56 protein-coding genes (2 of these 56 cut by a window edge) are annotated in these 55,402 nt (G+C 72.8%); 34 read left to right on the plus strand and 22 right to left on the minus strand.

The window, feature by feature from the left end; translation table 11 throughout:
• The 3 genes from AB0G79_RS13145 to AB0G79_RS13155 all read right to left on the minus strand — a co-directional run.
• On the minus strand, positions 1-939 hold the 5' portion of the coding sequence (locus AB0G79_RS13145; RefSeq protein WP_360804865.1) for an SPFH domain-containing protein. 492 nt of this gene lie to the left of the window's left edge; only the first 939 of its 1,431 coding nucleotides appear in the window; the start codon lies at positions 937-939; its stop codon lies off the left edge, out of view.
• A gap of 82 nt (positions 940-1,021) precedes the next feature.
• Entirely contained in the window at positions 1,022-1,264 is a 243-nt protein-coding gene (locus AB0G79_RS13150; RefSeq protein ID WP_360804868.1) for a hypothetical protein, read from the minus strand.
• Positions 1,265-1,339: 75 nt separating this feature from the next.
• Positions 1,340-2,638: an MFS transporter gene (locus tag AB0G79_RS13155; RefSeq protein ID WP_360804871.1), complete on the minus strand. Its 1,299-nt coding sequence runs from the start codon at positions 2,636-2,638 to the stop codon at positions 1,340-1,342.
• Between the two features lie 155 nt (positions 2,639-2,793).
• On the opposite strand from AB0G79_RS13155, the gene AB0G79_RS13160 reads away from it, so the two are divergent.
• From AB0G79_RS13160 to AB0G79_RS13170, 3 genes are all read left to right on the plus strand, one after another.
• Complete coding sequence (locus AB0G79_RS13160; RefSeq protein WP_360804874.1) at positions 2,794-3,828, plus strand: LacI family DNA-binding transcriptional regulator; 1,035 nt, start codon at positions 2,794-2,796, stop codon at positions 3,826-3,828.
• A 207-nt stretch (positions 3,829-4,035) separates the two neighbouring features.
• Complete coding sequence (locus tag AB0G79_RS13165) at positions 4,036-4,305, plus strand: hypothetical protein (protein WP_360804877.1); 270 nt, start codon at positions 4,036-4,038, stop codon at positions 4,303-4,305.
• A gap of 205 nt (positions 4,306-4,510) precedes the next feature.
• Positions 4,511-5,698, plus strand: a complete 1,188-nt coding sequence (locus AB0G79_RS13170; protein WP_360804880.1) for a thiolase family protein — start codon at positions 4,511-4,513, stop codon at positions 5,696-5,698.
• An 89-nt stretch (positions 5,699-5,787) separates the two neighbouring features.
• On the opposite strand, the gene trxA is transcribed toward AB0G79_RS13170, so the two are convergent.
• Positions 5,788-6,159, minus strand: coding sequence for a thioredoxin (trxA, locus tag AB0G79_RS13175; RefSeq protein ID WP_360804883.1), 372 nt, complete (start codon positions 6,157-6,159; stop codon positions 5,788-5,790).
• Positions 6,160-6,254: 95 nt separating this feature from the next.
• On the opposite strand from trxA, the gene AB0G79_RS13180 reads away from it, so the two are divergent.
• On the plus strand, positions 6,255-7,685 hold the full coding sequence (locus AB0G79_RS13180; protein WP_360804886.1) for an NAD(P)/FAD-dependent oxidoreductase: 1,431 nt from the start codon (positions 6,255-6,257) through the stop codon (positions 7,683-7,685).
• 3 nt (positions 7,686-7,688) lie between these two features.
• On the opposite strand, the gene AB0G79_RS13185 is transcribed toward AB0G79_RS13180, so the two are convergent.
• Positions 7,689-8,300 (minus strand): TetR/AcrR family transcriptional regulator, encoded by a 612-nt coding sequence (locus AB0G79_RS13185; RefSeq protein WP_360804888.1) that lies wholly within the window; start codon positions 8,298-8,300, stop codon positions 7,689-7,691.
• Positions 8,301-8,441: 141 nt separating this feature from the next.
• On the opposite strand from AB0G79_RS13185, the gene AB0G79_RS13190 reads away from it, so the two are divergent.
• Both AB0G79_RS13190 and AB0G79_RS13195 read left to right on the plus strand, forming a co-directional pair.
• Positions 8,442-9,860 carry a cytosine permease gene (locus tag AB0G79_RS13190; protein ID WP_360804891.1) on the plus strand — a complete coding sequence of 473 codons (1,419 nt, stop codon included), beginning with the start codon at positions 8,442-8,444 and terminating at the stop codon, positions 9,858-9,860.
• A 62-nt stretch (positions 9,861-9,922) separates the two neighbouring features.
• Complete coding sequence (locus AB0G79_RS13195) at positions 9,923-11,650, plus strand: amidohydrolase (protein ID WP_360804894.1); 1,728 nt, start codon at positions 9,923-9,925, stop codon at positions 11,648-11,650.
• Here AB0G79_RS13195 and AB0G79_RS13200 read toward each other — a convergent pair.
• The 4 genes from AB0G79_RS13200 to AB0G79_RS13215 form a co-directional block, all read right to left on the minus strand.
• Positions 11,644-12,537, minus strand: a complete 894-nt coding sequence (locus tag AB0G79_RS13200) for a F510_1955 family glycosylhydrolase (protein WP_360804897.1) — start codon at positions 12,535-12,537, stop codon at positions 11,644-11,646. The two genes, AB0G79_RS13195 and AB0G79_RS13200, sit on opposite strands and share 7 nt — an antisense overlap.
• A gap of 120 nt (positions 12,538-12,657) precedes the next feature.
• On the minus strand, positions 12,658-13,281 hold the full coding sequence (locus AB0G79_RS13205; RefSeq protein ID WP_360804900.1) for a DUF305 domain-containing protein: 624 nt from the start codon (positions 13,279-13,281) through the stop codon (positions 12,658-12,660).
• 113 nt (positions 13,282-13,394) lie between these two features.
• Positions 13,395-13,778 carry a DUF6153 family protein gene (locus AB0G79_RS13210; protein ID WP_360804903.1) on the minus strand — a complete coding sequence of 128 codons (384 nt, stop codon included), beginning with the start codon at positions 13,776-13,778 and terminating at the stop codon, positions 13,395-13,397.
• Between the two features lie 91 nt (positions 13,779-13,869).
• On the minus strand, positions 13,870-14,214 hold the full coding sequence (locus AB0G79_RS13215) for a tetratricopeptide repeat protein (protein WP_360804906.1): 345 nt from the start codon (positions 14,212-14,214) through the stop codon (positions 13,870-13,872).
• A gap of 103 nt (positions 14,215-14,317) precedes the next feature.
• On the opposite strand from AB0G79_RS13215, the gene AB0G79_RS13220 reads away from it, so the two are divergent.
• Positions 14,318-15,283, plus strand: coding sequence for a pirin family protein (locus AB0G79_RS13220; RefSeq protein WP_360804909.1), 966 nt, complete (start codon positions 14,318-14,320; stop codon positions 15,281-15,283).
• 184 nt (positions 15,284-15,467) lie between these two features.
• On the opposite strand, the gene AB0G79_RS13225 is transcribed toward AB0G79_RS13220, so the two are convergent.
• The 5 genes from AB0G79_RS13225 to AB0G79_RS13245 form a co-directional block, all read right to left on the minus strand.
• Positions 15,468-15,590, minus strand: a complete 123-nt coding sequence (locus AB0G79_RS13225; RefSeq protein ID WP_360804912.1) for a hypothetical protein — start codon at positions 15,588-15,590, stop codon at positions 15,468-15,470.
• A 15-nt stretch (positions 15,591-15,605) separates the two neighbouring features.
• Positions 15,606-15,740 carry a hypothetical protein gene (locus AB0G79_RS13230; protein WP_360804915.1) on the minus strand — a complete coding sequence of 45 codons (135 nt, stop codon included), beginning with the start codon at positions 15,738-15,740 and terminating at the stop codon, positions 15,606-15,608.
• A gap of 12 nt (positions 15,741-15,752) precedes the next feature.
• Positions 15,753-15,887 (minus strand): hypothetical protein, encoded by a 135-nt coding sequence (locus tag AB0G79_RS13235; protein WP_360804918.1) that lies wholly within the window; start codon positions 15,885-15,887, stop codon positions 15,753-15,755.
• A gap of 14 nt (positions 15,888-15,901) precedes the next feature.
• Positions 15,902-16,045: a hypothetical protein gene (locus tag AB0G79_RS13240; RefSeq protein WP_360804921.1), complete on the minus strand. Its 144-nt coding sequence runs from the start codon at positions 16,043-16,045 to the stop codon at positions 15,902-15,904.
• 371 nt (positions 16,046-16,416) lie between these two features.
• On the minus strand, positions 16,417-17,403 hold the full coding sequence (locus AB0G79_RS13245; RefSeq protein WP_360804923.1) for a LuxR C-terminal-related transcriptional regulator: 987 nt from the start codon (positions 17,401-17,403) through the stop codon (positions 16,417-16,419).
• 278 nt (positions 17,404-17,681) lie between these two features.
• On the opposite strand from AB0G79_RS13245, the gene AB0G79_RS13250 reads away from it, so the two are divergent.
• The 9 genes from AB0G79_RS13250 to AB0G79_RS13290 all read left to right on the plus strand — a co-directional run bounded on the left by AB0G79_RS13250 (position 17,682) and on the right by AB0G79_RS13290 (position 29,633).
• Complete coding sequence (locus tag AB0G79_RS13250; RefSeq protein ID WP_360804925.1) at positions 17,682-18,017, plus strand: hypothetical protein; 336 nt, start codon at positions 17,682-17,684, stop codon at positions 18,015-18,017.
• A gap of 6 nt (positions 18,018-18,023) precedes the next feature.
• Entirely contained in the window at positions 18,024-18,296 is a 273-nt protein-coding gene (locus AB0G79_RS13255) for a hypothetical protein (RefSeq protein ID WP_360804928.1), read from the plus strand.
• A gap of 112 nt (positions 18,297-18,408) precedes the next feature.
• Positions 18,409-20,430, plus strand: coding sequence for an FG-GAP-like repeat-containing protein (locus AB0G79_RS13260; RefSeq protein ID WP_360804931.1), 2,022 nt, complete (start codon positions 18,409-18,411; stop codon positions 20,428-20,430).
• 98 nt (positions 20,431-20,528) lie between these two features.
• Positions 20,529-22,364, plus strand: a complete 1,836-nt coding sequence (locus AB0G79_RS13265) for a transglycosylase family protein (protein ID WP_360804934.1) — start codon at positions 20,529-20,531, stop codon at positions 22,362-22,364.
• 161 nt (positions 22,365-22,525) lie between these two features.
• The gene (locus AB0G79_RS13270; protein WP_360804937.1) at positions 22,526-24,331 is read left to right on the plus strand and encodes an FG-GAP-like repeat-containing protein; all 1,806 of its coding nucleotides are present in this window, start codon (positions 22,526-22,528) and stop codon (positions 24,329-24,331) included.
• A 363-nt stretch (positions 24,332-24,694) separates the two neighbouring features.
• Entirely contained in the window at positions 24,695-26,122 is a 1,428-nt protein-coding gene (locus AB0G79_RS13275; RefSeq protein ID WP_360804940.1) for a non-reducing end alpha-L-arabinofuranosidase family hydrolase, read from the plus strand.
• An 84-nt stretch (positions 26,123-26,206) separates the two neighbouring features.
• Positions 26,207-27,853, plus strand: a complete 1,647-nt coding sequence (locus tag AB0G79_RS13280; protein WP_360804943.1) for a ricin-type beta-trefoil lectin domain protein — start codon at positions 26,207-26,209, stop codon at positions 27,851-27,853.
• A gap of 26 nt (positions 27,854-27,879) precedes the next feature.
• A complete protein-coding gene (locus tag AB0G79_RS13285; RefSeq protein WP_360804946.1) occupies positions 27,880-28,986 on the plus strand; it encodes a ricin-type beta-trefoil lectin domain protein in 1,107 nt (368 codons plus the stop codon).
• 296 nt (positions 28,987-29,282) lie between these two features.
• Positions 29,283-29,633, plus strand: a complete 351-nt coding sequence (locus AB0G79_RS13290; protein ID WP_360804949.1) for an STAS domain-containing protein — start codon at positions 29,283-29,285, stop codon at positions 29,631-29,633.
• A 27-nt stretch (positions 29,634-29,660) separates the two neighbouring features.
• Here AB0G79_RS13290 and AB0G79_RS13295 read toward each other — a convergent pair whose 3' ends face one another.
• The gene (locus AB0G79_RS13295) at positions 29,661-30,305 is read right to left on the minus strand and encodes a type III effector protein (RefSeq protein WP_360804952.1); all 645 of its coding nucleotides are present in this window, start codon (positions 30,303-30,305) and stop codon (positions 29,661-29,663) included.
• Positions 30,306-30,434: 129 nt separating this feature from the next.
• Here AB0G79_RS13295 and AB0G79_RS13300 point away from each other — a divergent pair, with 129 nt between their 5' ends.
• From AB0G79_RS13300 to AB0G79_RS13310, 3 genes are all read left to right on the plus strand, one after another.
• Positions 30,435-30,869 (plus strand): Hsp20/alpha crystallin family protein, encoded by a 435-nt coding sequence (locus tag AB0G79_RS13300; protein WP_360804955.1) that lies wholly within the window; start codon positions 30,435-30,437, stop codon positions 30,867-30,869.
• Positions 30,870-30,973: 104 nt separating this feature from the next.
• Entirely contained in the window at positions 30,974-31,372 is a 399-nt protein-coding gene (locus AB0G79_RS13305) for a DUF2267 domain-containing protein (RefSeq protein WP_360804958.1), read from the plus strand.
• Positions 31,373-31,477: 105 nt separating this feature from the next.
• A complete protein-coding gene (locus AB0G79_RS13310) occupies positions 31,478-31,969 on the plus strand; it encodes a DUF2267 domain-containing protein (RefSeq protein WP_360804961.1) in 492 nt (163 codons plus the stop codon).
• Between the two features lie 66 nt (positions 31,970-32,035).
• On the opposite strand, the gene AB0G79_RS13315 is transcribed toward AB0G79_RS13310, so the two are convergent.
• A complete protein-coding gene (locus AB0G79_RS13315) occupies positions 32,036-32,920 on the minus strand; it encodes a winged helix-turn-helix transcriptional regulator (RefSeq protein WP_360805181.1) in 885 nt (294 codons plus the stop codon).
• 138 nt (positions 32,921-33,058) lie between these two features.
• On the opposite strand from AB0G79_RS13315, the gene AB0G79_RS13320 reads away from it, so the two are divergent.
• On the plus strand, positions 33,059-34,315 hold the full coding sequence (locus AB0G79_RS13320) for an MFS transporter (RefSeq protein ID WP_360804964.1): 1,257 nt from the start codon (positions 33,059-33,061) through the stop codon (positions 34,313-34,315).
• A gap of 5 nt (positions 34,316-34,320) precedes the next feature.
• Here AB0G79_RS13320 and AB0G79_RS13325 read toward each other — a convergent pair whose 3' ends face one another.
• Together AB0G79_RS13325 and AB0G79_RS13330 are read right to left on the minus strand one after the other, a co-directional pair.
• Positions 34,321-34,917, minus strand: coding sequence for a DinB family protein (locus AB0G79_RS13325; protein ID WP_360804966.1), 597 nt, complete (start codon positions 34,915-34,917; stop codon positions 34,321-34,323).
• Between the two features lie 33 nt (positions 34,918-34,950).
• The gene (locus AB0G79_RS13330; protein ID WP_360804969.1) at positions 34,951-35,145 is read right to left on the minus strand and encodes a hypothetical protein; all 195 of its coding nucleotides are present in this window, start codon (positions 35,143-35,145) and stop codon (positions 34,951-34,953) included.
• Between the two features lie 176 nt (positions 35,146-35,321).
• Here AB0G79_RS13330 and AB0G79_RS13335 point away from each other — a divergent pair, with 176 nt between their 5' ends.
• The 7 genes from AB0G79_RS13335 (at position 35,322) to AB0G79_RS13365 (ending at position 45,525) form a co-directional block, all read left to right on the plus strand.
• Positions 35,322-37,208, plus strand: coding sequence for a long-chain fatty acid--CoA ligase (locus AB0G79_RS13335; RefSeq protein ID WP_360804972.1), 1,887 nt, complete (start codon positions 35,322-35,324; stop codon positions 37,206-37,208).
• 373 nt (positions 37,209-37,581) lie between these two features.
• A complete protein-coding gene (locus AB0G79_RS13340) occupies positions 37,582-38,124 on the plus strand; it encodes an HPP family protein (protein ID WP_360804975.1) in 543 nt (180 codons plus the stop codon).
• A gap of 169 nt (positions 38,125-38,293) precedes the next feature.
• A complete protein-coding gene (locus AB0G79_RS13345; RefSeq protein ID WP_360804978.1) occupies positions 38,294-38,797 on the plus strand; it encodes a hypothetical protein in 504 nt (167 codons plus the stop codon).
• Positions 38,797-40,197, plus strand: coding sequence for a hypothetical protein (locus tag AB0G79_RS13350; protein WP_360804981.1), 1,401 nt, complete (start codon positions 38,797-38,799; stop codon positions 40,195-40,197). Before AB0G79_RS13345 ends, AB0G79_RS13350 begins: the two co-directional genes overlap by 1 nt.
• Positions 40,194-41,585, plus strand: a complete 1,392-nt coding sequence (locus AB0G79_RS13355; protein WP_360804984.1) for a VWA domain-containing protein — start codon at positions 40,194-40,196, stop codon at positions 41,583-41,585. Before AB0G79_RS13350 ends, AB0G79_RS13355 begins: the two co-directional genes overlap by 4 nt.
• Before the next feature lie 11 nt (positions 41,586-41,596).
• Positions 41,597-42,721, plus strand: a complete 1,125-nt coding sequence (locus tag AB0G79_RS13360; RefSeq protein ID WP_360804987.1) for an AAA family ATPase — start codon at positions 41,597-41,599, stop codon at positions 42,719-42,721.
• A complete protein-coding gene (locus AB0G79_RS13365) occupies positions 42,718-45,525 on the plus strand; it encodes a hypothetical protein (RefSeq protein WP_360804990.1) in 2,808 nt (935 codons plus the stop codon). The genes AB0G79_RS13360 and AB0G79_RS13365 overlap by 4 nt, the downstream gene beginning before the upstream one ends.
• A 74-nt stretch (positions 45,526-45,599) precedes the next feature.
• On the opposite strand, the gene AB0G79_RS13370 is transcribed toward AB0G79_RS13365, so the two are convergent.
• From AB0G79_RS13370 to AB0G79_RS13380, 3 genes are all read right to left on the minus strand, one after another.
• The gene (locus AB0G79_RS13370) at positions 45,600-45,998 is read right to left on the minus strand and encodes a hypothetical protein (RefSeq protein WP_360804993.1); all 399 of its coding nucleotides are present in this window, start codon (positions 45,996-45,998) and stop codon (positions 45,600-45,602) included.
• 110 nt (positions 45,999-46,108) lie between these two features.
• Positions 46,109-46,867 (minus strand): methyltransferase domain-containing protein, encoded by a 759-nt coding sequence (locus AB0G79_RS13375; protein ID WP_360804996.1) that lies wholly within the window; start codon positions 46,865-46,867, stop codon positions 46,109-46,111.
• A 67-nt stretch (positions 46,868-46,934) separates the two neighbouring features.
• Positions 46,935-47,684, minus strand: a complete 750-nt coding sequence (locus tag AB0G79_RS13380) for a hypothetical protein (protein WP_360804999.1) — start codon at positions 47,682-47,684, stop codon at positions 46,935-46,937.
• A 340-nt stretch (positions 47,685-48,024) separates the two neighbouring features.
• On the opposite strand from AB0G79_RS13380, the gene AB0G79_RS13385 reads away from it, so the two are divergent.
• From AB0G79_RS13385 to AB0G79_RS13405, 5 genes are all read left to right on the plus strand, one after another.
• On the plus strand, positions 48,025-48,228 hold the full coding sequence (locus AB0G79_RS13385; protein WP_360805002.1) for a cold-shock protein: 204 nt from the start codon (positions 48,025-48,027) through the stop codon (positions 48,226-48,228).
• Between the two features lie 115 nt (positions 48,229-48,343).
• Positions 48,344-49,750 carry a DEAD/DEAH box helicase gene (locus tag AB0G79_RS13390; protein ID WP_360805005.1) on the plus strand — a complete coding sequence of 469 codons (1,407 nt, stop codon included), beginning with the start codon at positions 48,344-48,346 and terminating at the stop codon, positions 49,748-49,750.
• A gap of 176 nt (positions 49,751-49,926) precedes the next feature.
• On the plus strand, positions 49,927-50,634 hold the full coding sequence (locus tag AB0G79_RS13395) for a 4'-phosphopantetheinyl transferase superfamily protein (protein ID WP_360805007.1): 708 nt from the start codon (positions 49,927-49,929) through the stop codon (positions 50,632-50,634).
• Between the two features lie 95 nt (positions 50,635-50,729).
• On the plus strand, positions 50,730-52,607 hold the full coding sequence (locus AB0G79_RS13400; RefSeq protein ID WP_360805010.1) for a tetratricopeptide repeat protein: 1,878 nt from the start codon (positions 50,730-50,732) through the stop codon (positions 52,605-52,607).
• Positions 52,608-52,712: 105 nt separating this feature from the next.
• Entirely contained in the window at positions 52,713-53,276 is a 564-nt protein-coding gene (locus AB0G79_RS13405; RefSeq protein ID WP_360805013.1) for an SAM-dependent methyltransferase, read from the plus strand.
• A gap of 116 nt (positions 53,277-53,392) precedes the next feature.
• On the opposite strand, the gene AB0G79_RS13410 is transcribed toward AB0G79_RS13405, so the two are convergent.
• A complete protein-coding gene (locus AB0G79_RS13410) occupies positions 53,393-53,851 on the minus strand; it encodes a cyclic nucleotide-binding domain-containing protein (protein WP_360805016.1) in 459 nt (152 codons plus the stop codon).
• A gap of 233 nt (positions 53,852-54,084) precedes the next feature.
• Here AB0G79_RS13410 and AB0G79_RS13415 point away from each other — a divergent pair, with 233 nt between their 5' ends.
• Positions 54,085-54,780 carry an alpha/beta hydrolase gene (locus AB0G79_RS13415; protein WP_360805019.1) on the plus strand — a complete coding sequence of 232 codons (696 nt, stop codon included), beginning with the start codon at positions 54,085-54,087 and terminating at the stop codon, positions 54,778-54,780.
• 170 nt (positions 54,781-54,950) lie between these two features.
• Positions 54,951-55,402, plus strand: partial view of an amino acid ABC transporter ATP-binding protein gene (locus tag AB0G79_RS13420; RefSeq protein ID WP_360805022.1) — the 5' portion only. 304 nt of this gene lie beyond the right edge of the window; the window shows 452 of its 756 coding nt (coding positions 1-452); the start codon lies at positions 54,951-54,953; the stop codon falls past the right edge of the window.

Consider the following 55,402-nt stretch of genomic DNA (forward strand, 5'->3'; position numbering starts at 1 on the left):
CGAGATGCGGGCGTCACGCTCGGCCGCGGCCAGCGTCCGCGTCTCGTACGCCATGGCGTCGGCCGGTTTGCGGACCTCCGCCTGGAGCTGCTGCTCCTTGCGGTGGCCCTCCAGCTCGGCCACCCGGGTCTCCTGCACGACGACCTCCTGGCGGGAGGCGGCGTCGGCCAGGGGTCCGGCCTGCCGGGCCCTGGCCGAGGCCTGGTCCCGTTCGGCCTGGTAGCCGGCCTGCAGGATCTCGCTGTCGCGGGTCGCCTCCGACATGCGCGCCGCGGCCTGCTGCTCCGCCTCGGTGGCCCGCCGGTTCGCCTCCGCCTGCGCGATCCGCGCGTCCCGCTGGACGGCGGCGGCGTGCGGGGCCGCGAGGTTCTTGATGTAGCCCGTCGGGTCCTCGATCTCGTGGATCTGGAGCGAGTCGACGATCAGACCGAGCTTCTCCATCTCCGTGCCACAGGCCGAACGGGCCTGCCCGGTCAGCTTCTCCCGGTCACGGATCATGTCCTCCACGGTCAACCCGCCGACGATGGCGCGGAGATGACCGGCGAAGACGATGTGAACCCGCTCCGACATGAGCTTCTGCTGGTCGAGGAAGCGGCGGGCGGCGTTGGCGATGGACACGAAGTCGTCGCCGACCTTGAAGATGACGACACCGCGGACCTTGAGCGGGATGCCCTGGTGGGTGACGCACTCGACGGACAGCTGCGTCTCGTTGAGGTCGAGCGAGAGTTTGCGGACCGCCTGGACGCCGGGCATGACGAGGGTGCCGCGCCCGGTCACGATGCGGAACCCCATCCCCGCGCCGAGGCCCTCGTTCTTGTGGTTGGAACCGGAGATGATGAGCGCCTCGTTGGGCTCCGCGACGCGCCACATCATCTTGAAGACAGCGATCAGAACGGCGAAGGCGCCGACGACGACCCCCGCCAGAATGCCGATGCCCATGGGAAGTTCCCCCTTCACCGGGGCCGTGCGGACCCGGTGAAGCGAGTGTGCGCCCGTGACGGGCGCACACTCAACGGTTCTTTCAACCGCCGTACGCGGCTGTGACATAGACGGTGCGTGGAGGGAGATGTTCCACGACCGTCACCACCGTGCCGACCTCGATCCGCTCCTTCGGCGACGCCGGATGGGCGAGGAAGTGCTCGGCGCCGCCGCGGATCCGTACGATCACCTCGCCCACGAGTCCGGGCCCGACCGTACCGGTCACCCGGCCGAGCATGCCCACCATCGAGGGGTCGTCCGACGCTTCGTCCATGGCCAGGTCCATGGACGAACGGTACGTCAACTCCCTTGCCTGGCGGTCGGTTTAGGGCCTGCCCGACGGATCGGGGTCGGACAGGCGCTAGCGCACCCCGCGGATCGGGCGCACGGCGAGCGCGCCGAGCACCGAGAGGGCGGCGCCCACGACGAAGAGGGCCGTGTAGCCACCGCCGCTCAGCGAGACGACGAGAGAGGCGACGAACGGGGCGATGATCTGCGGACCGGCGTTGGCGACGTTGAGGACGCCCATGTCGCGGGCCGCGTCCTCGGCCTTGGGGAGCACCATGGTGACGAGGGCGGTGTCGACGGCCATGTAGCAGCCGAAACCGATGCCGTTGATGATCGTGAACGCCGTCATCGCGGCCCAGCTCGTGGAGACGGCGGGGATGACGAGGGAGAGCGCGGTGATCGCGGCCGAGGCGCCGACGAACAGCTTGCGGCGGTCGAAGCGGTCGGACAGCCAGCCGCCGAGGACGGTGGCGATCACCATGGCGACCGAGCCGATCGGGGTGAGGATGGCGATCGCGCCCTCGGGGGAGAGGCCCTCGGGGAGCTTCGTGTGGTCCTGCAGGATGTAGATCTGGAAGACGGCGATGGCGAAGTAGCCGAGCATCAGCAGGGCCCGGCCGATGAACGCCCAGAGGAAGTCGCGGTTCTTGAGGGCGCTGCCGAACGCGGTGATCTGCTGCTTGACCGGAACCGGCGCCTTCGGAGGCATCCGCTCCTCGCGGGCGCAGGTGGTGAAGAGCACGGCGGCGGCCGCGACGACGGCGCCGAAGACGAGGTAACCGGTGCGGTAGTCCTCGGAGAAGGCCGCGCCGACGAGGGCGCCGACGGTGGAACCGATGGGCAGGCCGAGGCCGACGGCGGCGGAGGCCTTGCCGCGGGCGCTCACCGGGATGCGGTCGGGCACGACCGAGGTGATGGCCGCCTGGTAGACGTTCATGACGGCCTGGCCGAGACACCACATGATCGTCACGAGCAGGATCGTGTGGACGCTGCCGAGCAGGAACATCACGGGCAGGGCGAGCAGGCCGCCGCCCAGGATCCACGGGTTGCGGCGGCCCGAGCGGTCGGAGAGCGCGCCGGCGACCGGGTTGAAGACCGTCGCGAAGATCGCGGAGACACCGGCGACGAGGCCGAAGTTGGAGACCTTGTTCGCCGGGTCGACGTCCTCGATCTGGAGGGCGAGGAGGACGCCGGCGACGCCGATGTACAGGGCGTACATGGCGGTGTTCCCGACGAGGAGCAGGGTCATGAGGCCCCGCGTCGGCCGGGGGGTCACGGGGGAGTCGGAGCCGGCCGGGCCGGTGGCGGAGCCGACGGTGGCACCGACGGAGGCGCCGGTCTCGGAGCCGGTTCCGTGGGAGGAAAGGGCCACGTTGCCCTCCTGGGGAGATCGCCCGACGAGGGGGCGAGGAGCGGACTGAAGAAGTGATTTACACGTGTCACTGACTCGTGTCAGCATTGTGTAGCACCCATTTCCGGCCAACCGCCAGACCTGAAGCCGGATTGTTCTGGAAAGATGCCGGATCGATGAGCGAGCAAAGCGAACAGTCCCCCACGGCCACGGCCGGGCGACCCGTCCCCACCAGCGCCGATGTGGCCCGCCTCGCGGGCGTCTCCCGCGCCACCGTCTCGTACGTGCTGAACAACACGGCGGCGGTCCGGATCAGCGAGCCCACCCGCAGGAAGGTCCGCGAGGCCGCCGAGGAACTGGGGTACGTGCCCCACGCCGCGGCCCGCAGCCTGCGCGCGGGCCACACCCGCATGGTGCTGCTGCCCAGCGCCCACGTCCCCATCGGCCCGCTCTACGGCCGGTTCCTCAGCGACCTCCAGCGCGAGCTGCGCCGGCTCGACTACACGGTCGTGCAGTACGGCAGCGAGGGCCTCAGCGGCGACGAGGCGGCCCGCGCCTGGGCCGAGCTGCGGCCGGTCACCGTCGTCGCCGTCGGCGACATCGCGCTCACGGCGCAGGGCGTCGAACTCCTCAAGCGCTCCGGCGCCCGTGCGGTGATCACCCTCGGTACGCGCGAGGTGGCCGGCGCCCACGCGCTCGGCCTCGACCAGGCCCAGGTCGGCCGGGTCGCGGGCGCGCACCTCGTCGAGCGCGGCCGCCGCCGGATCGGCGTCGTCGTCCCGGAGGAACCGGGCCTGGAGATGTTCTCGGGCCCCCGCCTCGAAGGCGTCCGCCGCGCCGTGGACGGCACCGGCGCCACCGTCGTACCCCTGCCGCTGCGGTACGAGGAGGACGCGGCCGACGCGCTGGCGGCGCGCTGGCCGGAGCTGGGCCTCGACGCCGTCTTCGCGTACAACGACGAGTACGCGATGCTCCTCATGCGCGCCCTCCAGGACGCCGGCGTCTCGGTCCCCGAGGACACGGCCCTCGTCGGCGCCGACGACCTCCTCCTGGGCCGTCTGCTCCGTCCCCGCCTGAGCACGGTCCGGCTCGACATGGTCCTCGGCGGCGAACTGGCGGAACTCATCGACCAGGCGGTCCGCGAACCGGAAGCCCCCCTGCGGTCGAGACGGCTCCTCGACTCCCGGGTCATCCCCCGCGACTCGAGCTGACGGACGACTGGAGCCGCGGGACCCCCCACCCCGACGGCCGAGACGCGCCGCGCCGACGGCCCGCATCGCCGGGACGGACGACTGCGAGATCGGAGTCGTACGCCGTGATCGGGCCCGGTCGGGGCCCGGCGCCCCGCCCCCCAAGGCCCGGGGCCCGGCGCCCCGCCTCACTCGGCACGAGCCCCCCGCAGCGCTTAGCGTCGTCGCATGAATACTGTTCCGCAGCGTTTCGAGATCCTGCTGGTGCCCGAGCACGTCGAGGACAGGGGTGGGGCCTCCGTGGAGGACACCGCCGTGCGGTCGGCCGTCGTCGAGGCCACCGGGCGGCGGGGGGAGTCCGGGTACCCCATCTACGAGGGGCACGGCATGCGCGCCGACCTCGATCCGGAGACGCGCACCGTCGAGGCCCTGCTCGTCGACGGTCGCGAGCTCGACTACGGGCTCACGGCGCTCGTCCGCCCGGCGGCCCGCGGCTGACCTGCGCTCCCCCCCTCGGCTGTCCCCCCCGCTGTCCCCCGCTGTTCCCCCGCCGTCCCGCCCGCTCTGCCCCGCCCTCCCCTCGTGAGGCGACCGTTGACAGGGTCCGTGCACCAGGCACAGACTCGGCGGCGCACGGGGGGAGGGCCAGACCCTCCCCACCAGGCGGACAGAGTCGTTCCGAAGGTCACGTGGGAGAGAACCGATGAGCATCCGCGACGTCTACATCGTCGACGCCGTCCGCACACCGATCGGGAAGTTCGGGGGCGCGCTCTCCTCGGTCCGCCCCGACGACCTCGCCGCCCACGTCGTCAAGGCGCTCGTCGACCGCACGCCCGCGCTCGACCCCGCCCGCGTCGACGACGTGTACTTCGGTGACGCCAACGGTGCCGGCGAGGACAACCGCGACGTCGCCCGGATGGCCGTCCTGCTCGCCGGACTCCCCGTCACCGTCCCCGGCGTGACCGTCAACCGCCTCTGCGGCTCCGGCCTGGAGGCCGTCATCCAGGCGGCCCGCGCCGTCGCCCTCGGCGACGCGTCCGTCGCCATCGCGGGCGGCGTCGAGTCGATGTCCCGCGCCCCCTGGGTCCTCCAGAAGCCCGAGCGCGCCTTCCCCGCCGGGCACCAGCAGCTCCACTCGACGACCCTCGGCTGGCGGATGACCAACCCGCGCATGCCCGCCGAGTGGACCGTCGCCCTCGGCGAGGGCGCGGAGCTCGTCGCCGACAAGCACGGCCTCACCCGCGACCAGCAGGACGCCTTCGCCCTCGCCAGCCACCAGAAGGCCGCCGAGGCCTGGGCCAAGGGTCTGTACGACGGTGAGGTCGTCCCGTACGAGGGCGTGGACCTGCTCCGCGACGAGTGCATCCGGGACGCGACGTCACTGGAGGCCCTCGCCAAGCTGAAGCCCTCCTTCCGCCCCACCGGCGGCACGGTCACGGCCGGCAACGCCTCGCCGCTCAACGACGGCGCCGCCGCCCTCCTCATCGTCGACGAGGAGGGGCTGCGCGAGACCGGCCGCGAGCCGCTCGCCCGCATCCGCACGTCGGCGGTGACCGGCATCGAGCCGCAGCTCTTCGGCCTCGGCCCGGTCGCCGCGGTCCGCCGCGCCCTGGAGAAGGCGGACCGTTCCTTCGCCGACCTGACGACCTTCGAGCTCAACGAGGCCTTCGCCGCCCAGGCCCTCGGCTGCCTCGCCGAGTGGCCCGAGCTCGACCCCTCGGTCGTCAACCCGCGTGGCGGCGCGATCGCCATCGGCCACCCCCTCGGCGCCTCCGGGGCCCGCCTCGCCGGCTCCGTCGCCCACCAGCTCGCGGCCGCCGGGTCCGGCACGGGCCTCGCCGCCCTCTGCATCGGCGTCGGCCAGGGCCTCGCACTCGTCCTGGAGCGCTGACCCCGGAGACGTACGGGGGAGGAAGACGTACAAGCGAAAGGGAGGGGTACGGGGAGATCCCCGTACCCCTCCCCTCTCGCGTCAGACCGTCACTCGCCCTGCTGCTGCGCCGCCTCGACCGACTTCCGCACCTCGTCCATGTCCAGGTTCCGCGCCTGACCGATGACGTCCTCGAGGGCCGCCTCCGGCAGCGCGCCCGGCTGCGCGAACACGGCCACGTTGTCCCGGACGATCATCAGCGTCGGGATGGAGCGGATCTCGAACGCGGCGGCCAGCTCCTGCTGCGCCTCGGTGTCCACCTTCGCGAAGACCAGGTCCTGGTGGCGCTCCGACGCGGCCTCGAAGATCGGGCCGAACTGGCGGCACGGGCCGCACCACTCCGCCCAGAAGTCGATGAGCACGAACCCGTTCCCGCTCACGACCTCGTCGAAGTTGTCCTTGGTGAGCTCTACGGTGCTCATGCTGCTTCCTGTCTGTCGGGGGGCGGGGGGACTCGCCCGGCACAACGGCGTAGCGAGCCGCGCTATTCCGCACCCTTCCCCGCACACTGGTGCCCATGACACGAATGGTGGAAGACGCCTTTGACGTGGTGGTCCTCGGGGCCGGACCGGTCGGCGAGAACCTGGCGGACCGGGTCCGCGCGGCCGGCCTCAGCGCCGCGATCGTCGAGAGCGAGCTGATCGGCGGCGAATGCTCGTACTGGGCCTGCATGCCCAGCAAGGCCCTGCTGCGCCCCGCCATCGCCCGCTCCGACGCCCGCAAGGTCGCCGGACTGCGCGAGTCGGTCTACGGGCCGCTCGACGCCCTGGAGGTCCTCCGCCACCGGAACTCGGTCGTCGGCGACTGGAAGGACGACGGCCAGGTCGACTGGCTCGACTCGATCGGCGCCCGCCTCTACCGCGGCCACGGCCGCCTCGTCGGCCCCCGCCGGGTCGCCGTCACGGGCCCCGAGGGCGACGAGCACCTGCTGACCGCCCGCCACGCCGTCGCCGTCTGCACCGGCAGCCGCGCCGTCCTCCCCGACCTGCCGGGCCTCCCCGGCGCCCACCCGTGGACGAGCCGCGAGGCCACCAGCTCCGGCCGCGTGCCCGAGCGGCTCGTCGTGGTCGGCGGCGGAGTCGTCGGTACGGAGATGGCCACGGCCTGGCAGGCCCTGGGCGCGAAGGTCACCCTGCTCGTACGGGGCGGGGGCCTGCTCCCGCGCATGGAGCCGTTCGTGGGGGAGTACGTCGCCGAGGCCCTGGCCACGCGCGGCGCCGACATCCGTACGGGCGTCGACGTCACCGCGGTCGTACGGGACGGGGGCACCGGGCCGGTGACGGTCGTCCTGGACGGCGGCGACCACGTCGAGGCCGACGAGGTCCTCTTCGCGACGGGCCGCGCCCCGCGCACGGAGGACATCGGCCTGGAGACCGTCGGTCTGAGGCCCGGCTCCTGGCTGGACGTGGACGACAGCCTCCGGGTCACGGGGACCGACTGGCTGTACGCGGTCGGCGACGTGAACCACCGCGCGCTCCTGACCCACCAGGGCAAGTACCAGGCACGGATCGCGGGGGCGGCGATCGGGGCGCGCGCGAAGGGGGACGCCGAGCCGGCGCCCTGGGGCCCGTACGCCGCGACCGCCGACCACGCGGCCGTCCCGCAGGTCGTCTTCAGTGACCCCGAGGCCGCCGCCGTCGGCCTCGGTCTCGCCGAGGCCGAGCGGGCCGGGCGCCGGGTCCGCGCCGTCGACGTGGAGATGGACCAGGTCGCGGGCGCCGGGCTCTACGCCCAGGGCTACAGGGGCCGCGCCCGGATCGTCGTCGACCTCGACCGGGAGGTGGTCGTCGGTGCCACCTTCGTCGGCCCCGGCATCGGCGAACTCGTCCACTCGGCGACGGTCGCCGTCGTCGGCGAGGTCCCGATCGCGCGCCTCTGGCACGCGGTCCCCTCCTACCCGACCCTCAGCGAGGCGTGGCTCCGTCTCCTGGAGGCGTACCGGGGCTGACGGTCAGTCAACCACCGGTGGGACGAGGAGCCGTGCCGCCGCCCGTGCCGCCTCCAGCGCGGGGCGGGCGTCCCGGCCGGACTCCTGGCCGAGGACGACTCGGGTGCTCAATCCGTCGAGAAGGGCCAGGAGTTCGGAGGCGCGGGCGGGCGCGTCGAGCGGCGCGAAGCGGCGCCGGGTGACGCCCGCGGTCAGCACCTCCTCCAGGTCCTCCTGCCATCCGCGATCCAACTCTGCCTGTGCTGTGCGCAGTTCGGCGTTGCCCGGCGTGCGGGCCCAGAGCTCGATCCAGAGCGTCCAGCGCGGGTCGCGCGGCCCGCGGGGGAGGTAGAGGCGGAGGAAGAGGTCGAGTTTGCGCTCGGCCGTGATCCGGCGGGCGAGCAGGGCGCGCCGCTCCTCGGCGAGCGCGGTCTCGCTCCACCGGAGGGCGGCGAGCAGGAGCAGGTCCTTGCTGCCGAAGTAGTACAGGATGTGGCCGCCGCTGGTGCCGAGCCGCTCGGCGAGCGCCGACATGGTGAGCGCGGCGAGCCCGTCCTCGGCGATGGCCGCCATGGCCTCTTCGAGCATCCGCTCCTGGGTGACGCTGCCGTCCCGCCGTCGTGCCGCCCCTGCCACCGCCGTGCTCCCCGTTCCGTCGTCCTGTGTACGGAACCGACCCTAACCGCAACCTCCGGAGGTCTTGACGTGCCCCGAACCCGTCGCGCATCTTGAATGCCGTTCAAGAAGATAGAACGGCATTCAAGACAGGAGCGCGGAGTGGTCGCACACGAGACGGCGACGGGGGCGGCGGCCGTCACCACGGGCCGGGACGAGGTCTTCCAGGTCGAGGAGCACGGCATCGACCGCATCCCCGACGCCGAGAGACACGGCGGAGCCAAGGACGTCTTCTGGCTCTGGTTCGGCTCGAACCTCACCTTCACCTACGTCATCAACGGCGCCCTCGCCGTCGCCTTCGGACTCTCCTTCTGGCAGGCCGCCGCCGTCGTCGTCCTCGGCGGCCTCTCCTTCCTCGCCATCGGCGCCGCCGGACTCAGCGGCGTCCGCACCGGCACCGCGACCCTCGTCATCTCCCGCGCCGCCTTCGGCGTCCGCGGCAACTGGCCCGCCGGACTCCTCAACTGGATCGTCAGCATCGGCTACACCGTCGTGAACACGGTCGTCGGCACCCTCGCCCTCGAAGCCTTCTTCGCCGACCTCGGCTGGCACGGCGGCCACGCCCCCCGCGCCGCCGCCCTCGCCGTCACCCTCGCGCTGACCTTCGCCGTCGCCCTCTGGGGCCACGCCACCGTCCAGTTCGCCGAACGCTGGATGGCGTACGTCCTCGCCGTCGGCTTCGCCGTCCTGCTCGCCCTCGTGCTGCCCGGCGCCGACACCTCGGCCCCCGCTGCCGCGCCCGGTGCCTCCGGCTGGAGCCTCGCCTTCGTCGTCGTGCTCGCGGGCCCGTTCTCGTACCTCCCGATGCCCGCCGACTACACCCGCTACCTGCCCCGCACGACCTCCCTCAAGGCCGTCACCGTCAGCGGCGCGCTCGGCGGCTTCCTCTCCTCCGTCGCCCTCGGCGTGGCCGGCGTGGCCGCCGCGACCCAGGTCGATATGACGGACGCCGTCGCGGGCACCGAGAGCCTGCTCCCCGGCTGGTTCCAGCCGCTCTTCCTCGCCCTCGTCCTGGGCGGCTCCGTCACCAACTCCATCATCACGCTCTACTCGTCGAGCCTGAACCTCCAGGTCCTCGGCATCCCGTGGAGCCGCGCCCGGGCGATCGTCATCAGCGCCGCCGTCACCGCCCTCGGCTCCCTCGGCGCGCTCTTCCTCACCGACTTCACCACCTCGCTCCTCTCCTTCCTCTCCCTCCTGATCATCGTCTTCGCCCCCTGGGGCGGCGTCTTCCTCGCCGACATGGTGCTCCGGCGCTGCCGGTACGACTCCGGCGCCCTGCACCGCACAGGACCCGGCGGCGGCTACTGGTACCGCGCGGGCTGGCACCCCGCCGGCATGACGGCCCTCCTCGCCGGACTCCTCTTCTCCGGCCTCACCTGCGACTCGGCCCTCTGGACCGGCCCCCTCGTCGCCCCGCTCGGCGGCGCCGACCTCACGCTCCTCGGCTCGGTCGTCTCGGCGCTGGTGTACGTGCTCCTCGCCCGCGGGCGCGCGATCCCGCACCCGGCCGACTCCTGACCCCCCGGCCCCGCACCCTGCCTCCGCCCAACTCCTCCTGTACGACACGGAGTCACACCCTCATGAACAGCGCGACCCCCGCCGACCACGCACGTCCGGCCGACCGGCCCGGCCCCGCCGACCACCCCGGCCCCGCCGACCACCCCGGCCCCGCCGACCTCCTCCTCACCGGCGCCCGCATCCACACCGTCGACCCGGACCTTCCGGAGGCCGAGGCCATGGCCGTACGGGACGGCCGCATCGTCTGGATCGGCGCCGACGCCGACGCGGGCCCCTGGGCCGGGCCCGGAACCCGGGTCGTCGACGCCGCGGGGCGGCTCGTCCTGCCCGGCTTCGTCGACGCCCACAACCACGTCCGGCTCGGCTCGGACGACGCCTGCGTGCAGCTCGCGGGAGCCCGTACGCTCGACGCGGTCCACGAGCGCGTACGGGAATGGCGCACCGCCCACCCCGACGCCGAGTGGATCGAGGCCGAGGCCTTCGACTACTCGGCGCTCGACGGCGGACGCATGCCGACCGCCGCCGACCTCGACCCCGCCACCGGCGACGTCCCGGCGATCGTCCTCAGCTACGACGTCCACACGGCGTGGCTCAACACCGCCGCCCTGCGCCGTCTCGGCGTCGACCGCGACCACACCGACCTGCCCTTCGGCCGCGCCGTCGTCGACCCGGGAACCGGCGAACCCACCGGATTCGTCAAGGACTTCGCCATCAAGGGACTCTCCCGGGAAGGCCACCGCGCCCTGCGCGAGCTCGGCGTCCCCTGGGCCTCGCCCGACCGCCAGTACGGGCGACTGGCCAAGAGCCTGGACGACGCGATCGGTTACGGCATCACCACCGTCGTCGAGCCGCAGAACTCCCTCGACGACCTCGCCCTCTTCCAGCGCGCCCGCGCCGAAGGCCGCCTGCGCTCACGCGTCGTCGCCGCCCTCTTCCACCCGCGCGGCACGACGGACGCGGACCTCGACGCGTTCACCTCGGCGGCAGGGGAGTTCTCGGACGACCGGCTCCGCGTGGGACCGCTCAAGCTCTACATCGACGACGTCGTCGAACCGCGGACGGCCGCGCTTCTCGAACCGTACGCGGGCTGCTCCCACCACCGCGGCGACACCTTCTACCCGCCGGAGGAGTTCGCGGAGCTCCTCACCCGACTCGACGCGCGCGGCTTCCAGTGCTTCGTCCACGCCACGGGCGACCGGGGCATCCGGACCGTCCTCGACGCCGTCGCCGCCGCCCGCGCCGTCAACGGCCCGCGCGACGCCCGGCACCAGGTCGTGCACGTCGAGTGCCTCGACCCGGCGGACACCCCCCGCTTCGCCGAGCTCGGCGTCGTCGCCTGCATGCAGCCCCGCCACGCGGCCCCCGACATCGCGGGACCGGGCCAGGCGTGGGCCGAGAACGTCGGCCCCGCCCGCTGGCACAAGGCGTGGCCGCTCCGCAGCCTGCGCGAGGCCGGTGCCGTCCTCGCCCTCTCCAGCGACTGGAACGTCGCCGAGATGGACCCCATGGTCGGGATCCACGCTGCCGTCACCCGCCGACCCCTCGGCGGGGGCGAGCCCTGGACGGCGGAGGAGACGATCGACGTGGCCACCGCCGTCGAGGGCTACACGATGGGCTCCGCCTACGCCAACTTCCTGGAGGACGAACGGGGTTCGCTGACGGTCGGCAAGCTCGCCGACTTCGTCGTCCTCTCCCGTGACATCTTCCGCGTCGCGCCCGGGGAGATCCCGGGCACGGTGGCGGAGACGGTCGTGGTGGGCGGAGAGGTGGTCGTCGACCGTGCTCAGTGAGCGCCGCCCCCCGATGTCACCTCCATCCGCCGCTCGAAGGAGCGGCCGGCGTCCCGGGACTCGTACACCCCGTCCCGGGTCGCGACGAGGAGGCGGCGGGCGTCGACGACGGTGAGCGCCTGAGGGGCGCCGCCGGGGACGGTGGCGACGCGGCTCCAGGCCGCGCCCGCCTCCGCCCCCGTGCCCCGGAAGAGGACGCCGTTCGAGTCGATGCCGAAGAGGGCGTCGGGGGCGCCCCAGTCCACGTACGCGAGGACCTGCCCCGCACCGGGCGCGAACGTCTTCCCTCCGTCGGTGCTGCGGGCGACTCCGGTCTCCGTGGTGGCGAGCACGGTGTCACGGGAGGCGGGGGAGACGGCGATGTCGAGGGCGCGCAGCGCGGCCCCGTCCTGCCAGGTGACGCCGTCGCGGCTGATCCGCAGGCGGCCGTTCGCGCTGTCGTAGCCGTAGACCGTCGAGTCGGCGGCGGTGTCGAGGGAGTGGAAGTCGACCTCGCCGCCGAGCGACCTCTCGCGCCAGGTGAGGCCGGAGTCCGTCGACTCGATCAGACCGAGATCGGCGGGTCCGTCCGGGCCGGGGGCCGGATGCCCGCTGGCGAGGAAGGCGCCCGTGGGGGTGACGGTGAAGCCCATGAAGTCGTCCCGGCGGTCGCCGACCGGGACCGGCCGGCCGGCGGGGCCGGGGGAGTGGACGCCTCCGTGCGTGGCGACGTAGAGCGTGTCGCCGCGGGCGCCGAGCCCGTGGATGTGGCTGAGGGCGGCGGGGGCGTCGCCCGCCGGCCGGTCCCGGGAGCAGCTGGTCAGGGTCAGGGTCAGGGCCAGGGTCAGGGCAAGGCCAAGGGTGGTGGCGGCGGCACCGGCCGTGGTGCCGCGAAAGGACTTCTTCATCGTTCTTTCGCCGGGGGAGCGGGCGTACGGGGGAGGGCGGCCGGCCGCCGGGAGACGGGGACCTGCCGGGGAAGGGCGGCCGGCCGCCGGGAGACGGGGACCGGCCGCGAGGGTCGGCGATCAGATCCGGTCGAGGATCTTCCGCAGCTCGGCGATCTCGGCGGACTGGGTCCGCACGACGTCGTCGGCGAGCTTCCTGGCTCCGGTGTCGAGGCCGTCCTTCCGCTCGTCCTCGGCCATGGCGACCGCGCCCTCGTGGTGCGCGATCATCAGCTCGGCGAACTTCCGGTCGAAGGCCTTGCCCTTGGCCGCCGAGAGGTCCTTCATGTCCTGCTCGGACATCATCCCGGCCATGCCGTGGCCGCTCCCGGAACCACCCTCGACGGCGTCGGGCTTCCCCCAGCCCTTGAGCCAGGACCTCATCTTCCGGATCTCCGGGTCCTGGGCCTTCTCGATCGCGGCGACGATCTTCCTGACCTCGGGGTCCTCGGCGCGGCCGTCGGCGAGCTTCGCCATCTCCAGGGCCTGCTGGTGGTGGGGGATCATCATCTGGGCGAACATCACGTCGGCGTCGTTGAAGCCGGCCGCGGACGCGGACGCCGATGCCGACGTCGACGTACCGCCGTGGTCCATCCCGCTCATGCCGCCGTCCGAACCGTCGTTCCCGCCGCAGGCGGAGAGCAGGAGCCCGGCGGCGACGACGGCCCCGGTGAGGGTGAGCTTCTTGGTGCTGAGACTGCGCATGGGAGTGCTACCTCGTGTGTGCTGTCCGTACGGCGCACAGGTGCCCGTACGAGCGGAAAGGGCGGGTCGATGCGTTTGCGGGCAGCGCGAGGCGCCCGCGGCGGCGTGACGGCCTAGATCCGCAGGATCGACAGCTGGGCGAGGTCGGGAGGTCTCGGCGGGGGCGCGTGGGGTCCGAGCGCGGGGGTGAGCCGCGCGAGGAGGACGGCGAGCCAGTCGGGGCGGCGGGCCAGGGCGGCCCGGACGAGCCCCGCGAGCAGCCAGACGCCGAGGACGGCCACGCAGAGCGTGGTCATGTCCATCCCGGAACCGGGTTCGTGGCGGGTGTCGGAGCCGCCACCGTCGCCGGTGTGGTGCGCGGCGGTGGTGACGGTGGCCGTCCCGGAGGGCCTCGTGTCACCGGCCCCCTCGGGATGCCCCACGGCGTGCATGAGGAACACGCCGAGCGCGAGCACGCCGACGAGCAGGAGGTGCGCGAGGGCACCTCCTGCTCGCATACGGCGGCCGGCACGGCGTGGACGCAAGATCAGGACCTCCTGACCGAGACCATACCGTGCGGGGGTATCAGAACCGCGTGAAGGCCGGTCCTCAGACGGGCAGCTCGCCGGACATCGCCGCCGCCATCCGCAGATGCGGCGCCGCCTCGTCCGGGCGCCCCTGGCGCTCAAGGGTGCGCCCCAGCATCAGCCGCGCGTAGTGTTCGACCGGGTCGCGCTCCAGGATCGTCCGGAGCTCCGTCTCGGCGCGGGAGAGCTGGGCGGAGTGGTAGTAGGCGCGGGCGAGGAGCAGCCGCTGGGCCGTCTGGTCGGGGTGCTCGGCGACGAGGCCGCTCAGGATGCGGACGGCGGTCCGGTACTCCTTCGCGTCGAAGAACAGGCGCGCGCGATCCCAGCGCTCCGCGGCCGTTCCGAACTCGTAGTACGTGTCGCTCACTTGCTCTTCCTCTCCGGCTGGCCGGATCTGCCACTCTTTGTGGCGGTCGACCACGTCAACAAGACCCGATGGTTGAACATTCCACTAAGGTAGGTTGAGTGTCATGAGCAATCTTGATCGCCAGGCCGCGATGACGGTGTGCGGCGGCCGGGGCTTCGTCGTCGCCGAGCCGGTACGGGAGCTTCTCAGCCCGCGGAAGGTCCGCCTCGGGGAGTCGACGGAGGTCCGCCGACTGCTCCCGAACCTGGGTCGGAGGATGGTCGGCGCCTGGGCCTTCGTCGACCACTACGGCCCCGACGACATCGCGGACGAGCCGGGCATGCAGGTCCCGCCCCACCCCCACATGGGCCTCCAGACGGTGAGCTGGCTCCATGAGGGCGAGGTCCTGCACCGCGACTCGACCGGCAGCCTCGAGACGATCCGCCCGCGCGAGCTGGGCCTCATGACCTCGGGCCGGGCGATCTCCCACTCGGAGGAGAGCCCCCGGCAGCACGCCCGCTTCCTCCACGGCGCCCAGCTCTGGGTCGCGCTTCCGGACGAGCACCGGCACGTGGAGCCCCACTTCCAGCACCACGCCGACCTCCCGCAGGTCACGGCTCCGGGCCTGACGGCCACGGTGATCCTCGGCAGCCTCGACGGCGCCGCGTCGCCCGGCACGACGTACACCCCGATCGTCGGCGCCGACCTCGCCCTCGCGGCGGGCACCGAGACGAGCCTCCCGCTGGAACCGGACTTCGAGTACGCGGTCCTGTCGATGTCCGGCGAGGCCCACGTCGACGGCGTCCCGGTCCTCCCCGGCTCCATGCTCTACCTCGGCTGCGGCCGCACCGAACTCCCCCTCCGCGCACTCTCCGACGCGGGCCTGATGCTCCTCGGCGGCGAGCCCTTCGAGGAGGAGCTGGTCATGTGGTGGAACTTCATCGGCCGCTCGAACGAGGAGATCGCTCAGGCCCGTTCGGACTGGATGGGCGGCGGCCGCTTCGGCGAGGTGAAGGGCTACGACGGCGCTCCGCTTCCGGCCCCCGAACTGCCCCCGGTTCCGCTGAAGCCGCGCGGCCGGGTGCGCTGACGTGGGGTGAGCCGCTGGTGCCGCCGGGCTTCCTCCAGGCGTGTCCGGGCGTGACGGTAAGCGCCGGGGGACCGGCCTGGGCCCACGGGGAAGTCCTTGGCGCGGCCGTCACACTCACGCGGCCGGCCCCCTTCCGCGCTCTGACGGAAGGGGGCCGGGGAAGCGGTGGTACGGCTGGTGGTGACTACTCGGGCACGATGGTGTGCGCGGAGACGTGCTGGGCGCCGCCGGTGACGTTCGCGGCGGCGGTCAGGCCGAGCGCGAGCAGGGACAGCGCGCCGAGCGCGAGGGCGAACGTGCGGATCATGGTGGTCCCCTGGTGTTACGGGCGGTTGGTGATGGTGCCGGCCTGGACGCTGGTGTCGGAGGCCGACGGCAGCGTGACGGCGCCGGCCGCGAACCCGAAGGCCGCCACCGCCGCGGCGACGACGCACAGGAAACGGGTCTTGACGCTCATGGTTCCCCTGCCTTACGGGTGGTTGTGGACGGTTCCGGCCGTGACGGCGGTGTCGGAGTCCGACGGGAGTGCGGTGGCGCCGAGGGCCAGGCCGAAAGCGGCCACGGCCGTCGCGAGGAGCGCGGCGACGCGGGTCTTGATGCTCATCGGGGCTCCTGCGCTCACGGCATGTTGACGACGTTGCCGGCCTGGACCGTGAACTGCGGGCCCTGCTCCCCGAACGAGGACGCCGTGCCGAGCGTCAGGAAGGCGGCGGCGAACGCCGTGGCGACGACCGCGACGATGCGCTTCTGCAGAGTGGTCATGGTGGTTCTCTCCCCCAGGTGTCGGCTCCGGGCCGACAGCCTTTGATCAATCGATGATCGAATTCGATCATCCTGGCATACATCCGGTCGCATGGCAGAGGGTTTTCGGCGTTCTCGGCCGCAGTCGGAGCAGAGGGGTCGTCAGGGGGTCGTCAGGGGGGGGCGAATATCGTGCGGTGGCCGCCGGTCACGGCGTGGACCCCGCCCGCCGGCGGTGACGTCCGACCGGGCCGTGGCCCGGATCGCGGGCCACCAGCCGGCCGGCGCTCAACTCGCGTCACCGGTACGGCTGGTGGCGGCATCGCCAGGCGACGTCTCGCCGCAGCCGGGGCCCAACGGCCTTCGCGTGTCGACCGCCCGGCGCGGGCGGCCTACAACCAGCCGCGGCGCGCCGCCTTGAGCCCCGCCTCGAACCGGCTCGTGGCGTTGAGCCGTTCCATCAGCCCGGCCATCTGGCGACGCACGGTCCGGACCGAGATGCCCAGCCGCTTCCCCGCGCCTTCGTCCGTCAGCCCCGAGGCGAGCAGCCGCAGCAGCTCGCGGTCGCTGCTGCTGATGCCGTCCTCGGACGGCTGCCGGTGGTCGGCGCCGAGCGGTACAGCCGTCTCCCAGGTCTGCTCGAACAGGGACAGGAGCGAGGCGACGATCCCGGGCGACGAGGTGCACAGCGCCCCGAGCTTCGAGTTCTCGGGGTCGATCGGCACGAGCGCGGTCCGGCGGTCGAAGACCACCATGCGCGGCGGCAGCACGGGACTCGTACGGACCAGGCCGCCCAGCTCCGTCGTCCACTGGGCGTACGCCAGCGTCGGCCCGTCGTTGCGGGCGCTGTCCTGGTACACCGCCCGGATGTGCACACCGCGCCGCAGCGCCGCCTCGTCGAGCGGGCGCGACGCGTCCAGGCTGCGCTGCGACTGGGCGCCGCCCGGCATGATCGACATCAGCTCGTCGGAGAGGTCGCGCGTGAGGGCCTCCAGCCGGGACTGGATCGCGTCGAGGCCGACGAGCCGTTCGGCCTGCTCCGTCTCCGTGTTGGGCCGCAGGTGGGCGTAGGCCGCGACCGCCCTCGCCACCGCGGCCTTGCTGCGCGCGAGCTCCTCCTGCCGACGGGCCAGCTCCTCCTCCTGCCGCCGGATCATCACCTCGAGGCCCACGTCGGGCGAGACCGCCCGCAGGCCCTTCCCGGAGTCCTGCGACGGCGCCAGCAGGTCGAGGGCGACCAGCTGGTCGAGGGCGTCCCTGACGCGGGCCTCCGTCATGCCCAGACGCGCGGCCAGCTCCTCCACTCCACCCGCCGAGGTCACCAGCATCTCCTGGTAGACGGACTCCTCGTCGATGCCTAGTCCCAGTGCTTCGAGCACCTCAATCCCCCCTGCTTGCCATATGGCTGACGGGCCGAAAATACCTGATGACGGGCGGATGAAGACCAGTCGGAAGGGGTGCGGTGGCAGCAAGCTGCCTGACAGCTTGGCGACAGTCGGCGTCCCTTCCGGGGGCTGTCGACGGGCGGCAGAGTGGTGATCACGAGGACGGCGGCGGCAAAACCCGCCCCACCGCCCCGTCGGACAGGAAACCTTTCGTCATCCGGTCCGCGCAGTTCCCCTCCGTACCGCTCCGCCCCGTCGACCGAAGGAATGTCATGTCGCGCGTCTCCGCACTTCTCGCTGCCGCCGGCCTCGCCGCCCTGCTCTCCACCGGAGCCGCCGTCACCACGGTGCAGGCCGCCGATGTCCCCGGTGCGATCGGCTGGGACTCGGTCCAGGACGGTGACGGTTCGGGGGCGATCAGCTGGGACTCGGTCCAGGCCGCCGATGTCCCCGGTGCGATCAGCTGGGACTCGGTCCAGGCCGCCGATGTCCCCGGTGCGATCAGCTGGGACTCGGTCCAGGACGGCGACGGCTCGGGTGCGATCAGCTGGGACTCGGTGGAGCTGTCCGCAGCCACCGCCCAGCAGAACGCCATCGGCTGGGACTGACCCGCCGTGCGTCTCGTCCTGGCCTCCCTCACGGCACCGTCGGGAGACCCCCCTCGCCAGGAGACCCTCGCCGTCCTCACCGATCTCCTCTGGGCCCACGCCGTACCCGCCGACGGGCTGGAGCACGTGAAGGCCCGTTACACCCACGACGGCCTCGACCTCTACCTCTTCGTGCGCGCCCCCACCGACGACGTCGCCCTGCCGCGCATGCGCCGCCTTCTCGACCGGGTGTCCCACGCCATCGCGGCGCAGGGCTACGTGCTCACCGGCGCCCGCTGAACCTCCCGGGGCCCTCGGCCCCGACCGCCCGCCCGTCTCCCGGGCCAGGCCCTTCCACTTCCCCGCGCGTCCCTGCTCAGGGCACCGCCATGTCACCGTCAGGAGTACTTCCGTGTCCCGTGCCGTCCTGCCCCGTCCGATCCGCGTCGGCCTCGCCTCCTTCGTGGCCGCCGCCGCCCTCTCGGGCCTCGCCGCGACCCCCGTCCACGCCTCCGAGCTCACCGAGATGGCGACGCTTGCCAAGAGCCAGACGGGCAACGGCCCCTGCGCCAACGGCGGTTACCACAACGACCTGAACCAGAGGAACAGCTGCAACGGCAGCGGCGGCGCCGCCCACGCCTGGTGTGCCGATTTCGTCGGCTGGGTCTGGTCGAAGTACAACGTGATGGGCCAGGCCGTGCTCACCGACGCCGCCTCCAGTTTCTGGACCTACGGCAAGAAGTACGGGACCCTCCACACCAGCCCCACCTACACGCCCAGCGTCGGTGACGCCGTCGTGTACGAGTACGCCAACGGCTGGGCCCAGCACGTGGCCATGGTGACCGGCGTCGCGGACGGCAAGGTCACCATCACCGGCGGAAACGAGAGCAACAGCGTCAGGACGAACACGTCGTCCAACTGGCACGTGGGCCAGGCGCCGTTCGGCAGCCAGCGCATCAGCGGGTACATCTCGCCGAAGATGCAGCAGGCCACCCCGCCGCGGGTCGCGCTCAGCGGCGCCACCGGCACGGTCTCGGGCGTCGCCAACCTGACGGCCTCCACCACCGCCGGAACCTACGGCGTGGCCTCGGTCCAGTACTACGTCGACGGCGAGCCGGTCAGCGGAAAGCTCACCCAGGCCCCGTACTCCTTCGCCCTGGACTCCAGCCGCTTCCCCGACGGCAAGCACATCGTGGCCGCCGAGGTCACCGACACGAACGGCAACACCGGCGCCTCCCGCGCCCAGATCATCACCTCCAACGGCGAGGCCACCTCCACCTTCCACGCCGACTTCAACGGCGACGGCAAGGCCGACGTCGGCGTCCTGTACGACTACGGCAGGCAGACGGACGGCTCGTACGAGACCGGCCTGTGGACGTACCTGAGCAACGGCGCCGGCTTCAACCAGCCCGTGAAGGTCTGGGACTCCTCGAGCTTCGGCTCCTGGAACTGGGACCGCTCGAAGGTCACCACCGGTGACTTCAACGGCGACGGAAAGTCCGACATCGGCGTCCTGTACAACAACGGCCAGCAGACGGACGGCACCAACAAGACCGCCCTGTGGACCTTCACCTCCACCGGCACCGGCTTCGCCGACCCCGTCCTCAAGTGGGACAACGTCTCCGCCGGCACCGGCTCGTGGAACTGGAACCGGTCGAAGGTCACCACCGGTGACTTCAACGCGGACGGCAAGGACGACGTCGGCGTCCTGTACAACAACGGCCAGCAGACGGACGGCACCAACGTGACCGCCCTGTGGACGCTCACCTCCACCGGCACGGGCTTCACCAACCCGTCGAAGAAGTGGGACAACGTCTCCACGGGCACCGGCTCCTGGAACTGGGACCGCTCCAAGATGGTCTCCGGCGACTTCACCGGCGACGGGAAGGCCGACGTCGGCATCCTGTACGACAACGGCCAGCAGACGGACGGCACCAACGTGACCGCCCTGTGGACCCTCGCCTCCACCGGCACGGACTTCACCAACCCGTCGAAGAAGTGGGACAACGTCTCCACGGGCACCGGCTCCTGGAACTGGGACCGCTCCAAGGTCACCACCGGTGACTTCAACGGCGACGGCAAGGCCGACGTCGGCGTCCTCTACGACAACGGCCAGACCGAGGACAGCCGCAACCTGTCGGCGCTGTGGACCTTCACCTCCACGGGCAGCGACTTCACCAACCCGTCCAAGAAGTGGGACTCGGGCACCGGTAGCTGGAACTCCGACGCCAGCAAGCTGACCGCCGGTGACTTCGACGGCGACGGCAAGACCGACATCGGTGTCCTGTACGGCTACGGCGTCCAGGACGACGGCACCAACCGCACGGGCCTGTGGAAGTTCACCAGTACCGGCACCGACTTCGCCAACCCGGCCATGAGCTGGGACAGCGCCGGCCAGACCAGCTGGAACTGGAAGGCCAGCAAGCTCGGCTGACGCCCCCGCGGGGCCCGGCCGGCCGGACACCCTCCGGCCGGCCGGGCCCCGTCACCCCGCCTGACGCCGTCCCCTCGTCCCAGGAGCCCCGACACACCATGTCCCGCCGCCCCCGCACGCTCACCACCGCCACCGCGCTCGCCGTCACGGCCGGCCTCGCCGGCACCCTCCTCTCCGCCGGAACGGCCTCCGCGGCCTCCGTCGAGACCTGGGACAAGGTCGCCCAGTGCGAGAGCGGCGGCGACTGGACCGCCGTCAGCACGAACGGCCTCTACTTCGGCGGCCTGCAGTTCTCGGCCTCCACCTGGAACGGGTTCGGCGGTACCGCCTACGCCGCCCGCGCCGACCTCGCCACCAAGAAGGAACAGATCCTCGTCGCCGAGAAGGTCCTCAAGGCGCAGGGCGAGGGTGCGTGGCCGCACTGCGGCCCGCTCGCGAACCTCGGCTCCGACCACGCGGTCCCCTACCCCGACCCCGTACCGCCGGTCTCGAAGGTGACCGGCCTCGCCTCCGGCTCGGTGGCCACCGGCACGATCACCCTCACGGCCTCCGTGACCGACGCCGTCGGCACCCCGACGCAGGCGACGTTCTACGTCGACGGCCGGGCCGTCGGCACGGACACCGGCTCGGGCCCCGCCTACTCCGTCTCCCTCGACACGACGACGCTCACCGACGGCGCGCACACGGTCACGGTGCGGGCCGTCAACGACGCCGGACAGACCGGCCCGCTGTCGGACGGGGTCTCCTTCCTCACCGCGAACCGGGCCACCACCGCCCGGACCACCGGTGACTTCAACGGCGACGGCAAGGACGACGTGGCCGTCCTGTACGACAACGGCCAGGGGACGGACGGCCTCTACCGGACGGCCGTCTGGACCTTCACGTCCACCGGGACCGGCTTCGGCCCGCCCGTGAAGAAGTGGGACAACGTCTCCACCGCCTTCGGCTCGTGGAACTGGGACCGATCCAAGGTCACCGCCGGTGACTTCAACGGCGACGGCAAGGACGACCTCGGCGTCCTCTACGACAACGGCCAGCAGACGGACGGCACCCACAGGACCGCCCTGTGGACCTTCACCAGCACGGGCACCGACTTCGCCGACCCGGTCAAGCGGTGGGACAGCACCGCCGCGGCCGGCTCCTGGAGCTGGGACCGCTCCAAGGTGACCTCCGGCGACTTCACCGGTGACGGGAAGGACGACGTCGGCATCCTGTACGACAACGGGCGCGACACGGACGGCACCTACCGGACGGCCCTGTGGTCCCTCACCTCGACCGGCAGCGGCTTCACCGCGGCCAGGAAGTGGGACAACGTCTCGGCGGGCACCGGCTCGTGGAACTGGGACCGCTCCAAGCTCCTCGCCGGCGACTTCGACGGCGACGGGAAGAGCGACGTCGGCGTTCTCTACAACAACGGCCGGCAGACGGACGGCAGCAACGCGACCGCCCTGTGGACGCTGACCTCCACCGGCGCCGGCTTCGCCAACCCCTCGAAGAAGTGGGACAACGTCTCCACCGCCTTCGGCTCGTGGAACTGGGACCGATCCAAGGTCACCGCCGCCGACTTCAACGGCGACGGCAAGGCCGACGTCGGCATCCTCTACGACAACGGCCAAGCGGAGGACGGCCGCAACAAGTCGGCGCTGTGGACCCTCACCTCCACGGGCTCCGACTTCACCAACCCGTCGAGGAAGTGGGACTCGGGCACCGGCAGCTGGAACGCCGAGGCCAGCAAGCTGACCGCCGGCGACTTCAACGGCGACGGCAAGGCCGACGTCGGCGTCCTCTACCACTACGGCCGCCAGACCGACGGCACCAACCGCACCGGTCTGTGGACCTTCACCTCCACCGGCGCCGGCTTCGCCAACCCGGCCATGACCTGGGACAGCGTGAGCTCCGGCAGCTGGAACTGGATATCCAGCGACCTCGCCTGAGCCGCCTCCCCAAGGCCCGCCCCGCGCCTCGCGCCCACCGGAAGCCGCCCGCACCACCATCCGCCCTGCGCCCACCGGAACCCGCCCGCACCACCATCCGCCCCGCGCCCACCGGAACCCGCCCACACCACCACCCGCCCACAGGACCCGTAGGACACACGATGAGACTCACCCGCATCCCGACCGTGCTCCTCGCCGGTGGCATGACCCTCCTGGGTCTGGCCGCCCCGGGGGCCCAGGCCGCCACCACGACGGCCGTGACCTCCCCCATGACCGTCGTGTCGTGGAACATCTGCGGCGAGGCCGGCGGCAGCAGAGGCTCCGAAGGCTTCTGCCCCTCCCGGCTGACGACGGCCGACAACGAGGCCAAGGTCCAGGAGATCGTCGCGCTGCTCCAGGAGCAGCGAGCCGACGCGATCGTGATGCAGGAGGTGTGCGGCGCCCCGGACGGCGTCCCGGCGGTCGTCGACGGCGTCACGCAGGCGGAGGGGTACCACCAGCGGCGCCTGAAGGAGATCCTCGGCCCGTCGGGCTGGAGCTTCGACTTCGCCCCCGTCCGGCGCTGGGACGACGACTCGGCGAACTCCGCCACCTACGGCAGCCCCTGCCGCGGCGTCCTCAAGGGCGGCAGGCTCGGCAACCTGATCGCGGTCAAGGGCGGGATCAGTGCGCGGGGCCACGTGAACGCGGTGCCGAAGTCGGCGTCCGTCAGTGACTACCGTTCGCTGCCCGTACAGTGCGTCGCCGTGACCGGCAAGTCCACGGCCGTCTGCAACACCCACATCATCCCCGGCTCCACCGATCCCCGGATCGCGCAGCAGATCACGAACGTGAAGAACTTCGTGGACGACTTCACCGCCCAGCACGCCCTGGGGCGGAGCGCGGTCGGCGGCGACTTCAACCGCGAGGCGGACAATGCGCTGATGGCGCCGCTGACAGGGGCGTACGAGCACTGCGTCACCGGCACCACCCACCACGGCTGGACGGGCACGAGCCACACCTGGCACGAGTTCGACCACGTCTTCGTGAGCGCACCGGGGACCAGCCGGGCCATCGCCTCCTGCGACATCGACGAGGACCGCATGGACACGACCGCGAACGTCGAGGGCGTGACGCCCAACGGCTTCTCGGACCACGCCCCCGTCGTCGTCCGGGCCGGGGACCAGCCCGCCCCCGTCCACGTCCCCGGTGACCTGCGCGGCTCCGGCGGCACACCGGACCTGGTCGCCGTCGACACCGCGGGCGCCCTGTACGTCTATCCGGGCGACGGCCGCGGCGGGGTCACCTCGCGCCACCAGCTCGGCAACGGCGGCTGGCTCGGCGCCTCGGTCAGCCACCGGGGCGACTGGACCGGCGACGGCTTCGAGGACCTCGTCGCCCGGATCGGCACCCAGCTGCGCGTGTACCCGGGCGGCATGGACGGTCGGCTGAGGCCCCCGGTCGCCCTGGGATCGGTGGCGGCCGACGCACAGGTGGTCAGCGTCGGCGACATGACCGGCGACGGTCGTACGGACCTGGTCGTCGCGGCGGAGAACAAGCTGTGGCTGTACGAGAACAACCTGGCGGCGACCGGAGCCCCCGCGGTGAAGGGCGCCCGTGAGATCGGCAGCGGCGGCTGGGACCCGATGACCCTCGCCGCCCCCGGCGACGTCACCGGCGACGGCCTCCCCGACCTCCTCGCGCGGGACACCCGGGACGGCGTCCTGTACCTCTACCGCGGCCGTGCCGACGGCACGTTCGGCAGCCGCACCACCTACGGCACCAACTACACGACCGCCAACCGCCCGCTGATCGCCGGCGGCGCCGACGCCGACCGCGACGGCACCGCCGACATGTGGACGACCACCGCGGACGGCACCGGCACCCTGCGGTTCTACGAGGGCGGAACGTCCGGTACGACCCCGGTCGACGGCCCGAGCACCGTGGTGGGTGCCAGCGGCTGGAACACCATCACCACCATGAGCTGACCCGGAGACTCCGCCTCCACGGTCTCCTCGTCCTGCCGGACCCCCGGTCCCCGCCCTGATTCGCACTCAGGGCGTGGGGCCGGGGGTCCGTTCTTTTCCGTGCCGGAGGCGCCGTGGAATCGCGGGGCGTCCTCCCCGCCTCGCCCTGTGCGTCGCCGGAGTGCCGAACATCAGGCCAACCTGCGCCATTTCCCCGAATTCCTGTTATCCGGCAGGGGGGTAAATCGCCGCAGACGCGATCCGTCGAGAAGCGTTGACGGGCCCCGGTGCCAAATCTATCTTCTGGTCGAACTGCCGCACGGCGTTCGCGATTTCGAACAGTCAGGCCTTCAACCCGCCTACCCGAGGACGTGAGAAGTCACCATGCGCAGACGCCGACTCCAGCGCGGAACCCCCGTCCTGGCGCTCCCCACCGTCCTCGCGACCCTGGTCTCGCTGGCCGTGGTCCTCGTCGCCGGGCCGGCCGAGGCGGCCACCAGCGGAGCCCTGCGCGGTGTCGCTTCCGGCCGGTGCCTCGACGTGCCGGGCGCCGACCGGACCGAGGGCACGAGCCTGCAGGTCTGGGACTGCCACGGCGGGGCCAACCAGCGGTGGACCCTCACGGACGACAACCGGCTGACCGTGTACGGCGACAAGTGCCTGGACGTGCCGGGCCACGCCACCACGGCCGGGACGCGCCCGGTGATCTGGAGCTGCAACGGCGGTACGAACCAGCAGTGGCGGGTCACCGCCGACGGCACGGTCGTAGCCGTGGAGTCCGGACTGTGTCTGGACGTCTCGGGTGCCGGCACGGCCAACGGCACGGCGGTGCAGCTGTGGGCGTGCAACGGCGGCGGCAACCAGAAGTGGACCGGCCTGTCCGCGCCGGGCACCACGTGCTCCCTGCCGTCGACGTACCGCTGGAGCTCCACCGGTCCGCTGGCGGAGCCGGCGAACGGATGGGTCGCGCTGAAGGACTTCACCACCGTTCCGTACAACGGCCGGAACCTCGTCTACGCGACCACGTCCGACGGTTCGTCGTGGGGCACGATGGCGTTCCGTCCCTTCACGGACTGGTCGGACATGGCGACGGCCACCCAGACCGCGATGGGCCCGGGACTGGCGGTGGCGCCCAAGCTGTTCTACTTCGCGCCCAAGGACATCTGGGTGCTGGCCTCGAACGGCTGGGGCACCGCCTGGCCCTTCTCCTACCGGACGTCCAGCGACCCCGCCAACCCCCAGGGCTGGTCCGCACCGCAGCCCTTGTTCACCGGCAGCCTCCCCGAGGGCGGCCCGATCGACCCGACGCTGATCGGCGACGACCAGAACATGTACCTGTTCTTCGGCGACGACAACGGAAAGATCTACAAGTCGACCCTGCCGATCGGGAACTTCCCGGGCAGCTTCGGCTCGTCGTACACGACCGTCATGAGCGACACGGCGAAGAACCTGTTCGAGGCGCCGGAGGTCTACAAGGTCCAGGGCCGGAACCAGTACCTCATGATCGTCGAGGCCCGCGGCGTGAACGAGCACCGCTTCTTCCGATCGTTCACCGCGTCCAGCCTGAACGGCCCGTGGACGGTCCAGGCCGGCAGCGAGAGCAGCCCCTTCGCGGGCAAGGCCAACAGCGGCGCCACCTGGACCAACGACATCAGCCACGGCGACCTGATCCGCGTCAACGCCGACCAGACCATGACCGTCGACCCCTGCGACCTGCGCTTCCTCTACCAGGGTCACGACCCCGACACGCCGCAGGGCACCCCGTACCAGCGGCTGCCGTACCGCCCTGGCGTGCTCACCCTGCAGCGCTGATCCGACGCGCCCCCTCCACGGCCCGTCGCCTCCGCCCCTCCGGTCCGCACGGCGGCCCCGCCGTGCGGACCCGAAAGGAACCCCATGACGTCCCCGCCCCGACGATTGACCCGCCTCCTCGCGGCCGCCGCGCTGACGCTCACGGCCTGTCTCACCGCCTCCGCCCCCACGACCGCCCAGGCCGCGCCCGGCAGCCCCGCGCTCACCCCGCCGATGGGCTGGAACAGCTGGAACAGCTTCGGATGCGGGATCACCGAGGCACAGGTCCGCCAGGCCGCCGACACGATGGTGACCTCCGGCATGAAGGACGCGGGCTACCAGTACGTCGTCGTCGACGACTGCTGGTTCGACCCGCAGCGCGACGGAGCGGGCAACCTCCGGGCCAACCCGACCACCTTCCCGAGCGGCATGAAGGCGCTCGGGGACTACATCCACGCCAAGGGCCTGAAGTTCGGCATCTACCAGGCGCCGGGCGAGCGCACCTGCGCCCAGGGCGTGGGCACCTACCCCGGCTCCACCGGCAGCAAGGGCCACGAGACCCAGGACGCCGCCGCCTTCGCCTCCTGGGGCGTGGACTACCTGAAGTACGACTGGTGCTCCGGCAGCGGCACCCTCGCCGAACAGGTCGAACGGTTCACGGTCATGCGCGACGCCCTGCGCGCCACCGGCCGCCCGATCGTCTACAGCATCAACCCCAACAGCTTCCACGCCCCCACCGGGGCCACCTACGACTGGGGCCGGGTCGCCGACCTGTGGCGGACGACCGAGGACCTGCTCGACATCTGGCAGAACACCAACACCAACAGCTACCCGATGGGCGTCGGCAACGTCCTCGACATCACCGCCCCGCTGGCCGCGCAGTCGGGCCCGGGACACTGGAACGACCCCGACATGCTCGTCGTCGGCCGTCCCGGACTGTCCCTGACCGAGTCCCGCACCCACTTCGCCCTCTGGGCGCTGCTCGGCGCCCCGCTCATGGCGGGCAACGACATCCGCACCATGTCCGCCGACGTGAGCGCCGTCCTGCGCAACCCCCGCCTCGTGGCGGTGAACCAGGACCCGCTGGGAGCGGGCGGACGCAGGGTGCGCGACGACGGCGGAACCGAGGTGTTCGCCAAGCCCCTGTCCGACGGCTCGGTCGCCGTGGGCCTGCTCAACAGGGGAGCGAGCGCGACGACCGTCACCACGACGGCCGCGCAGGTCGGCCTCACCGGGCAGTCGTTCACCCTCACCGACCTGTGGACCGGCGGCACGACGAGCACCTCCGGTCAGATCGCCGCGAGCGTGCCCGCGCACGGTGCCGCCGTGTTCAGGGTGACCGGGGGCAGCCCGCAGGCCGCGACCACCGCACGCCTGCGCGGCACCGGATCGGGCCGCTGCCTGGACGTGGACCGCGCCTCCACCGCGGCCGGGGCACGGACGCTGGTCTGGGGATGCCACACCGCCGCCAACCAGCTCTGGACCACGTGGGCCGGCGGCGAGGTCCGCGTCTACGGCGACAAGTGCCTCGACGCCTCCGGGCAGGGCACCGCCAACGGCACGCCGGTCGTCATCTGGCCGTGCAACGGCCAGGACAACCAGAAGTGGACCGCGCGGGCCGACGGGTCGATCCGCAACGTCCACGCCGGTCTGTGCCTCGACGTGAACGAGGCCGGCACCGCCGACGGGACCCCCGTCGTCCTGTGGACCTGCAACGGCCAGAGCAACCAGAAGTGGACCACGCTCCCGTGACGCGCCACCGAGAAAAGGGGAACCCCGTGAGAAGGTCCTGGATCCGCCCCCTCGTCGTGCTCGCCGCCGCCGTGCTCGGAGTGGCGGCGACGGGGGCGGCCCCCGCCTCCGCCGCCTCCGACACGCCCCTGCGGGTCATGCCGCTGGGCGACTCGATCACCTGGGGCGTGGGAAGCAGCACGGGCGACGGCTACCGGGGGCCGTTGTGGGACCGGCTCGCCGCGGACGGCCACCCGCTGGACTTCGTGGGTACGGGCCGGGCCGGATCGATGTCCGACCCCGACAACGAGGGCCACTCCGGATACCTCATCGAGCAGGTCGCCGCACTCTCCGACGCCGCACTGACCCGCCACCGGCCCAACGTCGTGACGCTGCACATCGGCACCAACGACCTCAGCCGCTCCCACCAGGTGTCCACCGCCACCGCCCGGCTGAAGAGCCTGGTCGGCAGGATCACCGCCGCCGCACCCGACGCCACCGTCCTCGTGGCCTCCCTGGTGGTCTCCACCAGCGGGTCCGAGGAGCAGTACCGGGGCGCGTACAACCAGGCGATTCCCCAGATCGTGAGCGAGGCGCGGGCCGCGGGCAAGCGCGTCGCGTTCGTGGACATGAGCGGGGTGACCACGGTCGATCTGGGCGACGCCCTGCATCCCAACGACTCCGGCTACCGGAAGATGGCCGAGGCGTTCCACCACGGTGTCCGTGCCGCGGACGGCGCGGGGTGGCTGAGGAACCCCGCACCGGCCCCCGCGCGCGTGCGGTCCGGGATCTCCGGGAAGTGCCTGGACGTCAGCGGCGCGGGCACCGCCGACGGGACGGCGGTCCAGACGTGGGGCTGCGGCGACGGCGCCAACCAGTACTGGTCCGCGTACACCGACGGCAGCCTGCGCTCCCTGGGCAAGTGCCTCGACGCGGCGGGCTTCGGCACCGCCAACGGCACCAAGGTCCAGCTCTGGGCGTGCCACGGCGGCACCAACCAGGTCTGGCAGCCCTACGACGGCGGCTACCGCAACCCCGCCTCCGGCCGCTGCCTCGACATACCCGGTGCCTCCACCACCGACGGGGCGCGGCTCCAGCTCTGGGACTGCAACGGCGGCCCCCACCAGAAGTGGACCACCCTGGTCGCCGGATGACTCCGGGGTGACTCCGGATGACGTCCCGACGACCGACGGGTCCCGGGGGCGCGGGCGCGAGCCCGTGCCCCTCCGGACTCCCGGTGTAGCGGGAGTGAGCAGGGGGAATACTGTTCTCAACCAGCCTGGTCTGGTGGGAGACCCCGCGCTACCAACCGGTCACTTCGTGGCTGTCGGATGGTACGGGTGGTCTCGCTCGGCTATTCGCGGCCCGGTGCCGCGCGCTTGACGGCCCTCTTCCGCCCGTTCGTGGGAGCCGCGACCGCAATGGGCTCCTCAAAGAACGGCGGAAGACCATGTGTCCCGCCCTGACCGTGCGCGTCCGTACGCACACCGGCACCACCGTGCTGTCCCTCGACGGCGAACTCGACCTCGACACCCGCGCCGGCTTCGCCGAGGCCGTCGACGCCCTCCCGCCCCTGAGCGGGCACGTCGTGGTACTGGACCTGTCTCAGGTGGCCTTCATGGACTCCACCGGCATCAACCTCTTCCTGGCCCTGCGCGCACGGGCCCGGGCCGAGGGCGGCCGCCTCGAGTTCGTCGGCGTGCGCCGTCAGGCGCTCCAGGTGATGGACCTGACCGGCACGCGCCGTCTGTTCACCGTCCGCCCGAGTCGGAGCCCGGTCGCGTACCGCCCCTCCTCGTAGGCCGGGGACCAGCGGTCGGCGGCCGCGTCAGGGCTGTGCGGTGCCGGAACGACGCCGGTCGCTCGCCGTGCGGAGGTCCGCGGTGCGGCGGGCGACGGCGCTGACGCGCTCGGCGAGAGCGGCGGGCAGCGCGGGGCCCGTCGTGTGGGCGTTCGCCAGGGGTTCGAGGAGGCGGGCCGGGTCGTTGTCCGCTAGCGCCCGGCCGAGATCCCGCCGCAGGGCGGCGGGGAGGGCGTCGAGGGCGGTGATCTGTCCGGCGAGCTGCCGCAGGTCGGCCGCGTGGGCGCGGGCCCAGTCGGTGACGCTGCGGTCCGCGGCACGTCGGTCACGGGTGGCCTGGACGCGCTCTTCCCGGGTGGCGCCGGGGCGGCCGGGCCGTACCCGCAGGTAGCGGCGCTCGGCGGCCTGTCTGCTGGTGACGCCGAGCGGCGCGGCGAGCTCGGCCCAGCTGGCGCCGGCGTCGCGGGCCGCCTCGATGAGGCCCGGTTCCCAGTCGGAGAGCTGTTCCCGCAGCTCGCGCAGGAGCAGGAGCGCGGCGAGGGCCTCGTCGGGGGAGGTGCTCGGAGGCGTGTCGGGAGCGCTTGCGGACCGGGCCGCGCGGACGGTCTCGTCCATCGTCGCGAGCGCGACCAGCGCCGCCCGGAAGCTCACGGGATCGCCGCTTGCGGCCATGGGATCACGCTCTCCCTTGTGTCGTCGTTTGGATGACGCCTTAGTTGTCATCCATTCGATGACATGTTACAACGGTGTCAGGTGAAGCGCATTGGCTACCACTGCCTTAACCGTTGGAGGTGTTCCACGATGTTGATGCGCACTGACCCGTTCCGGGAACTCGACCGCCTCACCCAGCAGATGCTGGGCTCGACCGGTACGTGGTCCCGCCCCGCCGCCGTCCCGATGGACGCCTACCGCGAGGGCGACGACTACGTGATCATGATGGATCTGCCCGGTGTCTCCCCCGACGCGATCGACATCGACGTCGAGCGGAACATGCTGACGGTCAAGGCCGAGCGTCGGCCGGTCCACAAGGCCGACGACGTCCAGATGGAGCTGTCCGAGCGGCCCCTCGGCGTCTTCTCCCGCCAGCTGATGCTGGCCGACACCCTGGACACCGAGAGGATCACCGCGGACTGCACGGCAGGGGTGCTCACCCTGCGGATCCCGATCGCCGAGCGCGCGAAGCCCCGCAAGATCGCCATCGGCGGAGGCGGCGACCGCAGAGAGCTCAGCGGCTGAGCCCCGGGCGGGGGAGGGGCGACGACCTCGCCGTCTCCTGGCCCCTTCCCCCGCCCTTCCCCTCCCTTCACCCGCATCCCCCGGACGAACACGAAGGGGTCGCGATGAGACTGCCCTGGCAGACCTTCCTCGACCGCGTGCGGGAACGTGGTGACTACGGCACGCCGCACGAGGCCGAACGGGCGGCACGCGTCGTGCTGGCCCTGCTCGGCGCCCATCTGGTCGGTGACGTGCGGGCCGCGCTCGCCGCTCGCCTGCCGGAGACCTTCGCCCTGGTGCTGCTGAACCCGCTCCAGGCCGCCGAACCCCTCTCCCCGGAGCGTTTCGTGCGGGCGACGGCCGCCTGGATCGACGGAGCCACCGAGCGGACGGCGGCCTGGGACGTCGGCGCCGTCCTCAGCGTCGCCGCCGACGCGGCCGGCGAGGAACTCACCGCCCGGATCCTGCTGCAACTCCCGCCCGGATACGACCTGCTCTTCGGCCGGCCCCACCCTCCTCGGTGAGCCCGGTCCTCCTCCACGTACCCGTACCGGTACCCGTACCCGCCCGCTCGCCCGGCCGGCCGTGACGACCGGCCGGGCGCCGAGAGAACGGCCACCCACACCACCATGACCCTCCAGACCGTCACCCATACCAGCACCGACAGCAGTGCCACCACCGCCGGCGCCGAGACCCGGAACCCGGCCGACCCGACGGGGGGTGCGTACGTCCAACTCCTCGAGCGCGTCCGGTACGAGGGCGCCTACCCGACGCGTGAGCGCGCCGAAGAGGCGGTCCGGTCCGTACTCGCGGCGCTGGGGCGGCAGCTCGTGGGCGACGAGCGCGTCGAGCTCGCCGCACGCCTGCCGTTCGAAGCCGCGCTGACCCTCACCGCCCAGGTCCCCGCCATCGAACCCCTCACGGGCTGGGAATTCGTCAAGGACCTCGCCCGCCGCACCGGCAGCACCCCGGCCCGCACCCGCTGGGACGTCGGCGCGGTCCTCATCCCGGTCGCCCGACTGGCCGGCAGTGATCTGACCGACCGCGTCATCGGGCAACTGCCCGGCGGCTACGCCCTCCTCTTCGGAAAGGCCCAACTGGCCCCGGCCGCGACGACGTGAGCGTGGTCGACGGGTTGGCCGTTCGCCGGGTCAACGGCGCTGCCACCAGGGTTCAGTGAGTGCCCGTCAGGAAATCGCCGCGAGCCGCCGTGCCTCCGCCAGTGCCTCGTCGACCGCCGCCGGGATGTCCGTCACCGGGAAGCGCGCGTGTCGCACCACGCGGTGGCGGTCCACCACGAGCACGGCCCGCTTCAGCCGGAGCAGCTGACCGGCGCGGAAGGTGGGCAGCCGGAGAGCGGCGGCGAGGCGCAGGTCGACGTCCGACAGGAGGGTGAAGGGGAGCCCCTCCTCGACCGCGAACACCCGCTGTTCGTCGGGGCGTTGGGTGCTGACGCCGCGTACCTCCGCGCCCGCCGCCCGGAAGTCCTCGTACGCGTCCCGGAACAGCCGGTTCTCCAGGGTGCAGCCGACGGTGCCGGGGATGCCCGCCCAGCCCTCCGGCAGGGGGCTGGGCGAGCCGGTCGCCGGGTAGCAGAACAGGACGGTGGTCGCCGCGTCGCCGGTCACCGGGTCCACCGGCTCGCCGTCCCGGTGGCCCGGCAGTTCCAGGCGCGGCAGCCGCTCGCCGGTCAGGCCCGCGACGCGCCGCGCCTCCGCGCTCGCCTCGTCGGCGGTGCCGCTGAGCGAGCCGTCGCCGAATACCCAGCGGTCCGCCCAGTCCTGCATGGACAGCAGGACCGGCAGGAGCCCCCGGCCGCTCTCCGTCAGCCGGTACTCGTGCCGAACGGGCCTCTCCTGGTACGGGACCTTCTCCAGGACCCCCGTCTCCACCAGGTGCGCCAGGCGCTCGGTGAGCACCTTCCGCGAGATGCCCAGTTCCTCCTGGAGCGCGTCGAACCGATGGTGCCCGCGCGCGGTCTCCCGGACCAGGAGCAGGCTCCACCAGTCGCCGACGACCGCGGCGGCCTGCGCGATCGCGCAGGCGGCGTCCCGTTCGGGCACCGACTTCATCACGGCGTCTCCACTCCTCCAGGCCGCCACTCCTCGGGACCATCTTGCGTCATGAGGTGAGTTCCCGATAGAAACTCACCTGGAACCAGTGAGTTCCCAAAAGAGACTAACTCTGCAGACCCAGGGGGTGGGCGCCGTATGGGCGGGACGCGCGTGGTTCCGGAGCACGACCGGACGAGCGACGGGAAGGAGACCTCGCCGCCGGGCGTCTTCTGGCGCTACTGGGCCGCCGCCACCGTCAGCGGCACGGGCACCGCCGTCAGCGCCCTCGCCCTGCCCCTCGTCGCCCTCACCGTCCTCGACGCCTCCGCCTTCGAGGTCGCCCTGCTCGCCGCCGCCGGACAGGTCTCCTGGCTGCTGCTCAGCCTCCCCGCCGGCGTCGTCGCGCAGCGCGTACCGCTGCGCAGGCTCCAGGTCACGCTCGACCTCGTACGGTTCGCGGCGCTCGGGTCGCTGCCGCTCGCCTGGTGGCTGGGCACGCTCACCTACCCCCACCTGCTCTGCGCGGCGCTGGTCACCGGCGCGGCGACGGTGCTGTTCGACATCGGGAACTCGACCTTCCTGCCCGCCGTCGTCCCCGCCCGGCAGCTCGCCGCCCGCAACAGCGTCATGTCCGGCACGCACGCCGTGACCGACACCGGAGGTCCCTCCCTCGGCGGCGTCCTGATCGGCGCGACCGGCCCGGTCGGCGCGCTCGTCGTCGACGCCCTCAGCTACCTGACCTCCGCCGCGCTCCTGCGCACCCTCCCCGAGAGCCGCCCCGTGCCCCGCACCGGCGAGAGCGCGCTCCGCCTCATGCGTGAGGGCTGGCGGTACGTCACCGGGCACCCGGTCATGCGCCCCTGCATGATCTGGGCGACCGCCGCCAACTTCCTCAACGCGGCCCTCCTCGCCCTCACCCCCCTCTACCTGGTCCGCGAGGCCGGCCTCGACGCCGTACAGCTCGGTCTCGTCCTCGCCATGGACGGGGTCGGCGCGCTCGCGGGCGCCGCCGTCGCGGTCCGGGTGACGACCCGCCTCGGCACCGCCCGGGGCATCATCGCGGCAGACCTGGCGGGCGGGGCGCTGCTGCTGCTCGCCCCGCTGACCACGTCGGCGGGGGACGCGTACTGGTTCGCCCTGGGCAACGCGGGCTTCGCCTTCGGCACCGTCATCGGCTCGATCACCACCCGCACCTACCGGCAGACCCAGTCGCCCCCGGAGCTGCTGTCCCGCGTGATGGCCACGGTCCGCTTCGTCTCCTGGGGCGCCCTGCCCCTCGGCGCGCTGACCGCGGGCCTCCTCGCCACCTGGACCGGCGCCCACACCGCCCTCTGGGCCGTCTGCGCCGCGGCCTTCGTTCCCCCGCTCTACCTCTTCTCCACCGGCGTGGGCCGCCGGCGCGACCTCGCCTGACGGCGTCAGGAAAGCCGCTGCGCCTGGTTCGCGGCGGCCGACCTGGCGGCCTGGTCGAGCGCCTTCCAGTGGGCCGCGCGGGCCTCCTCGTCGATCGGCTTCTCGTGCTCCGGGCGCATGCCCGTGCGGCCGTCGAGGTTCTCGCGGAGGATGTCGGCGTGCCCGGAGTGACGGAGGGTCTCGCCGAGGACGTGGACCAGGACGCCGAACAGGTTCGTGTCGGCATGCGGCTGCGGCCACCACGGCACGTGGCCCGGCGCGTCGAGCGGGAGCGCGGCGATCGTCGCGTCCGCGTGCTGCCACGTACGCCGGTAGAGGTCGACTATCTGCTCGCGGCTCTCGTCCTCGCCCGCCCACAGGTCGCTGCCGTCTGCCTCCTGCCACGGGGACAGCGGTTCGGGCGACGGGCGGTCGAAGACCTCGCCGAAGTACCGTGCCTCGACGTTCGCGAGGTGCTTGACCAGACCGAGCAGGTTGGTCCCGGTCGGCGTCAACGGGCGGCGGACGTCGTACGCGGACAGGCCGTCGATCTTCCAGAGCAGCGCCTCGCGGTCGCGTCGCAGCCGTCCGTGCAGGGTGTCCTTCGCGAATGCGTCGATCATGTGACGTGAGCCTGCCACGGCGTCGGCCCCATGTCACCCGTGGGGCAGCAGCAGGCGCGCCGGGCTCCCGTCCGTCCAGTCGGGGCCGGGCGCGGCCGGCGCGTCGTCGACCGCGGCGCCGCGCAGGAAGGCGGAGTCGTGTCCCGCGGTGATCCGGCAGCCGTCCCCGGACCACGTGACCGGCACGAGACGGGTGCGGCCCGCGAGGGCGGTGGCCTCGCCGTGCACGGGTACGCGGGGGAGCGCGGGGATCGGGCGGCCGGCGGATAGTCGCGTGCCCGGGCGGGCACTCTCTCTCCCAACCCCCTTACGCTCCGGCAGGTTTGCGCCTAGCCTCAGCCTGCTCGCAAGTTACCTGTCGGTTAACAAAATCATTGATGGGCGCCCTGGGCCCGGAGGTCGGCATGAGTACCGCGCAGTCCCTTCTCGAGAGCCGCCCCGCTTCCGTGGCGCATCTCTTCCTCTCGCGCGTCGCCGCGACGCCCGGCCGCGAGGCGTACCGCTACCCGGTGGCGGACGGCGACGGCGCGTCCGGCGCCGAGGTCTGGCGGTCGCTGACCTGGGCTCAGACCGCCGAGCGCGTCCACGCCATCGCGGCAGGGCTGCTCGCCCTCGGCCTGCGGCCGGAGGAGCGGGTGGCCGTCTCCTCCTCGACGCGGATCGAGTGGATCCTCGCCGACCTCGGCGTGATGTGCGCGGGGGCCGCCGCCACGGCGGTCTACCCGACCACCAACGCCGACGAGACGGCGTACATCCTCGCCGACTCCGACAGCCGCGCGATCTTCGCCGAGGACGTCACCCAGCTCGAGAAGGTCGTCGCGCACAAGGGCGACCTGCCAAGCCTCCGGCACGTCGTCCTCTTCGACGCACCGGCCGAACTCCCGCGGGCCGAAGGCCTGGAGATCCTCACCCTGGCCGAACTGGAGAAGCGCGGGGCCGCGCTCCTCGCGGAGCGTCCCGACGCGGTCGAGGCGGCGGTGCGGGCCATCGGGGCGGACCAGCTCGCCACGCTCATCTACACCTCGGGCACGACCGGCCGCCCGAAGGGCGCGCGGCTCGTGCACGACTGCTGGTCCTACCAGGCCTTCGCCCAGGAGGCGAGCGGGCTGCTGCTCCCCGAGGACGTCCAGTTCCTCTGGCTGCCCCTGTCGCACGTCTTCGGCAACGCCCTGATAGCCGGTCAGGTGCGCACCGGGAGCGTGATCGTCGTGGACGGCCGCATCGACCGGATCGTGACCAACCTGCCCGTCGTCCGCCCCACCGTGATGGCCTCCGCGCCCCGGATCTTCGAGAAGGTCTACAACGGCATCGCGGCCAAGGCGAGGGCCGAGGGCGGAGCCACGTACAGGATCTTCCTCTGGGCGGCGAGGGTCGCCCGCGACTACGCGCGGACCGGCCAGGCGTCGATGGTCGCGACGGGCCGCCGCAAGGTGCCCCTCCTGCTCACCGTGCAGCACGCCGTCGCCGACCGGCTCGTGTACGGGAAGATCCGCGCGGCCTTCGGCGGGGCGCTGCGCGGCAGCGCGTCGGGCAGCGCCGCGCTCGCCGCCGACATCGGCTACTTCTTCGCCGGGGCGGGCGTGCCCGTCCTGGAGGGGTACGGCCTGACGGAGACGAGCGCGGCCGTCACGGTCAACCCGGCCGACGACTGCCGCGTCGGCACGGTCGGCAGGCCCCTGCCCGGTACGGAGGTCCGGATCGCGGAGGACGGCGAGATCCTCCTGCGCGGCCCCGGCGTCATGCGCGGCTACCATAACCTGCCGGAGCAGACCGCCGAAGTACTGGAGAGCGACGGCTGGTTCCACACCGGCGACATCGGCGAGGTGGACAAGGACGGCTACGTCCGGATCACCGACCGCAAGAAGGACCTGTTCAAGACGTCTGGCGGCAAGTACGTGGCGCCCACGGAGATCGAGAGCCGCTTCAAGGCCGTCTGCCCGTTCGTCAGCAACATCCTGGTCATCGGCAACGGCCGTAACTTCTGCACCGCGCTCATCGCGCTCGACGAGAGCGTCGTGCTGCCCTGGGCGGAGGCCAACGGCCTCGCCGGGCGCACGTACGCCGAGGTCGTCGCCTCGCCCGAGGCGCACGCGATGGTCGACGGCTACGTCCGGACCGTCAACGGCGAGCTCCAGCGGTGGCAGACCATCAAGAAGTTCTCGCTGCTTCCGCGCGACCTCGACATCGAACACGGCGAGCTCACGCCCAGCCTGAAGGTGAAGAGGCCGGTGGTGGAGCGGACCTACGCGGAGGCGATCGAGGCGATGTACGAGGGGGCGCGCGAGGCCTGAGCCGGGCGGGGCCTGGGGTCGTCGGGACCTGAGGTCGGCGGGGCCTGTGCGTACGCGGGGCGTACGCGGGAGTGGGGCCCCGCTGGGGCGTGGGCCTTTCGTGAGCATGGGCCCCACGCCGGCGTTACCCGGTGATGGAAGGCGCATGGGGCGGCCGGTGGGCCGGCCGCCCCTAGTCTCACGAGTGCCGTCGGACTACCCCGGCCGAACGGCCTGCCGGTCCCGGATCCCCCGTGGGGCGGGCAACCCGAAGGCCCCCCGTCCCCGCAGACGGGGGGCGCTTCTCCCGGCACCTCACCCCCGCGGATCCGGCGGGAAACCGCTGGTTAGAGTGGTGGCCGGATCCGACCCCTGCCCCGGAAACACCGCACCCATGAGCACCGACGCCTCCGCGCGCCCCGAAACCGTCCCCGTCGCCCGCCGTCGGAGGATCGCCGGCCGCGCGCCGGCCCGACCCGCTCCGGGCGCGGCGGTCCACAACGTGAGCGCCGCGACCGCCGCGCTCCTCGGGCTCGTCGGGATCGGCGCAGTCCTCCACGAACCCGTCCTCATACCGCCGCTGGCGGCCAGCGCGGCGCTCGTGCACTGCGCCCCGGCCCTGCCCCTGGCGCAGCCCCGCAGCGTGGTCGTCGGCCACATGCTCGGCGCGGCCGCCGGGTACGCGATGGCGGCGGTGGGGGGCGGCAGCGCGTGGGTCGCCGCGCTCGCCGCCGGCGTCACGCTCGCCCTCACGACCCTCGCGCGGACCCCGCACTCACCGGCCTGCGCGACCGCCGTCGTCATCGTCCTCCAGGCGCCCGCCCCCGGCCGGTTCGTGCCGCTGCTCCTCGGGGCCACGGTCCTCCTCGTCCTGACGGCCTGGTCCGCCCACCGCGTGCGCCGCGGGGCGCCGAAGTACCCCGTCTACTGGTGGTGACCTGACCCCTTCCCCGACCGTGCCCGCCCGGTGCTGACACGGCTTCAGGGCCCTTCGAGGGGGTCCCGCTGACGACGCGGCAGGGCGTTGTCAGTGGGGGGCGATAGCTTCGTCGTTGTCGCGCCGATCCGGCGTCGACATCCCCTTTGACGTGCAAGGGAGAAGTCTGTTGACGGTCTGGGAGACGTCGGGTGTGGTGCGGGTCGTTCCGCCCGCCCGCCCGCGGAAGCTGGCCAAGGTGCCGTTCGTCGAGCTGGCCGACGGGCGGTTGCAGGGTGTCGTGTCCAGCGGGTCCGACACAGGGCGCGTGTACGTGTCCTCCGTCGCCGCCGGGACGTACGCGTTCGCGTGCAGCACCAACAACAACCGGCCCTGCGGCGGGGCCCGCGGCTCGTTCTGCAACCACATCAGGGCGCTCGTCACCGAGGCGGTCCTCCAGTACGGCGCCGAGCGCGTCGCCCGCTATCTGAAGGCCGACGCCCCGGGCGAAGCCCACGACGCCGGGTCGCTGGTCGTCGCGATGACCTCCACGCGCCCCGAGCAGGGCGACACCTCGGCCGCCGCCCCGGTCTTCAGCCGCTTCCTGCGGCACCTCGCCTACCTGGAGCGGGAGCCCGTGACCACGCCGCTGCCCGAGATGCAGTGGTTCCCGCCGACGAGGGCGGTGGCCTGATGCGTACGGATCTGCTCGCCGACCCCGTCGAGGGGCTCGACGAGGCGCTCGCGGCCGTGGACGCCTTCGACCGCGCCCTCGTCGGAGGACTGCTCCGCCCGCAGCCCGCGCAGGCCGAGGGCCTGGCCGCGCTCACCGACGCCGTCGGCGGGACCCCGCTGGCCGGGCTCGTCGCCGAGGCCGCCGAGAAGGCGGCGGCCGGCGCGGCGGGCGAGGACCACCTCGTCGCCCTCGCCGCCGCCCGCGCGGCGCTGATGGGATCGGTGCACGACGCGCTGACCGACCGCATCGGCGAGATCACCGGCCGGACCCCGGCCGAGGAGAGCGACGCGGAACCCCCGGCGGGGGAGGACCCGCCGGGGAACGTCCTGGCCGCGGCACGGGCCTGGCTCTGCGACCTCGCCCGCGCCGGCTGGCAGGGCATCGACCACGAGCTCGTCGCCGGAGCCGCCCCCGTCGTCTCCGCGATGCTCCCGGACCCGCTGCTGCGCCGGCAGGCGACGCTCCTCGACGGCTTCGCCGCCGAACTCGCCGCCTCGTGCCCGGGCGCCACCCTGGAGCGCGTGCCCGTCCGCCGCTGGGCCGACCTCTGGTCCCGCGCACTCCTCCTCACCCTGCCCGGCGCCACCCGCGCCCCTGCCACGACCACCGCCACCGGCCGTCTGCTGCCGCTCGGCGCCGACGTCCACGAGCACGCGACCGCCGTCCAGGCCCAGATCCACGCCGTGTTCGAGCCGGCCGACGGCACCGCCCCGCGCCTGGTGCGGGCCGCCGTCTCGGCGCCCAAGCCGGACACCGTCGTCGGCGCCGGACTCTGGCAGCTGCTCCGGCCCCGGATGTCGCTGCTCGCCGCCGTCAGCGAGGGGCTGGCCGTCGAGCTCGACGCCATGCCGGTCACCACCGAGGGCGACCTCCTCTGGGACGACGAGCGGGCCCGCGCGGGCGAGCCCGCCGACCCCTTCGCCACCGCCCGCGTCGTCCTCGCCACCGCCGCCGAACCGGTGACCGCGCCGCTGGACCGCCACCCGGTCCGCATCGCCGTCCCCGTGCTCGTCGAGGGGTACGGGGTGGAGCGCGGGGAGGACGACGGCTCGACGGCCTTCGTCTTCGCGGGACACCGGCTGGCCGTCGACACCGACCGCGTACCGGCCGCGGGCCCCCTCACCCCGGAAGCGGTCGCCGCGTCCGGCGCGTGCGTCGGCCTGCTGCGCTGGGACGCCGGGGAGTTCGTCCTCCAGCCGCTCGCCGTCGAGACGACCGTGCGGAAGAAGACCGTCGCCGTCCACGCGGGCGCGTGGGCCGGCGGGACGACCGACAAGGCCGGCGTGCGCGCGGAGAAGGCGGCCACGGACGCGGTCGCCGTCCTGCGGGAGCGAGCGGGAAGGCTGTTGCGGAAATGACCGACGCGAACCCCGCCCCTCCGTCCCCCGCCCTCGCCGCCGCCTCACCTTCCCCTGGGGTGGACGCGCACGACAACCGCCGACAGGTCCTCTACTGGCGCCTGCTCGCCCGGCTCTTCGACCACGAGGAGCAGGCCGCACTGGAGTCCGCGAGCCTCGCCGTCGTCGAGGACGTCGGGCTGCCGTCCGCGCTGCTCGACCCGGGCACGTCCGTCGACTCCGTCGTCCAGCGCCACCCGGAGCTGGCCGAGGAGTTCGACGGCCTGATGACCCCCGGCCCCGAGCCGGAGGAGGACCGCGACCGCGCCGCCGAGGTCCGCCGCGCCGCCCTCGTCTCGAAGGTCCTGCTCAACGTCTTCTCCACCGGCTCCGGCACGGTCTCGGCCGACCGGCTGGCGCGCTGGCAGTCCGACGCGGGCTGGCTGGAGCGCGCGCTCGGCTGCGAGCCCGGCGACCTGCGCGGCGGACGCGGCCCCGGCCGGGGCGCCACCGGCGGCGGCCTCGGTGCCGAACTCGGCGCCGTCGAGGCCGACCTCGTCGGGCGCATGCACCTGCGCGAGGTGCTCGCCGACCCCGCCCTCGCCGCCCGGCTCACCCCGAGCATGTCCCTGATCGAGCAGCTCCTCCGGGACAAGGGCAACCTCTCCGGCATCGCCCTGGCCAACGCCAAGTCGCTCATCAAGCGGTACGTGGACGAGGTCGCCGAGGTCCTGCGCACCCAGGTCGAGAAGGCGACCGTCGGAGAGCTCGACCGCTCCGTCCCGCCCAAGCGGGTCTTCCGCAACCTCGACATCGACCGCACCATCTGGAAGAACCTGACCAACTGGAGCCCGGAGGAGGAGCGGCTCTACGTCGACCGCCTCTACTACCGGCACACGGTCCGCAGGACCACGCCGCAGCGGCTCATCGTCGTCGTCGACCAGTCCGGCTCCATGGTCGACTCGATGGTCAACTGCACCATCCTCGCCTCGATCTTCGCCGGGCTGCCGAAGGTGGACGTCCACCTCATCGCGTACGACACCCGGTCCATCGACCTCACGCCCTGGGTGCACGACCCGTTCGACGTGCTGCTGCGCACCAACCTCGGCGGCGGCAACGACGGACCGGTGGCCATGGCCATGGCCCGGCCGAAGATCGCCGAGCCGAAGAACACCGTCATGGTGTGGATCTCCGACTTCTACGAGTTCGACCGCTCGCAGCCGCTCTTCGAAGGCATCGAGGCGGTCCACCGCTCCGGCGTGAAGTTCATCCCCGTCGGCTCGGTGACCAGCTCGGGCCGCCAGGAGGTCAACCCCTGGTTCCGCGAGCGGTTCAAGGCGCTCGGCACCCCGGTGGTCTCCGGCCACATCGACAAGCTCGTCCACGAACTCAAGACCTTCCTGACCTGAGAGGCCTTCCCATGTCCGATCTGCTCCGTGCCCCCGCCGAGATCAAGTACGCCGAGGAGCTCGACTGGCTCGAGTCCGTCGACGACAACCCCAAGCCGTTCTCCTGGCGGCTCTCCCCGAAGATGGTCCGCCTCTTCATCCTCGGCTCCGAGCGGGCCGACGGCCTGGACCGCGAGGTGTCGCAGAAGTGGTTCGGCGACCGCAGCTTCGTCGAGCGCTCCATCGTCACGCTCGCCTCCGACCGCGGCCTCCTGCTCATCGGCGACCCCGGCACCGGCAAGAGCTGGCTCGCCGAGCTGCTCTCCGCCGCGATCAGCCGCAACTCCACGCTCGTCGTGCAGGGCACGGCCGGCACCACCGAGGACCACATCAAGTACTCGTGGAACGTGTCGATGGTCATCGCCAAGGGCCAGTCCCGCGAGTCGATGATCCCCTCGCCGATCATGACGGCCATGGAGACCGGCGCCATCGGCCGCTTCGAGGAGCTCACCCGCTCCACCAGCGACGTCCAGGACGCGCTGATCTCGATCCTCTCCGAGAAGTACGTCTCCGTCCCCGAGCTGGAGAGCGACGGCGGCGGCGACAACATCGTCTTCGCCAAGCCCGGCTTCTCCATCATCGCCACCGCCAACAGCCGCGACCGCGGCGTCAACGACCTCTCCTCGGCGCTCAAGCGCCGGTTCAACTTCGTCCGCATCCCCGTCGTGACGAACAAGAAGAGCGAGGCCGAGATCGTCCGCTTCCGCACCGAGGAGCTCCTCCGCCGCCACCAGATCGACCTGGACGTCCCGCCGACCCTGCTCGACGTCCTCCTCCAGAGCTTCGCCGACCTGCGCGCCTCCGCCGCGGCGGCCGGCAGCGACGACGAGAAGCTGGAGTCCGCGCTCTCCACCGCCGAGCAGATCGGCGTCCTCGAGGACGCCGTCCTCCACAGCAACTTCTTCGGCGAGCGGGCCCTCACCGCCCGGACGCTCGCGGCCTCCCTGGTCGGCTCCCTCGCCCGCCGAGAACCGGAGGACCTCGCCATCCTCAACAAGTACCTGCACGGCGTGGTCGAACCGCGCGGCAAGGAAGAGGGCGGCGCCTGGCCGGAGTTCCTGGAAGGCGGCCGCGACGCCATCGGCAGGCTCGCGTGAGCGCCCCCGCCGAGACCCCCTTCGCCGCGCTCCGGGGGCAACTGCACGAGGCGGCGGCCGAGTTCGCCGGTGGCGCGGACGCCCTGGAGGGCATCCTGCTCGGCCTCGTCGACGACGTCGACCGGGCGGCGGCCGAGCCGCTGGAGATCTTCCCCGTCTGCCACCACTCGCCCGCCTCGGCGCTCGCCATGGCCCGCCGCCTGCGCGAGAAGCAGCCCAAGGTCGTCTACCTGGAGCTGTGCGAGGACATGGCGCCGCTCCTGACCGAGCTCCGCAACTGCCGACTGCCCGTCGCCGTCCAGGCCTTCGCCAGCGACATCGACGGCTTCCCCGCCGAATGGGCACCGCTCTCCGTCGTCGCCCCGATCACCGAGGCGTCCGCCGAGTACCAGGCCATCGCCTACGCCCTCGACACCCCGGGCGTGGAGCTCGTCCTCGTCGACCGCTCCTCCGACCACGTCTTCCAGTGGGACAGCCGCCACGACGCTGCCCCCGGGGGTGCCCCCGACGGGTCGGCCGGCGGCGAGGCCGGAGCGAAAGCCCCCGAGCCCGAGGCCGCCCTCCACGGCGAGGCCGTCGGCGTCGAGATCGGGGACCTGCGCCCGCGCTTCGCGGAACTGGAGGAGCACCTCCTGCGCCACGGCAAGGTCCGGCACTGGTCGGAGTGGTGGCACCAGTACGTCGAGGTGCCCCTCGGCGACAGCGACCACGACACGTACCGCCAGGTCATGTTCCTCGTCGGCAGCCTCTTCCGCCGGCTCGCCCCCGGGGACGGCGACCGGGTCCGCGTCGACGAGGACCGCGAGCGGTACATGTGGACGCGCATGCGCGAGCACCTCGCCGCGACCGGTGCCGACCCCGCCGACTGCCTGTACGTCTGCGGTGCCTTCCACGCGGCCAGCCGCGTCGAGGAGTTCGGCGTGGCCGGCTCCGACGGCTTCACCATCTCCCCGCGCACGGCCACGACCTGGCAGTACGGACTGATCCCCTCCAGCCACACGGCGATCGAGGCCCAGTTCGGCCTCGCCTCCGGCTCGGTGTCGATCGCCGCCACCCAGTGGGCGAAGAACCTCAAGCGCACCCGGGTGAAGCCGTACCGCCTGGAAGGACAGGCCGGTACGCGGAAGACGCGCCCCGCACCGGCCGCGACACCCGCGGCGCCCGTGGTCACCGAGGACCGGCTCTCCGGCTTCCTCCAGCGGCCCCCGGTCGTCGACACCCTCGACGAGGCGGAACTGCTCGGCTGGTCCGTGGACATCGTCCGCGCCGCCCGCCGCAACGGCTACCTCTCCTCGACGGCCGACGCCATCGCCGTCTTCGAGACCTCGATCCTCCTCGCCGGCATGCGGGACCGGGCCAAGCCCACGCCGTACGACTTCCAGGACGCGGCCGTCACCTGCATCGAGAAGGACTCCGTGCCCGGGCGCAGGGACGTCCGGCGGCTCGTCGAGATCATGATGGGCGGCGACCGGATCGGCCAGGTCGGCTACGACGCCCTGCCGCCCCTCGCCCGCGACGTCCACGACCGCCTCGCCCCGCTGGAGCTGAACCTCCAGCAGCGCGGGGTCCGCCGCGCCCTCCTCGACATGGCGACCGAACCCGGGCTGCGGGTCTGCTCCGACGTCCTGTGGATGCTCCGCCGCCTCATGCCGCCCGGCGCCGCCCGCCCCATCATGGGCGAACGGAAGCTCGGCGAGCGGCCCATCCAGGAGTCCTGGGACCTCGCCCTCGGCACCCACCAGCGCTCGCTGATCGAGCTCGGATACGAGGGCGTGAGCCTCGAACAGGTCCTGGAGCAGCGCCTGCGGCGCACCGCCTTCGGCCCGCGGGCCACGGCCGCCGAGGTCCTGGAGACCGTCGAGGACGCCCTGCTCCACCTCGGCGGCCGGCGCCTCGCCGACGAGCTGGGCACCCGGGCCCTGGAGGTCCTGGCCTCCGAGCGCACGGCCGACGGGGCGCCGGAGGTCCTGCGCCGCGTGCGCGGCCTCCTCGCCTACTACCGCACCCACGAGCCGGCCCTGCCGCCCTGGATCGAGTCCTTCGTCCGCACCGGATACGCCCACTACTGCACCCTGCTGCCGACCGCGTTCCGCGACGAGGACGCGACCGTGGGGCAGGTGGCCGCGATGCTCGGCTTCCTCTTCGGCATGGAGAGCCTGGCGCTGTCCCTCGGCTGCGACCGCACCCAGCTCGAACTGGCCGTGGCGCAGTCCCACCCCGGCGACCAGGCCAAGACCGCCCTGCTCTGGGCCGCGCAGGTGCACCTCGGCACCCTCTCCCGGGCCGGGCTCCGCGAGCGCTGCGGCGAACTCCTCGCCAACCCGCTCGTCGTCCCCGCCTACCCGCGCTACCTCAGCGGCTTCGTCCACGCCCTCGAACCCGTCCCGGGCCTCGCGGACGTCGTCGTCGAGGCCGTCTCCAACGCCTTCGGCCGCCTCCCGGACGCCGTCCTCCTGCCCTGGCTCCCGACCCTCATCACCACACTCCGCGCGAACGCGGCGGACCTGGCCCCGCTCCTCATCCGCGAGGCGGGCCGCGTCTTCCCGGCCCGCCTCGCGGCCCTGGACACCTGGGTCCCGCCGTGGAAGCAGCAGCCGACCCCGGCCCCGGTGCCCCGCACCCGTACGGGCACGAGAGGCGCGGCCCTGCTCCCGGCCCACCCGGCCACCTGCGACGCGCTCGCCGGACTCCTCGGGGCCGACGCCCCCTGGGAGGCGACGGAGCGGGCGCCCCGGACCCCGTCCCTCCCCGACCGCCACCCGGCGACCGCCCGCGCCGTCGCCGCCCTGCTGACCGCGTCGTGACCGGCTGTTCCTCCGGGGCCCGCCGGTCGTCCTGTCCGCGCCGGTCACCGCCCGGACCGTCGGCTCGTCCGGGGTCAGTCGGCGATCCAGTCGCCTCCGTCGGAGCCGAGGAGGGAGACCAGGACGACGAGGGCGAAGACGGAGGCGAAGGCGAGCGCCGGCGTCGCGAAGAGCAGGACGACGCCGGCGGCCAGGTAGAGGCTCTCGACCACGACGAGCCCGGTGCGCAGGGCCCGGGGGAGCGGGCGGCCGAGGCGGTAGACGCAGTACGCCAGGAACAGGCCGAAGGTCAGGGCGACCAGGCCGATGGGGAGCATGAGCGTCGCGCCGTCCCCTCGTTCCTCGGGGGCGAGGGCCAGCATGAGGACGCCCGTGCCGGTCGCGCCCAGCGCCTGGCAGGCGACGAGGATCCGGGATCGCTTGATGGACGCGGGAACGGGGACGGGGCCTGAGGAAGCGCGGGAGGTGCTCACGGGGCTTCTCCTCGTCGGTCGGAAAGGGGGGTTCGTTTGCCAAGCTCCTTGGTGTCAAGGGGAGTTGGGGGCTCCGCCGGATGGCGAGGCGGAGCCGGGGAGGGGGTCCGTCAGGCGGTGGACTCCAGGACGAAGAAGAGGAACGCGATCTTCGTCGACAGGGCCTGGAAGCCCTCCGGGTGCGCCTCGCGCGCCGCCGGGTCGGGCTGCGGCTCGCTGATGACGGAGAGGCGGAAGCCCGCGTCCGTGAAGGCCTCGGTCATCGCGTGCAGCGGACGGCGCCAGAAGGTCATCGGGACGGTCCGGCCGCTGAACACCATCTCGGAGTCGTAGCTCGTGGTGGCGTGGTAGTCGGGCCGGGGGTCCTGCATCGCGTAGTCCACGAAGGGGTGCTGCACCGACACGAGCAGCCGCCCGCCGGGCCGCAGTACGCGTCGGACCTCGGCGAGCGTCGGGGCCCAGTCCTCCAGGTAGTGCAGCACCAGGGAGGCGACGACGTCGTCGAAGGCGTCGTCCGGGAAGGGGAGGGGATCGCGGAGGTCGGCCACGCGGAGATCGGCCGTGTCCCCGAGCCGGCGTCGGGCGAGGGCCAGGATGCCGGCGCTGGAGTCGATGCCGGACACCACGGCGCCGCGCTCGCGCAGCGCCGCCGTCAGCGGGCCCGCGCCGCAGCCGGCGTCCAGGATCCGGCGACCGGCGACGTCCCCGGCGAGGGCGAGCATCGCGGGCCGCTCGTAGTAGGCGTTGAGGAGGTTGGTCTCGTTGTCCGCCGCGTACGCCTCGGCGAAGCTGTCGTAGTCGTTCGCCCCGGCCGGGTCCACGGCCTCGGACCCGGTCTCGGCGAAGGTCACGTCGTCAGTGCGTTCCATCGTCGCAGCCTAGTAATCCCATGATCCGCGGAACAGGGGTCCGCGCCACGACGCGCCTTACGTCGCCCTACGTCGCCGAGTCCCAGGCCGTGGTCAGGCCGTCCAGCCACGCCGGCGGCAGTTCGGCGGCGTCCCACTCCTCGTGCAGCGCCTCCGACGCCGTCGTGAGCCGCTCCAGGACGGCGACGCTGGTCGGGGAGTGGACCAGCGAGTAGCGGCCGTGGATCGCGATGGCGCTCTGGGGGCCGTACTCCGCGTACACGCGCTCCAGCCGCGCGTGGTGGAGCGCCGCGAACTCGGTGAGCCTGCCCGCGTACCCCGCACGCTGCCGGGGGCTCATCGTGCCGAGCACCGCCGTGAGCACCTGCTCCGTGGCGTTCGGATCGAGGTCGGAGACGTCGGTGTACGAGAGGTAGAGCGGCGTCAGCGCCACCTTCGTGCGCTCCATCTCCGCCCGCCCGACGGGAGAGCGCTCGTCGGCGTCGTCCGCGGCACCGGGCGCGAGGGCGTGGCGCAGGGTGCGCTCGGCGATGTCGGCCAGCTCGTCCGCGACGGCACGCGCGCCGTCGCGGAACCCCGCCCCGTACCGCTCGCCCTCGCCCTTCTCCTCGCCCACGCCCCCGGGGCCCGGATGAGGGCCTCCGGCGATCTCCGTGTGCGCGAGGGCGAGCGCCCCCGCCTCGACGAGCCCGATCAGTTCCTCGGCGTCGCCCGACCAGACCCCCGCGCGCGCCAGGAGCTGGAGGAGCGTCCTCTTGGCGTTGAGGACGCTGACCGCGTCCAGCTGCTGCCGCCGTCCCTCTTCGGCCGCGTGCATGGGCTCCTCCTCGTCTCTCCGACGGGCGCTGTCCCGGGACGCGCGCCCCGCCACGGACACTAGCAGCGGCCGATCTTGTGAACACGGGTCTCGCGCGCGTCCCTTCGATCGCGGTCGAACACGAGCCCGATCGCGCGCCAAAGCACCCGCCGGAGGCTCCCGTGATACAGTGGATATCAGTTGCAGTTGTGGTTCCCAGTAAACTTCAAGTGCTTTGGTGGGCTGTTTCCACCAGGCACTTTTTGTATTTTCGGTGCTTTTTCCGGACGGGGCAATCATCGCGGCGACGCCGGAATTCACGCAGTGTGCATTCCGGGTACTGCCTCGAAGGAGATATCGCATGGCTACCGGCACCGTTAAGTGGTTCAACTCGGAAAAGGGCTTCGGCTTCATCGAGCAGGAGGGTGGCGGCCCGGACGTCTTCGCCCACTACTCGAACATCGCCACCCAGGGCTTCCGTGAGCTCCACGAGGGCCAGAAGGTGACCTTCGACGTCACGCAGGGCCAGAAGGGCCCGCAGGCGGAGAACATCCTCCCCGCCTGACGCTGACGCGTTGACACCGCCGGTGCCCCTCACCCCCTGGGTGGGGGGCACCGGTGCGTCCGCCCTGCCGCAGTCCTGCCGCAGCCGCGCCGCCGCCGTGCCAAGGAAGGCATTCATGAACCCCTCGGACCGCAAGAACGAGTTCGCGCTCCCGGAGACCGTCACCCCGGCCCTGCCGCCGGCGGAGACCTTCGACGCCACGGAACTGCCCCCCGAGGTGCTGCGGAAGCTCACCGAGCTCGGCGTCACCACCCCCTTCCCCATCCAGGCCGCGACCCTGCCGAACGCCCTCGCCGGCCGCGACGTCCTCGGACGTGCCCGCACCGGCTCCGGCAAGACCCTCGCCTTCGGCCTCGCGCTCCTCGCCCGCACGGCCGGCCGGCGCGCCGACGCCAAGAAGCCCCTCGCACTCGTCCTCGTCCCCACCCGCGAGCTGGCCCAGCAGGTCACCGACGCCCTGGAGCCGTACGCCCAGGTCCTCAAGGTGCGGATGGCGTCCGTCGTCGGCGGCGTGTCCATCAACCGGCAGGTCGCCGCGCTCCGGGAGGGCGTCGAGGTCCTCGTCGCCACCCCCGGCCGTCTCATGGACCTCGTCGAGCGCAAGGACTGCCGCCTCGACCAGGTGACCGCCACGGTCCTCGACGAGGCCGACCAGATGGCCGACCTCGGCTTCATGCCGCAGGTCACCGCCCTCCTCGACCTGGTCGAGCCGGGCGGACAGCGCCTGCTCTTCTCGGCCACGCTCGACAAGAACGTCGACCAGCTCGTCCGCGAGTACCTCGACGACCCGGTGGTCCACTCCGTCGACCCCTCGGCCGGAGCCGTCGACACCATGGAGCACCACGTCCTCCAGGTCCACGGCCCCGACAAGTACGCCACGGCCACGGAGATCGCGGCCCGCGACGGGCGGACCCTGATGTTCCTCGCCACCAAGGCGTCCGTGGACCGCTTCACCCGGCACCTCCTCGGCAGCGGCGTCCGCGCGGCGGCGCTGCACGGCGGCAAGTCGCAGCCGCAGCGCACCCACACCCTCGACCGGTTCAGGAGCGGGGCCGTGCCCGTCCTCGTGGCGACGAACGTCGCCGCGCGCGGCATCCACATCGACGACCTCGACCTCGTCGTGAACGTCGACCCGCCCGCCGACCACAAGGACTACGTCCACCGGGGCGGCCGCACCGCCCGCGCCGGCGAGTCCGGCCTCGTCGTCACCCTGGCCACGAAGGACCAGCGCCAGGACGTCCTGCGCCTCATGGGAGACGCGGGCATCCGGCCGAAGGTCACGCAGGTCCGTTCCGGCGAGGCCGAGCTGACGCGGATCACCGGCGCCAGGACCCCCTCCGGCGTCGCCATCGGTGGCAACGCGCCCGTCACCCCCGACCGCGACCCGCGCGGCGCCGCCTTCCGGGGCATCGGCACCGTCCCCGGAAAGCCCGGCCGCGCCAAGAACGCCTCCCGCCGCTCCAACGAGGCCAAGCAGCAGGCCGAGGCCCGCGCGGCGGCCCGGATCCGGCGCGGCCGCTGACCCCGCCGGGGGCCCTTGCGGCCCCCGACGCGGTCGTGATCCCATGTCCGTCGTCTCCTGATCATGGACATGGACATGGACATGGGAAGCCTGGCCAGGGGAAGGCCGGACGGGGAAACCCGGACGGGCAAGGCCGGACGGGCAAGCTCGGACAGGGAAGCAGGGAGGGGAGAAGCGTGATCGGTGAACTCGTGCCCGGCTCCGTCGCCACGGAGTGGCGCACCGACGACTCCGTGCCCGTCGCCCTGTTCCCCGAGGAAGCGGCCGCCGTCGCCCGCGCGGTCGAGAAGCGGCGACAGGAGTTCGGCACCGTCCGGCACTGCGCGCGCCTCGCCCTGGGACGCCTCGGCGTGCCGGAGGGCCCGCTGCCGCCAGGCAAGCGGGGAGCCCCGCGCTGGCCCGAGGGCATCGCGGGCAGCATGACCCACTGCGAGGGCTACCGCGCCGCCGCCGTGGCCCGCACGGCGGACGTCGCCTCCCTCGGCATCGACGCCGAACCTGCGGAGGCGACCCTGCCGGACGGCGTCCTGCCGGTGATATCCCTGCCGGAGGAGCGCCGCCACCTCGACGAACTCGCCGCCGGTGCGCCCCGGATGCCGTGGGGACGGCTGCTGTTCAGCGCGAAGGAGAGCGTCTTCAAGACCTGGTACCCGCTGACGGGACAGGAGTTGGACTTCGAGGAGGCGGTCATCGCGTTCACGCCCGACGGCGGGGACGGCGCGCACGCCGGCACCAGCACTGGCGCCGGGACCGGCGCCGGTACCTTCACCGCGGAACTCCTCGTTCCAGGACCCGTCGTCGACGGCACGCGCCGGGACGGCTTCACCGGCCGCTGGCTCGTGCGCGACGGAGTCGTGCTCACCGCGATCGTCCTCACCCGGTAGCGGAACCAAGTCCGCCCGGGGACAGTCTCTTTACTCGGCGTTCAACCGCGTCGAGGATCATTTCCGTCCCATCCTTCCGGGCAAGGGGGCGCGGCATGGAGACACACGACGGCACACCGGCGGCCGAGGCGGCGAAGCGACGTGACCTGGAACGACGGGTCGCGGCCCTGCGGCGCGCGGCCGCCGTCCAACCCGACCCCTTCCTCGGCGAACTCGGTTACGCGCTCCTGGAGTTGGGTGGCCTGCTCGCCGGAGACCCGGACCGGCACGACGAGTCCATCGGCATCCTCGGCGAGGCCGCCGACGCCTACCGCGACCTGCTCGCGCTCCACGGCGACGTTCATCTCCCGGGCCTGGCCGTCGCGTTGCACCGGCAGGCCCTCAGCCTCGGCGTCGTCGGACGCCGCGAAGAGGCCCGTGCCGCGGCCGACGCCGCCGTCGCCGCCCTCCACCGGGCCATCGGCAAGGGCGTCGTCGAGGACGGCCGCGGCGAACTGGCCGACGCCCTGGTCAACCTCGGCAACCAGCTCGCCGAGACGGGCCGCCACCACGAGGCCCTCGACCGGATCACCGAGGCCGTGGCGCTCCGCCGTTCCCTCGTCGACCCGGCGACCGGCGCGGGCTCCGGCGCGCTGGCCTCCTCCCTCGGGGACCTCGGCATCAAGCTGGGCGAGATGGGCCGCCAGCCCGAGGCCGTCGACGTCCTGCGCCAGGCCATCGGCACGTACCGGGACGCGGCGGAGCGGGCCCCGGGCGCCCGGACGACCGGGGACACCGCCGAGCACGCCGCCGTCGCCTTCGCCCTCGCCCGTACGCTCACGGGCCTGGGCCGTACGCAGGAGGCCGGACCCTACTTCGCCGAGGCGACGGCCCTCCGCGCCGAGGTCGAGGCGCGCGAGCCGAGGGCCACGGCCTTCGTCGACCGCCTCCTGAACCTGTACGGATACGGGCGCGGGCGCGGGGGCGCGGGAGGCGGCGACATGCCGGGGGCGCGCGACGAGTCCGGCGCGGGAACCCGTACCGAACCTCGGGACGAGTCCGTCCCCGAGCCCCCCGGCGAGGCTCGCACCGAACCCAGTGTCGAACCCAGTACCGACACCCGTACAGAACCCAGTACCGAACCCCGTTCCGCCGCTCCCGCCGACCCCCTCCCCGACATCGACCGCCTCAACTCCCGCGCCCTCGCACTCGCCGAGGTGGGCCGCATCGACCTCGCCGTCGCCACCCTCGACCAGGCGGTCGCCCTCGGCCGGGCCGCGGCCGCCGCCGACGGCGGCGGTGCCCGAGCCGCCGTCGCCCTCGCCCGTACGCTGCACAACCTCGGGCTCGTCCGCGCCTGGGCCGGGCGCCGGGCCCAGGCGCTCGAAGCCGTCGACGAGGCCGTCCACCTCGGGCGGCGGCTCCTGGTCGTCGCGCCCGACGTCGTACGGCCGCTGCTCGCGGAGGCGGCCGACAGCCTCGGCAGCCGGCTCGCGGTGCTCGGCCGCCACCGGGACGCCGTCGCTCCCGCCACCGAGTCCGTCGCCCTCTACCGGCAGCTCGCGCACACCGACCCCCTCGGGTACGAGGGGGAACTCGCCCGCGCCCTCAACAACCTCGGCATCCGGCTCACCGACAGCGACCGGCACGCCGAGTCGCTCGCCGTGACCGAGCAGGCCGTCGACATCCACCGGCGGCTCCACCGCCGCGAGCCGGAGAAGCAGCGCGACGGGCTCGTCCACGCTCTCTCCAACCTCGCCCTCCGGCTCGCACGCATCGAGCGCGCCGACGAGGTGGCGCAGCCCACCGCGGAGGCGGTCCGGCTGCTCGGCCCGGTGGAGCGGATGCACCCGAGCAACGACACCGCCGCCCTCGCCGAGTCCCTCGCCTGGCTCGCCTGGTACCTGCGCAAGCGCGGCCACCGGGACACCGCCCGCGACGCGGCCCGCACGGCGGAGGAGCTGCGCCGCCTCACCGCGAAGCCGGGCCGCTGATCCCGAAACGGGGGCGGCTCCGGGCGAACGGGAGTACGGTCGTGACGATCTTGTACGGAGGCGGGGACAGGGGCGTCCCCCGTGAGAGAAGCGAAGAGGCGGCGCATGACGGAAGAGCGGAAGCGCGAGCGGGCGGGGGCGCAGGAGAAGGCGGGGGCGCAGGGACAGGCCCAGGAGCAGGCGCAGGAACAGGAACGGGGGCAGCGGCACGCGGTCGTGTCCCACCCCGTCGGGCATGTCGTCGGCGGTCGGGGCGAGGTGCGCGACGACGAGTGGGGCGGGGTCGAGGCCGTGATCCGGCTCGACGCCGAGGCCTTCGGGCCCGAGGCCCTCGCCGGGCTCGACGACTTCTCGCACCTGGAGGTCGTCTACCACTTCGACCGGGTCCGGCCCGAGGCCGTCCAGACGGGCGCGCGGCACCCCCGCGGCAACACGGACTGGCCGCTCGTCGGCATCTTCGCCCAGCGCGGCAAGAACCGTCCCAACCGCATCGGCGTCTCCCGCTGCCGCCTCGTCCGCACCGACGGCCTCGACCTGCACGTGCGGGGCCTGGACGCCGTCGACGGCACCCCGGTCCTCGACATCAAGCCGTACATGGCCGAGTTCGGCCCCCAGGAGCCCACCGTCCAGCCGGCGTGGGCCGACGAGATCATGCGCGCGTACTACTGAGGACCTGGGCGGGCTGCCGCGTGCTGCGTGAACCTGCCCGAGTGAACTGCTCCCGAACCCGCAGCGGTTCGAGGGGTGTCACTCTCGCGGAGGTCGGGTGCGGCGGGGCCGGCCTTCTAGGCCATGATCCCGCTGCCGTGGGGCGCGTACAGGTCCAGGAGGCGGACGCGCGTCACCTGGAGGCGGTGGGCCAGGATCGAGCCCACCCAGTACGTGACGGACGCGCCGAACTCCGTGTCCGTGCGGCACATCGACCGTACGGCCGGGGCGTCGAACTCGTACGCCCGTACCGGCGTCATCGCCTCCGCCCCCGACTGGCAGAGGTACGGCGGGAACAGCCACGAGAGGCCGACGAGCTCACCGTGGCGCAGGGTCTCGATCACCGGCGAGCCGCGGCCCGGGACCTTGGCGTCGAGCGTCACCGCGCCCGTCTTCACGATCCAGAACCTGTCGGCGTGCTGCTGCTCCTCGAAGAGCCGGTGGCCCGACTCGAAGTACACGTCCTCGGCGAAGGCCATGAGCCGCTCGCGGTGCTCCGGCGGCAACGTGCTGACCTTGGGTGCGGCGCTGTTCATGGCGGACCCTCCTCGGACGTTCGGCTCCCACTGCCAGTGTCGGACACGGGGTGGGGGTGCGCAGCCGCCGTGCGTCCGGACGGGCGGGGGAGGCCGGGGCAGGGGCGGGGTGCGGCGCCCGGACCGCGCACGTAGCGTGGCCGGGGGAGGACGGGGCGGGGTCGGGGCGGGACCTGGGGGCGGGACCAGGGGGCGGGAATCCATCCCTCGCGTAGATCGGTACGGACAGACCCATGGCAGACAAGCCCGCGATCGTCCTCGTGCACGGATTCTGGGGCGGCGCCGCCCACTGGTCGAAGGTCGTCGTCGAGCTCCACCGACGCGGATACGACAGGCTGCACGCCGTCGAGAACCCCCTCACCTCGCTCGCCGACGACGCCGAACGCACCCGGAAGATGATCGGGCAGGCCGAGGGCCCCGTGGTCCTCGTCGGTCACTCCTACGGCGGTGCCGTCATCACCGAGGCCGGCGACCTGCCGAACGTGCGGGCGCTCGTCTACGTCGCCGCCTTCGCCCCGGACGCGGGCGAGAGCCCGGGGCAGATCAGCGAGCAGAGACCGCCGGCCGCCTTCGACAACATCGTCCCCGACTCGGACGGCTACCTCTGGATCCGGCAGGACGCCTTCCGCGACAGCTTCGCGCAGGACCTGGGCGAGGACGAGGCCCTGGTCATGGCCGTGACCCAGAAGGCGCCGCTCGCCTCCACCTTCGGCGACGCGGTCACCGCCCCCGCCTGGCGGGCGAAGCCGTGCTGGTACCAGGTGTCGACCGAGGACCGCATGATCCACCCCGACAACGAGCGCCGGATGGCGCAGCGCATGAACCCCCGGAAGATCGTCGAGCTCGACGCGAGCCACGCGTCGCTCGCCTCCCGGCCCGGCGACATCTGCGACCTCGTCGAACTCGCCGCACGGGACACGGCGGGCTGACGCCCCTCCCGGCCTCCGCCCCCCCGGGCTTCCGCCCCTCCCGCCCTCCCGCAGGCCCGGGCCCCCGGCCCCCGGCCCCCGGCGCCCGGGAGTCCGCCTCCGCCCGGCGTGCGCGCGTCCGGCGGAGGGCGGAGCATGAGACCTGAGGGGGCGCGACCCTGGAGGGTGCCATGCCCGTCCCGGAGGGCGGCGACGCGCTCGTCGTACTGCGCGGAGTGGACAAACACTTCGGCTCCCTGCACGTCCTCCAGTCCATCGACCTGACGATCCGCCGCGGCGAGGTCGTGGTCGTCATCGGCCCCTCGGGTTCGGGCAAGTCGACCCTGTGCCGGGCCATCAACCGTCTGGAGACCGTGGACGCGGGAGAGATCGTCGTCGACGGCCGTCCGCTCCCCGCCGAGGGCCGCGAGCTCGCGGCCCTGCGGGCGGGCGTCGGCATGGTCTTCCAGTCGTTCAACCTCTTCGCGCACAAGACGGTGCTCGACAACGTCACCCTGGGCCAGATCAAGGTCCGCAAGAAGGACCGGAAGGCCGCCGAGCAGCGCGCCCGCGCCCTGCTCGACCGGGTCGGGGTCGCCTCGCAGGCGGACAAGTACCCGGCGCAGCTCTCCGGCGGCCAGCA

The sequence above is a fragment of the Streptomyces sp. NPDC020807 genome, from assembly GCF_040641575.1.
Taxonomy (GTDB): Bacteria; Actinomycetota; Actinomycetes; order Streptomycetales; family Streptomycetaceae; genus Streptomyces.

Excerpts from the sequence above, each read along its gene's own strand:
- AB0G79_RS13385 (WP_360805002.1), top strand. The coding sequence starts at position 48,025 with ATGGCTACCGGCACCGTTAAGTGGTTCAACTCGGAAAAGGGCTTCGGC.
- AB0G79_RS13350 (WP_360804981.1), top strand. The coding sequence starts at position 38,797 with ATGCGTACGGATCTGCTCGCCGACCCCGTCGAGGGGCTCGACGAGGCG.
- AB0G79_RS13325 (WP_360804966.1), bottom strand. The coding sequence starts at position 34,917 with ATGATCGACGCATTCGCGAAGGACACCCTGCACGGACGGCTGCGACGC.
- AB0G79_RS13315 (WP_360805181.1), bottom strand. The coding sequence starts at position 32,920 with ATGAAGTCGGTGCCCGAACGGGACGCCGCCTGCGCGATCGCGCAGGCC.
- AB0G79_RS13405 (WP_360805013.1), top strand. The coding sequence starts at position 52,713 with ATGACGGAAGAGCGGAAGCGCGAGCGGGCGGGGGCGCAGGAGAAGGCG.
- AB0G79_RS13170 (WP_360804880.1), top strand. The coding sequence starts at position 4,511 with ATGAGCATCCGCGACGTCTACATCGTCGACGCCGTCCGCACACCGATC.
- AB0G79_RS13225 (WP_360804912.1), bottom strand. The coding sequence starts at position 15,590 with ATGATCCGCACGTTCGCCCTCGCGCTCGGCGCGCTGTCCCTGCTCGCG.
- AB0G79_RS13200 (WP_360804897.1), bottom strand. The coding sequence starts at position 12,537 with ATGAAGAAGTCCTTTCGCGGCACCACGGCCGGTGCCGCCGCCACCACC.
- AB0G79_RS13390 (WP_360805005.1), top strand. The coding sequence starts at position 48,344 with ATGAACCCCTCGGACCGCAAGAACGAGTTCGCGCTCCCGGAGACCGTC.
- AB0G79_RS13230 (WP_360804915.1), bottom strand. The coding sequence starts at position 15,740 with ATGAGCGTCAAGACCCGTTTCCTGTGCGTCGTCGCCGCGGCGGTGGCG.
- AB0G79_RS13310 (WP_360804961.1), top strand. The coding sequence starts at position 31,478 with ATGACCCTCCAGACCGTCACCCATACCAGCACCGACAGCAGTGCCACC.
- AB0G79_RS13400 (WP_360805010.1), top strand. The coding sequence starts at position 50,730 with ATGGAGACACACGACGGCACACCGGCGGCCGAGGCGGCGAAGCGACGT.
- AB0G79_RS13415 (WP_360805019.1), top strand. The coding sequence starts at position 54,085 with ATGGCAGACAAGCCCGCGATCGTCCTCGTGCACGGATTCTGGGGCGGC.
- AB0G79_RS13205 (WP_360804900.1), bottom strand. The coding sequence starts at position 13,281 with ATGCGCAGTCTCAGCACCAAGAAGCTCACCCTCACCGGGGCCGTCGTC.
- AB0G79_RS13160 (WP_360804874.1), top strand. The coding sequence starts at position 2,794 with ATGAGCGAGCAAAGCGAACAGTCCCCCACGGCCACGGCCGGGCGACCC.
- trxA (WP_360804883.1), bottom strand. The coding sequence starts at position 6,159 with ATGAGCACCGTAGAGCTCACCAAGGACAACTTCGACGAGGTCGTGAGC.
- AB0G79_RS13220 (WP_360804909.1), top strand. The coding sequence starts at position 14,318 with ATGAGCAATCTTGATCGCCAGGCCGCGATGACGGTGTGCGGCGGCCGG.
- AB0G79_RS13355 (WP_360804984.1), top strand. The coding sequence starts at position 40,194 with ATGACCGACGCGAACCCCGCCCCTCCGTCCCCCGCCCTCGCCGCCGCC.
- AB0G79_RS13380 (WP_360804999.1), bottom strand. The coding sequence starts at position 47,684 with ATGCACGCGGCCGAAGAGGGACGGCGGCAGCAGCTGGACGCGGTCAGC.
- AB0G79_RS13150 (WP_360804868.1), bottom strand. The coding sequence starts at position 1,264 with ATGGACCTGGCCATGGACGAAGCGTCGGACGACCCCTCGATGGTGGGC.
- AB0G79_RS13410 (WP_360805016.1), bottom strand. The coding sequence starts at position 53,851 with ATGAACAGCGCCGCACCCAAGGTCAGCACGTTGCCGCCGGAGCACCGC.
- AB0G79_RS13320 (WP_360804964.1), top strand. The coding sequence starts at position 33,059 with ATGGGCGGGACGCGCGTGGTTCCGGAGCACGACCGGACGAGCGACGGG.
- AB0G79_RS13335 (WP_360804972.1), top strand. The coding sequence starts at position 35,322 with ATGAGTACCGCGCAGTCCCTTCTCGAGAGCCGCCCCGCTTCCGTGGCG.
- AB0G79_RS13295 (WP_360804952.1), bottom strand. The coding sequence starts at position 30,305 with ATGGCCGCAAGCGGCGATCCCGTGAGCTTCCGGGCGGCGCTGGTCGCG.
- AB0G79_RS13265 (WP_360804934.1), top strand. The coding sequence starts at position 20,529 with ATGTCCCGCCGCCCCCGCACGCTCACCACCGCCACCGCGCTCGCCGTC.
- AB0G79_RS13300 (WP_360804955.1), top strand. The coding sequence starts at position 30,435 with ATGTTGATGCGCACTGACCCGTTCCGGGAACTCGACCGCCTCACCCAG.
- AB0G79_RS13275 (WP_360804940.1), top strand. The coding sequence starts at position 24,695 with ATGCGCAGACGCCGACTCCAGCGCGGAACCCCCGTCCTGGCGCTCCCC.
- AB0G79_RS13340 (WP_360804975.1), top strand. The coding sequence starts at position 37,582 with ATGAGCACCGACGCCTCCGCGCGCCCCGAAACCGTCCCCGTCGCCCGC.
- AB0G79_RS13305 (WP_360804958.1), top strand. The coding sequence starts at position 30,974 with ATGAGACTGCCCTGGCAGACCTTCCTCGACCGCGTGCGGGAACGTGGT.
- AB0G79_RS13195 (WP_360804894.1), top strand. The coding sequence starts at position 9,923 with ATGAACAGCGCGACCCCCGCCGACCACGCACGTCCGGCCGACCGGCCC.
- AB0G79_RS13375 (WP_360804996.1), bottom strand. The coding sequence starts at position 46,867 with ATGGAACGCACTGACGACGTGACCTTCGCCGAGACCGGGTCCGAGGCC.
- AB0G79_RS13180 (WP_360804886.1), top strand. The coding sequence starts at position 6,255 with ATGACACGAATGGTGGAAGACGCCTTTGACGTGGTGGTCCTCGGGGCC.
- AB0G79_RS13280 (WP_360804943.1), top strand. The coding sequence starts at position 26,207 with ATGACGTCCCCGCCCCGACGATTGACCCGCCTCCTCGCGGCCGCCGCG.
- AB0G79_RS13290 (WP_360804949.1), top strand. The coding sequence starts at position 29,283 with ATGTGTCCCGCCCTGACCGTGCGCGTCCGTACGCACACCGGCACCACC.
- AB0G79_RS13210 (WP_360804903.1), bottom strand. The coding sequence starts at position 13,778 with ATGCGAGCAGGAGGTGCCCTCGCGCACCTCCTGCTCGTCGGCGTGCTC.
- AB0G79_RS13270 (WP_360804937.1), top strand. The coding sequence starts at position 22,526 with ATGAGACTCACCCGCATCCCGACCGTGCTCCTCGCCGGTGGCATGACC.
- AB0G79_RS13250 (WP_360804925.1), top strand. The coding sequence starts at position 17,682 with ATGTCGCGCGTCTCCGCACTTCTCGCTGCCGCCGGCCTCGCCGCCCTG.
- AB0G79_RS13240 (WP_360804921.1), bottom strand. The coding sequence starts at position 16,045 with ATGACCACTCTGCAGAAGCGCATCGTCGCGGTCGTCGCCACGGCGTTC.
- AB0G79_RS13360 (WP_360804987.1), top strand. The coding sequence starts at position 41,597 with ATGTCCGATCTGCTCCGTGCCCCCGCCGAGATCAAGTACGCCGAGGAG.
- AB0G79_RS13165 (WP_360804877.1), top strand. The coding sequence starts at position 4,036 with ATGAATACTGTTCCGCAGCGTTTCGAGATCCTGCTGGTGCCCGAGCAC.
- AB0G79_RS13235 (WP_360804918.1), bottom strand. The coding sequence starts at position 15,887 with ATGAGCATCAAGACCCGCGTCGCCGCGCTCCTCGCGACGGCCGTGGCC.